This is a genomic window from Flavobacterium silvisoli (genome assembly GCF_004329815.1).
In the GTDB taxonomy this organism is placed as follows: domain Bacteria; phylum Bacteroidota; class Bacteroidia; order Flavobacteriales; family Flavobacteriaceae; genus Flavobacterium; species Flavobacterium silvisoli.
In genome coordinates this window covers 1-57,671 of sequence record NZ_SJPE01000015.1, presented here as the reverse complement: position 1 = coordinate 57,671, position 57,671 = coordinate 1, and the positions used below count along the sequence as shown (strand labels likewise).

Annotated in this window: 60 protein-coding genes (1 of these 60 running past the window's edge); 34 read left to right on the top strand and 26 right to left on the bottom strand. The window is 33.3% G+C overall.

The genetic code is table 11. The features are described from left to right. The 3 genes in view from EZL74_RS11300 to EZL74_RS11290 are tightly spaced (at most 3 nt apart) and all read left to right on the top strand, a layout consistent with a single transcriptional unit that may run on beyond the window. Window positions 1-542: the 3' end of a peptidase domain-containing ABC transporter gene (locus tag EZL74_RS11300; RefSeq protein WP_131476736.1), read on the top strand. Its footprint begins 1,126 nt before the window's first position; 542 of the gene's 1,668 nt are visible here — the last part of the coding sequence; the start codon falls outside the window, past its left edge; the stop codon is at window positions 540-542. Window positions 543-545: 3 nt separating this feature from the next. Next, the gene (locus EZL74_RS11295) at window positions 546-1,892 is read left to right on the top strand and encodes an HlyD family secretion protein (RefSeq protein ID WP_131476735.1); all 1,347 of its coding nucleotides are present in this window, start codon (window positions 546-548) and stop codon (window positions 1,890-1,892) included. After that, window positions 1,892-3,277, top strand: coding sequence for a TolC family protein (locus EZL74_RS11290; protein WP_131476738.1), 1,386 nt, complete (start codon window positions 1,892-1,894; stop codon window positions 3,275-3,277). The genes EZL74_RS11295 and EZL74_RS11290 overlap by 1 nt, the downstream gene beginning before the upstream one ends. A gap of 10 nt (window positions 3,278-3,287) precedes the next feature. Here EZL74_RS11290 and EZL74_RS11285 read toward each other — a convergent pair whose 3' ends face one another. After that, window positions 3,288-4,211 (bottom strand): LysR family transcriptional regulator, encoded by a 924-nt coding sequence (locus tag EZL74_RS11285; RefSeq protein WP_131476734.1) that lies wholly within the window; start codon window positions 4,209-4,211, stop codon window positions 3,288-3,290. A gap of 91 nt (window positions 4,212-4,302) precedes the next feature. Here EZL74_RS11285 and EZL74_RS11280 point away from each other — a divergent pair, with 91 nt between their 5' ends. The 7 genes from EZL74_RS11280 to EZL74_RS11250 are packed head-to-tail and all read left to right on the top strand — an operon-like array spanning window position 4,303 to window position 9,251. Then, window positions 4,303-5,739 (top strand): NADP-dependent isocitrate dehydrogenase, encoded by a 1,437-nt coding sequence (locus EZL74_RS11280; protein WP_131476733.1) that lies wholly within the window; start codon window positions 4,303-4,305, stop codon window positions 5,737-5,739. 10 nt (window positions 5,740-5,749) lie between these two features. Beyond that, window positions 5,750-5,992, top strand: a complete 243-nt coding sequence (locus EZL74_RS11275; protein WP_131476732.1) for a hypothetical protein — start codon at window positions 5,750-5,752, stop codon at window positions 5,990-5,992. Window positions 5,993-6,020: 28 nt separating this feature from the next. Continuing rightward, window positions 6,021-6,200, top strand: a complete 180-nt coding sequence (locus tag EZL74_RS11270) for a hypothetical protein (RefSeq protein WP_131476731.1) — start codon at window positions 6,021-6,023, stop codon at window positions 6,198-6,200. Next, window positions 6,197-6,487 (top strand): hypothetical protein, encoded by a 291-nt coding sequence (locus EZL74_RS11265; protein WP_131476730.1) that lies wholly within the window; start codon window positions 6,197-6,199, stop codon window positions 6,485-6,487. The genes EZL74_RS11270 and EZL74_RS11265 overlap by 4 nt, the downstream gene beginning before the upstream one ends. Beyond that, on the top strand, window positions 6,480-7,316 hold the full coding sequence (locus tag EZL74_RS11260) for a DUF6671 family protein (protein ID WP_131476729.1): 837 nt from the start codon (window positions 6,480-6,482) through the stop codon (window positions 7,314-7,316). The genes EZL74_RS11265 and EZL74_RS11260 overlap by 8 nt, the downstream gene beginning before the upstream one ends. A gap of 9 nt (window positions 7,317-7,325) precedes the next feature. Next, window positions 7,326-8,279, top strand: coding sequence for an L-threonylcarbamoyladenylate synthase (locus EZL74_RS11255; RefSeq protein ID WP_131476728.1), 954 nt, complete (start codon window positions 7,326-7,328; stop codon window positions 8,277-8,279). 18 nt (window positions 8,280-8,297) lie between these two features. Continuing rightward, window positions 8,298-9,251, top strand: coding sequence for a sodium-dependent bicarbonate transport family permease (locus tag EZL74_RS11250; RefSeq protein WP_131476727.1), 954 nt, complete (start codon window positions 8,298-8,300; stop codon window positions 9,249-9,251). A 343-nt stretch (window positions 9,252-9,594) separates the two neighbouring features. Here the strand turns inward: EZL74_RS11250 and EZL74_RS11245 are convergent, their stop codons facing one another. Then, window positions 9,595-9,795 carry a hypothetical protein gene (locus EZL74_RS11245; RefSeq protein WP_131476726.1) on the bottom strand — a complete coding sequence of 67 codons (201 nt, stop codon included), beginning with the start codon at window positions 9,793-9,795 and terminating at the stop codon, window positions 9,595-9,597. 264 nt (window positions 9,796-10,059) lie between these two features. On the opposite strand from EZL74_RS11245, the gene EZL74_RS11240 reads away from it, so the two are divergent. The 4 genes from EZL74_RS11240 to EZL74_RS13210 are packed head-to-tail and all read left to right on the top strand — an operon-like array spanning window position 10,060 to window position 11,667. Further along, window positions 10,060-10,821 carry a hypothetical protein gene (locus EZL74_RS11240; RefSeq protein WP_131476725.1) on the top strand — a complete coding sequence of 254 codons (762 nt, stop codon included), beginning with the start codon at window positions 10,060-10,062 and terminating at the stop codon, window positions 10,819-10,821. Between the two features lie 40 nt (window positions 10,822-10,861). After that, window positions 10,862-11,257, top strand: coding sequence for a DUF5675 family protein (locus EZL74_RS11235; RefSeq protein ID WP_131476724.1), 396 nt, complete (start codon window positions 10,862-10,864; stop codon window positions 11,255-11,257). Between the two features lie 10 nt (window positions 11,258-11,267). Continuing rightward, the gene (locus EZL74_RS11230; protein WP_131476723.1) at window positions 11,268-11,504 is read left to right on the top strand and encodes a hypothetical protein; all 237 of its coding nucleotides are present in this window, start codon (window positions 11,268-11,270) and stop codon (window positions 11,502-11,504) included. Beyond that, window positions 11,491-11,667: a hypothetical protein gene (locus EZL74_RS13210; protein ID WP_193553762.1), complete on the top strand. Its 177-nt coding sequence runs from the start codon at window positions 11,491-11,493 to the stop codon at window positions 11,665-11,667. Before EZL74_RS11230 ends, EZL74_RS13210 begins: the two co-directional genes overlap by 14 nt. Window positions 11,668-11,939: 272 nt before the next feature. Here the strand turns inward: EZL74_RS13210 and EZL74_RS11220 are convergent, their stop codons facing one another. From EZL74_RS11220 to EZL74_RS11195, 6 genes are all read right to left on the bottom strand, one after another. Continuing rightward, entirely contained in the window at window positions 11,940-12,359 is a 420-nt protein-coding gene (locus EZL74_RS11220; protein ID WP_131476721.1) for a DUF6943 family protein, read from the bottom strand. Window positions 12,360-12,982: 623 nt separating this feature from the next. After that, complete coding sequence (locus tag EZL74_RS11215) at window positions 12,983-13,522, bottom strand: hypothetical protein (RefSeq protein ID WP_131476720.1); 540 nt, start codon at window positions 13,520-13,522, stop codon at window positions 12,983-12,985. 3 nt (window positions 13,523-13,525) lie between these two features. Then, complete coding sequence (locus EZL74_RS11210; protein WP_131476719.1) at window positions 13,526-14,443, bottom strand: ADP-ribosylglycohydrolase family protein; 918 nt, start codon at window positions 14,441-14,443, stop codon at window positions 13,526-13,528. Window positions 14,444-14,451: 8 nt separating this feature from the next. Beyond that, window positions 14,452-15,273 carry a uracil-DNA glycosylase family protein gene (locus tag EZL74_RS11205; RefSeq protein WP_131476718.1) on the bottom strand — a complete coding sequence of 274 codons (822 nt, stop codon included), beginning with the start codon at window positions 15,271-15,273 and terminating at the stop codon, window positions 14,452-14,454. A gap of 45 nt (window positions 15,274-15,318) precedes the next feature. Then, on the bottom strand, window positions 15,319-15,750 hold the full coding sequence (locus EZL74_RS11200) for a hypothetical protein (protein WP_131476717.1): 432 nt from the start codon (window positions 15,748-15,750) through the stop codon (window positions 15,319-15,321). 5 nt (window positions 15,751-15,755) lie between these two features. After that, entirely contained in the window at window positions 15,756-16,559 is an 804-nt protein-coding gene (locus tag EZL74_RS11195; protein ID WP_131476716.1) for a hypothetical protein, read from the bottom strand. Window positions 16,560-17,767: 1,208 nt separating this feature from the next. Between EZL74_RS11195 and EZL74_RS11190 the strand changes: the two genes are divergently transcribed. Next, entirely contained in the window at window positions 17,768-18,379 is a 612-nt protein-coding gene (locus EZL74_RS11190; protein WP_131476715.1) for a hypothetical protein, read from the top strand. A 46-nt stretch (window positions 18,380-18,425) separates the two neighbouring features. Then, a protein-coding gene (locus tag EZL74_RS11185) for an IS3 family transposase (RefSeq protein ID WP_394345865.1) occupies window positions 18,426-19,810 on the top strand; the annotation gives its coding sequence in 2 pieces (ribosomal slippage) (window positions 18,426-18,741 and window positions 18,741-19,810; 1,386 coding nt in all). A gap of 12 nt (window positions 19,811-19,822) precedes the next feature. On the opposite strand, the gene EZL74_RS11180 is transcribed toward EZL74_RS11185, so the two are convergent. The 5 genes from EZL74_RS11180 to EZL74_RS11160 all read right to left on the bottom strand — a co-directional run bounded on the left by EZL74_RS11180 (window position 19,823) and on the right by EZL74_RS11160 (window position 23,290). Next, window positions 19,823-20,599: a PhzF family phenazine biosynthesis protein gene (locus EZL74_RS11180; protein ID WP_131476714.1), complete on the bottom strand. Its 777-nt coding sequence runs from the start codon at window positions 20,597-20,599 to the stop codon at window positions 19,823-19,825. Window positions 20,600-20,608: 9 nt separating this feature from the next. Beyond that, window positions 20,609-21,409 carry an MBL fold metallo-hydrolase gene (locus EZL74_RS11175; protein WP_131476713.1) on the bottom strand — a complete coding sequence of 267 codons (801 nt, stop codon included), beginning with the start codon at window positions 21,407-21,409 and terminating at the stop codon, window positions 20,609-20,611. Window positions 21,410-21,472: 63 nt separating this feature from the next. After that, the gene (locus EZL74_RS11170) at window positions 21,473-22,036 is read right to left on the bottom strand and encodes a Crp/Fnr family transcriptional regulator (RefSeq protein WP_131476712.1); all 564 of its coding nucleotides are present in this window, start codon (window positions 22,034-22,036) and stop codon (window positions 21,473-21,475) included. A gap of 369 nt (window positions 22,037-22,405) precedes the next feature. Then, window positions 22,406-22,672: a hypothetical protein gene (locus EZL74_RS11165; RefSeq protein ID WP_131476710.1), complete on the bottom strand. Its 267-nt coding sequence runs from the start codon at window positions 22,670-22,672 to the stop codon at window positions 22,406-22,408. A 12-nt stretch (window positions 22,673-22,684) separates the two neighbouring features. Next, window positions 22,685-23,290, bottom strand: coding sequence for a hypothetical protein (locus EZL74_RS11160; protein ID WP_131476709.1), 606 nt, complete (start codon window positions 23,288-23,290; stop codon window positions 22,685-22,687). A 429-nt stretch (window positions 23,291-23,719) separates the two neighbouring features. Between EZL74_RS11160 and EZL74_RS11155 the strand changes: the two genes are divergently transcribed. From EZL74_RS11155 to EZL74_RS11090, 15 genes are all read left to right on the top strand, one after another. Continuing rightward, entirely contained in the window at window positions 23,720-24,031 is a 312-nt protein-coding gene (locus EZL74_RS11155) for a hypothetical protein (RefSeq protein ID WP_131476707.1), read from the top strand. A gap of 58 nt (window positions 24,032-24,089) precedes the next feature. Further along, window positions 24,090-24,734, top strand: coding sequence for a hypothetical protein (locus EZL74_RS11150; protein ID WP_131476706.1), 645 nt, complete (start codon window positions 24,090-24,092; stop codon window positions 24,732-24,734). After that, a complete protein-coding gene (locus tag EZL74_RS11145) occupies window positions 24,731-25,489 on the top strand; it encodes a sensor histidine kinase (RefSeq protein WP_131476704.1) in 759 nt (252 codons plus the stop codon). The genes EZL74_RS11150 and EZL74_RS11145 overlap by 4 nt, the downstream gene beginning before the upstream one ends. Continuing rightward, entirely contained in the window at window positions 25,482-26,138 is a 657-nt protein-coding gene (locus EZL74_RS11140) for a response regulator transcription factor (protein WP_131476702.1), read from the top strand. The genes EZL74_RS11145 and EZL74_RS11140 overlap by 8 nt, the downstream gene beginning before the upstream one ends. A 118-nt stretch (window positions 26,139-26,256) precedes the next feature. Beyond that, window positions 26,257-27,594, top strand: a complete 1,338-nt coding sequence (locus EZL74_RS11135) for a hypothetical protein (protein WP_131476700.1) — start codon at window positions 26,257-26,259, stop codon at window positions 27,592-27,594. Between the two features lie 136 nt (window positions 27,595-27,730). After that, window positions 27,731-28,627, top strand: coding sequence for a hypothetical protein (locus EZL74_RS11130; RefSeq protein ID WP_131476699.1), 897 nt, complete (start codon window positions 27,731-27,733; stop codon window positions 28,625-28,627). Window positions 28,628-28,733: 106 nt separating this feature from the next. Beyond that, a complete protein-coding gene (locus tag EZL74_RS11125; RefSeq protein WP_131476697.1) occupies window positions 28,734-29,735 on the top strand; it encodes a pYEATS domain-containing protein in 1,002 nt (333 codons plus the stop codon). Window positions 29,736-30,146: 411 nt separating this feature from the next. Further along, a complete protein-coding gene (locus tag EZL74_RS13205; RefSeq protein WP_193553761.1) occupies window positions 30,147-34,004 on the top strand; it encodes a hypothetical protein in 3,858 nt (1,285 codons plus the stop codon). Window positions 34,005-34,064: 60 nt separating this feature from the next. Further along, a complete protein-coding gene (locus EZL74_RS11115) occupies window positions 34,065-35,807 on the top strand; it encodes a hypothetical protein (RefSeq protein WP_131476696.1) in 1,743 nt (580 codons plus the stop codon). 2 nt (window positions 35,808-35,809) lie between these two features. Then, a complete protein-coding gene (locus tag EZL74_RS11110; protein WP_131476694.1) occupies window positions 35,810-36,253 on the top strand; it encodes a hypothetical protein in 444 nt (147 codons plus the stop codon). A 13-nt stretch (window positions 36,254-36,266) separates the two neighbouring features. Beyond that, window positions 36,267-36,533, top strand: a complete 267-nt coding sequence (locus EZL74_RS11105) for a hypothetical protein (protein WP_131476692.1) — start codon at window positions 36,267-36,269, stop codon at window positions 36,531-36,533. A gap of 3 nt (window positions 36,534-36,536) precedes the next feature. Further along, window positions 36,537-37,016: a hypothetical protein gene (locus EZL74_RS11100; RefSeq protein WP_131476690.1), complete on the top strand. Its 480-nt coding sequence runs from the start codon at window positions 36,537-36,539 to the stop codon at window positions 37,014-37,016. Window positions 37,017-37,250: 234 nt separating this feature from the next. Beyond that, a complete protein-coding gene (locus tag EZL74_RS13110) occupies window positions 37,251-37,427 on the top strand; it encodes a hypothetical protein (RefSeq protein ID WP_154669984.1) in 177 nt (58 codons plus the stop codon). A 219-nt stretch (window positions 37,428-37,646) separates the two neighbouring features. Beyond that, the gene (locus EZL74_RS11095) at window positions 37,647-39,395 is read left to right on the top strand and encodes a hypothetical protein (RefSeq protein WP_131476689.1); all 1,749 of its coding nucleotides are present in this window, start codon (window positions 37,647-37,649) and stop codon (window positions 39,393-39,395) included. 3 nt (window positions 39,396-39,398) lie between these two features. Further along, window positions 39,399-39,983 carry a hypothetical protein gene (locus EZL74_RS11090; RefSeq protein ID WP_131476688.1) on the top strand — a complete coding sequence of 195 codons (585 nt, stop codon included), beginning with the start codon at window positions 39,399-39,401 and terminating at the stop codon, window positions 39,981-39,983. A gap of 918 nt (window positions 39,984-40,901) precedes the next feature. Here the strand turns inward: EZL74_RS11090 and EZL74_RS11085 are convergent. The 5 genes from EZL74_RS11085 to EZL74_RS11065 all read right to left on the bottom strand — a co-directional run bounded on the left by EZL74_RS11085 (window position 40,902) and on the right by EZL74_RS11065 (window position 44,965). After that, on the bottom strand, window positions 40,902-41,243 hold the full coding sequence (locus EZL74_RS11085) for a hypothetical protein (protein WP_131476687.1): 342 nt from the start codon (window positions 41,241-41,243) through the stop codon (window positions 40,902-40,904). Between the two features lie 6 nt (window positions 41,244-41,249). Beyond that, window positions 41,250-41,861 carry an ATP-binding protein gene (locus EZL74_RS11080; RefSeq protein ID WP_131476685.1) on the bottom strand — a complete coding sequence of 204 codons (612 nt, stop codon included), beginning with the start codon at window positions 41,859-41,861 and terminating at the stop codon, window positions 41,250-41,252. Between the two features lie 143 nt (window positions 41,862-42,004). Next, on the bottom strand, window positions 42,005-42,817 hold the full coding sequence (locus EZL74_RS11075; protein ID WP_131476684.1) for a transcriptional regulator: 813 nt from the start codon (window positions 42,815-42,817) through the stop codon (window positions 42,005-42,007). A gap of 154 nt (window positions 42,818-42,971) precedes the next feature. Then, the gene (locus EZL74_RS11070) at window positions 42,972-43,250 is read right to left on the bottom strand and encodes a helix-turn-helix domain-containing protein (protein ID WP_131476682.1); all 279 of its coding nucleotides are present in this window, start codon (window positions 43,248-43,250) and stop codon (window positions 42,972-42,974) included. 89 nt (window positions 43,251-43,339) lie between these two features. After that, a complete protein-coding gene (locus tag EZL74_RS11065) occupies window positions 43,340-44,965 on the bottom strand; it encodes an AraC family transcriptional regulator (RefSeq protein WP_161971731.1) in 1,626 nt (541 codons plus the stop codon). Window positions 44,966-45,128: 163 nt separating this feature from the next. On the opposite strand from EZL74_RS11065, the gene EZL74_RS13310 reads away from it, so the two are divergent. Further along, window positions 45,129-45,251: a hypothetical protein gene (locus tag EZL74_RS13310; protein WP_262708131.1), complete on the top strand. Its 123-nt coding sequence runs from the start codon at window positions 45,129-45,131 to the stop codon at window positions 45,249-45,251. Between the two features lie 139 nt (window positions 45,252-45,390). Continuing rightward, window positions 45,391-46,116, top strand: coding sequence for a hypothetical protein (locus EZL74_RS11060; RefSeq protein ID WP_131476680.1), 726 nt, complete (start codon window positions 45,391-45,393; stop codon window positions 46,114-46,116). A gap of 68 nt (window positions 46,117-46,184) precedes the next feature. Here EZL74_RS11060 and EZL74_RS11055 read toward each other — a convergent pair whose 3' ends face one another. The 8 genes from EZL74_RS11055 to EZL74_RS11020 form a co-directional block, all read right to left on the bottom strand. After that, complete coding sequence (locus tag EZL74_RS11055) at window positions 46,185-47,024, bottom strand: RteC domain-containing protein (RefSeq protein ID WP_131476678.1); 840 nt, start codon at window positions 47,022-47,024, stop codon at window positions 46,185-46,187. Window positions 47,025-47,802: 778 nt separating this feature from the next. Then, on the bottom strand, window positions 47,803-48,891 hold the full coding sequence (locus EZL74_RS11050; RefSeq protein WP_131476677.1) for a tetratricopeptide repeat protein: 1,089 nt from the start codon (window positions 48,889-48,891) through the stop codon (window positions 47,803-47,805). Window positions 48,892-48,994: 103 nt separating this feature from the next. Further along, a complete protein-coding gene (locus tag EZL74_RS11045; RefSeq protein ID WP_131476676.1) occupies window positions 48,995-49,873 on the bottom strand; it encodes a T9SS type A sorting domain-containing protein in 879 nt (292 codons plus the stop codon). 27 nt (window positions 49,874-49,900) lie between these two features. Then, on the bottom strand, window positions 49,901-50,539 hold the full coding sequence (locus tag EZL74_RS11040; RefSeq protein WP_131476675.1) for a hypothetical protein: 639 nt from the start codon (window positions 50,537-50,539) through the stop codon (window positions 49,901-49,903). A 126-nt stretch (window positions 50,540-50,665) separates the two neighbouring features. After that, a complete protein-coding gene (locus tag EZL74_RS11035; protein WP_131476674.1) occupies window positions 50,666-50,959 on the bottom strand; it encodes a hypothetical protein in 294 nt (97 codons plus the stop codon). Window positions 50,960-51,835: 876 nt separating this feature from the next. Beyond that, window positions 51,836-53,086, bottom strand: coding sequence for a type II toxin-antitoxin system HipA family toxin (locus EZL74_RS11030; protein ID WP_131476673.1), 1,251 nt, complete (start codon window positions 53,084-53,086; stop codon window positions 51,836-51,838). Window positions 53,087-53,199: 113 nt separating this feature from the next. Further along, window positions 53,200-53,490, bottom strand: coding sequence for a helix-turn-helix domain-containing protein (locus EZL74_RS11025; RefSeq protein ID WP_131476672.1), 291 nt, complete (start codon window positions 53,488-53,490; stop codon window positions 53,200-53,202). 350 nt (window positions 53,491-53,840) lie between these two features. Continuing rightward, entirely contained in the window at window positions 53,841-54,635 is a 795-nt protein-coding gene (locus EZL74_RS11020) for an SIR2 family protein (protein WP_131476671.1), read from the bottom strand. 156 nt (window positions 54,636-54,791) lie between these two features. Here EZL74_RS11020 and EZL74_RS11015 point away from each other — a divergent pair. After that, the coding region (locus EZL74_RS11015) for a DUF7149 domain-containing protein (RefSeq protein ID WP_131476670.1) at window positions 54,792-57,671 on the top strand (2,880 nt) is incomplete at its 3' end.

Here is a 57,671-nt window from a genome sequence, read left to right as displayed (position 1 = left end):
CTACCCTTATCAGAATTCTATCGGGTTTGCTTCAGCCTTCGTCAGGTTCGCTGTATATTAATGATGATACTTACCGAAAAATTGATTTAGAACAGTATCGCTCCCAAATTGGAACTATTATCACCGGTGAAACTCCGTTTGAAGGTACGATATTGGAGAATATTACATTTAATAATCCGTTGGTTTCACAAGAAGATTTGAAATGGGCTATTGACAGCGTGAAATTGGGTGATTTCATCAAATCGCTGCCTAAAGGATTGGATACCAAAATTTATCCGGAAGGCAGGCAGTTGTCTTCATCCAATGCTCAAAAAATTCTTTTGGCCCGTAGTATTATTAACCGTCCTAAAATTTTGTTCTATGAAGATCCTATAGACAAAATGGATGAAGATGCAGCGAGAGAAGTAATTGATTTCATCACTTCTGCAGACAATAAATGGACACTGATTGTATCTTCTAAAAATACCTATTGGAAACAAAAAAGTTCTCGAGTTATTACCATGAGCGATGGAAAAATTGTTAATGATACCAAACAAAACTAGACTATGTTGAACATTTCCAACCACAATCGAATTAGCGGAAACATAGAAAAATACAGTACGTTTAAAACACTGAGCAATCGTCCGCATTATAAGGTTTTGAACAAAATCATACTGGGTGTATCATTGCTGGCTGTGTTGATTCTGTTTCTGCCTTGGACTCAAAACAGTTCCGGATCAGGGGCTGTCACTACTTTAAAACCTGATCAACGACCTCAAACGATTCACTCGGCAATAGCGGGGAGAATCGAAAAATGGTATGTAAAAGAAGGAGATTACGTCAACAAAGGAGATACGATACTTTATATTTCGGAGACCAAAGAAGACTATCTTGACCCTAATCTGGTGAAAAATACCGAAAATCAACTTAAAGCCAAAGAATTAGCCGGTAAATCCTATGTGGGTAAAGTGAGTTCACTCGAAGCACAGATTGCCGCCATAGGCAGGGAACGTCAACTCAAATTGCTGCAGGCTCAAAATAAGATTAAGCAGTCAAGATTAAAAGTCAAAAGTGACAGCATGGATTTGGTAGCTGTGAGAACTCAGATTAAGATTGCTACTACTCAGTTTAACCGAGCCTTAGCCCTCAACAAAGAGGGTTTGAAACCTATGACCGAAGTAGAGGAGAAACGTTTGAAGTTGCAAGAAGTTGAAGCTAAAATCATTACTCAGGAAAACAAACTTCTGAGTAGTGAAAACGAGTTGATTAATGCCAAAGTTGAGATTAACCGCATTACGGCAGAATATAATGAGAAAGAACAAAAAGCCCGTAGCGATCAATTTACAGCACTGAGCAGCCAGTATGATACTCAGGCCCAGGTCAATAAATTAAAGAATCAATATACAAACTATCAAATTCGCAACGGCATGTATTATATCAAAGCTCCTCAAAGCGGATACGTCAATCGCGCCTTGCAATCGGGTATTGGTGAAACCATTAAAGAAGGAACTCCGGTAGTCAGTATAATGCCTGCTCACTATGATATTGCGGTAGAAACCTATGTTGCTGCGACTGATTTGCCCTTATTGCACAGGGGTGAAAAGGTTAGGGTTTGGTTTGATGGTTGGCCTACTATAGTTTTTTCCGGTTGGCCAAACATGTCTTATGGAACTTATGGTGGTACAATTGTAGCGGTGGAAAATTTTATCAGTGATAACGGCAAGTTCAGAGTTTTGATTGCACCTGACGAACATGAAGCACCTTGGCCCAAACAAATCCGAATCGGTTCGGGAGCTCAAACGTTGGCATTGTTGGATACCGTTCCTGTTTGGTATGAGATATGGAGAACATTAAATGGTTTTCCACCTAATTACTACCAGCCTAAAGGCAAAAATCAAAATGATAAAAAATGATGAAATCACTAGTTTTAGGTTTTATTTTTTTTACTCTTTCAACAGCCGGACAAGGTTTGGTTAGCAAAGAGTTGACCTATAATGAGTTTTTGGGATATGTCAAAAAATTCCATCCTCTGATAAAAAGTGCCAACCTTGAACTCAATCAGGCACAAGCCAATTTAATGATGGCCAGAGGTGCTTTTGACCCTAAAATTCAGGTAGATTTTGAACAGAAAAAGTTCAAAGATCAAGAGTATTATTCGTTATTGAACAGCAGTTTTAAAATCCCAACATGGTATGGTATTGAAGTTAAAGCAGGATTTGACAACACTGATGGTATTTATGTAAATCCTCAAAATAAGTTGCCCAATCAGGGATTAACTTCTTTGGGTGTTGCCATTCCGCTGGCACAAGGGTTGCTTATCAACCAGCGCATGGCCGATTTGCGTAAGGCAAAAATTCAGCTCAATCTGAGTAAAGCTGAACGCAGTCTGATGATGGTCTCGGTTTTGTATGATGCTTCTTTGGCTTATTTCAATTGGAAACGCAATTTCACTGAAGTAACTTTATATCAGGAATACCTCAATAACGCTCAAATCCGTTATGATGGAGTCGTTAAGCTAATAGCACAAGGTGATAAGCCGGCTATTGACAGCATTGAAGCAGGGATTACAGTCAGAAATCGGAAATTAAGTCTGGAAGAATCTCGATTGAAATTAGCCAAATCTCAATTGGAATTATCTAATTTTTTGTGGTTAGAAGATAATATTCCTCTAGAATTACAAGAAAATATTGTGCCCGAAGAGCAATTATTTACGTCTATAAAGGAGACTTTGCGGACCAATGATTTACTATTATCTGCACCCTCTTTAGCCAATCATCCCAAAATTAAAGCTCTGGAAAATAAGATTGAATTATTGGAAGTCGAACGAAAACTCAAAGCTAACATGCTGCTGCCCAAAATAGATTTGGGATATTCTTATCTGTCCGAAGCCAGTTCTTTTGACAATTACAGATTCCAGGATTATAAAGTGGGTCTTAACTTTTACCTGCCTTTATTTTTGAGGAAAGAACGAGGGAGTTTACAGTTGGCCAAATACAAATTGCAGGATGTTCGTTTTGATTTAGATTTGGAACGAGTGCAGTTAAAGAATAAAATTAAAGCACAGCAAACCGAAGTAGCATCGCTGCAAAAACAGCAGAAAATTTTGGAAAGTTTGGTGTCTGATTATCAAATATTGTTGCAGTCAGAAGAAAAATTGTTCTCATTTGGAGAGAGTTCCCTTTTTTTGATAACCAGCAGAGAAAATAATTTAGTAGCAGCTCAATTGTCAAAATTACAGTTAGAGAACCGTTTTTATGATGCTAATGCAACTCTTTTCAAAATTATGGGTATGCCTTAATGGATTCCTATTAATAGCTTTCAATCCAATTGAAATGCTCATTGCTGATTCGGTCCTTTTCCTCTTTGATAAACGCTAGGTACGCAGCAGCAGCCGGACTTAATTTTTTGTCTTTTAACCATATCAAGGTCCAATTGGTTACGATGGGAAGTTTTTTTACCGGTATGATTTGCATACTGCCGTTTTCCAATTCATTTTTCAATCCAATCAGCGGCATGATTGATAATCCCAATCCCGCAATGACTGCCTGTTTTACGGCCTCGTTTGATGTCAGCTGCAATTTCATTTTCCCCTTTATTCCTTGTTGTGCCAAAAAGTTTTCCATGGCGATGCGGGTCGCAGAACCCTCTTCTCTAAAAATCAAAGCGTTGTTTCCGAGGTAGTTCAGGATACTCTCATTTTTGTGGAAGGTTATATCTTTATTAGCTACGAGAAATAATTTATTGGGTAAAATCACTTCGGTATGTACGGCGATGCCATGGGGTAAGGTTGACACCAGAGCAAAATCGACTTGGTTGTTTTGAAGCGACTTGATTACTTTGGATTTGTTCGTTACATCCATTTCCAGCTCAATGCCGCTGTTTGCTTTGGTAAACGAAGACAAAAAATAAGGCATAACGTACTTTCCGGTCGAGACGACTGAAATTTTCAATTTGCCGGAGAGAATTCCTTTAAACGCTGCGGTTTTGTAATTGATGCTGTTTACTTCATTTAAAATGTTTTGTGCCGCCTGTGCAATTTCATTCCCAAACTCAGTGATGTACAATTGGCGTCCGATTACTTCGGTCAACGGAATTTCGAATTGATCCTGAAAATTTTTCAACTGAATGGAAACGGCAGGTTGCGTCAAATAAAGCTCTTCAGCCGCTTTGGTGATGCTTTTCGTTTGGGTAATCTTTAAAAAAACCTGAAGTTGGTGCAGGGTATAATTCATAAATAAATTTTATGTATATGATAACAAATATAAATAAAAATATATAAAAATGGCATTATAGCTTTGTCCTGTTAATTAAAAAATAAAAATTATGCAACGAATAACCATCGCTAAAGGAGACGGAATCGGTCCTGAAATCATGGACGCTACCTTAACCATATTGAAAGCAGCCGGCGCCCAATTGGAGTACGACGAAATTGAAGTAGGAGAGAAAGTATACCTTTCGGGCAACACTTCGGGCATCGCCAAAGAAAGTTGGGATACCATTATTAAAAACAAAGTTTTCCTCAAGGCTCCTATCACGACGCCACAAGGCGGCGGCTACAAAAGTTTGAACGTCACCACCCGAAAATTTTTAGGATTGTATTCTAACGTTAGACCTTGCATGAGTTTGCATCCTTTTGTTGAAACCAAGCATCCCGAAATGGATATCGTTATCATACGCGAAAACGAAGAAGATTTGTATGCCGGTATCGAACACCAACAAACCGATGAAGTCGTGCAATGTTTGAAACTGGTGAGTCGCCCCGGTTGTGAAAAAATCATCCGATATGCTTTTGAATTTGCCAAACAATACGGTCGAAAAAAAGTGACGTGTTTTACCAAGGACAACATTATGAAACAAACGGATGGATTGTTCCATAAAGTGTTTGATGAAATAGCCGCCGAATATCCTGAAATTGAGAATGAGCACTGGATTATTGACATAGGCGCTGCCAAAATGAGTGATACTCCGGAAGTTTTTGATGTTATAGTAACCTTGAACCTGTATGGCGATGTGCTTTCCGATATCGCTGCTCAGATAGCCGGTTCGGTAGGTTTAGCCGGTTCGGCCAATATTGGTGAAGAATGTTCGATGTTTGAAGCCATTCACGGTTCGGCTCCCAGACGAGCGGGGCAAAATATGGCCAATCCTTCGGGTTTATTGCAAGGAGCGGTGATGATGCTCAATCATTTGGGACAAAATGATGTAGCCACCAAAGTACAAAATGCTTGGTTGAAAACCTTAGAAGACGGTATTCATACCTATGACATCTATAAAGAAGGAATCAGTACACAAAAAGTGGGGACTCGCGAATTTGCACAAGCGGTGATTGCCAATTTGGGTCAAAAACCCCAAAAGCTTGCCGCAGTTAATTATGAAAACGGCCAAGCGCTGAATTTACCCAAATACGTGAGAAAACCACAAGCCAAGAAAGAACTCATCGGTCATGACATTTTTGTGCATTGGTCAGGAACGGATGCTAATGAATTGGCCCAAAAAATGAATACGATTGGAACATCCCACCTCAAACTGAGCATGATTACCAACCGCGGGATTAAAGTATGGCCGGAAGGCTTTTCTCAAACGTTCTGTACCGATCATTGGCGTTGTCGCTTTACATCGGCTGAGGAGAAAGCCATCAGTAAGGAGGAAATCATTATACTGTTACAACAGTGTATTCAAAATGGAATTGATACCATTAAAACCGAGAATTTGTATCAGTTCGACGGCAAGAAAGCATTTTCATTAGGACAAGGACAATAAAAAAAGCGATATGAATTTTAAATTAATTGACGGCGATTTTACGCCAACGGAAACCCTCGACTTATTGACACAATTGGTTCAGGTGAAGATAAAATTTCACGAAGATAAAATCAAAACGAGTCTTCATGAGGAAGATATCAAGATGCGGGAGCGAAAAATAAAATTGCTGCAAGACAAATTGGCCGAAGTGAAAAACCAAGTTAAGTTGGGCTCCAAGAATGTTCATTTGAACAGCGATATCTCTATTGATTGATGATTCGCTCTCGCAAACACACTATTTTATGAAAAATAAATTCGGCTCACTCACATCGTACATACTGTTACTGCTACCGCTACTGTTTTTAATTGTTAGTTTTTTATTGGCTTTTAATGACAAAAATCTTATTGCCGTCAATGGCTTCTTAGGATTGTCGGTATTGGCAGCGCTGTTTCAACTAAAAAAAATGAAAATCAAGTTATGAAAAATGAAAACCACCATGAGTTTAAATTAATCGATAGCACTTTTACTCCAGAGGAAGCCTCTTCGGTGCTGACGACTTTAATTAACAGTAAAATTAACTACCATCGCTTGGATGATTTTAGCAATCACATCCGATTTGAACGCGATTTGACACATTCCAAAAAACGGATCACAGAGTTGGAAGCCGCTTTGACTTCTTTAAAACAATTTACAGCCAAAGCCAAAGAAAGTGGTTCCAACATGGTGGTGAAAAGCGTAGTAACCATTGCCATAGACCCTAATGTTTGACCAAAGACGATTACTCATCGCCACCAAGCACGGCAAAGAACAAGTGATTGCCCCATTATTGGAAAAAGCTCTGGGCGTGTCTTGCTTTGTTTCCGCTGAATTCGATACGGATACGTTAGGTACGTTCAGTGGCGAAATTCCCCGAAAGGATGATGTGTTGACGACGCTTCGCAACAAGTGTTTGTTTGCGCTGGAGAAAACAGATGGTGACTTAGTCATTGCCAGTGAAGGTTCGTTTGGCCCTCATCCTTCGGTATTTTTTGCCCATGCTGATGACGAATGGTTGCTGTTGATGGATACCAAAAACAATTTGGAAATCAAAGTGAGAGAGATTAGCCTGGAAACCAATTTTAATGCGGCCACGCTCGCTTGCGAAACGGAATTGTTGGATTTTGCGGTCAAAGTAGGTTTTCCCAATCACGGCCTTATACTGCGACCATCAGAAAATAATTTTGCGAACCTTACCAAAGGCATCACCGATAAGGCAACATTGATTCACCATTTTCGGTTGCTGAAGCAGATGCACGACAGCGTGTATGTAGAGACCGATATGAGAGCTCAATACAATCCTACCCGAATGCGGGTAATTGCCAAGGCGGCTCAGAAGCTTTTAGAGGCTGTACAATCGTTATGTCCGCAGTGTAGTACACCGGGTTTTGTGGTTACTGATATAAAAACCGGTTTACCCTGTGAATGGTGTAAATCGCCCACAAATTCTACCCTGAGCCATCTGTATGTGTGTCAAAAGTGTGCGTTTAAAAATGAAGTTCATCACCCTCATCAGAAGCAATATGAGGATCCAATGTATTGCCATTGCTGCAACCCTTAAACAGATAAAATGATAACAACTGATGTAAACTTAGCCGCCCATTGGTTAAAACAAGAACAAGTAATTGGCCTGCCCACCGAAACCGTGTATGGCCTTGCCGGAAATATTTACAGCGAAAAAGCCATCAGAACCATTTTTGACTTAAAGAAGCGCCCGTTGACCAATCCATTGATTGTTCACGTGGGTTCGAAAGCGCAAGTCAGCGATTTGGCCGAATCTGTACCGGAGGCTGCCACTCGGTTGATGGATGCCTTTTGGCCGGGGCCGCTTACAGTGCTGTTGCCCAAGAAAGATTCAGTTCCCGATTTGGTGACTGCCGGTAACGATACCGTAGCACTGCGCATGCCAAACCATCCTAGTGCTCTTGAACTTTTGCGTGTGTTGCCTTTTCCTTTGGCGGCTCCCAGTGCCAATCCGTTTGGGTCGATTAGCCCTACAACGGCTCAGCATGTGGCCGATTATTTTTCAGAGGCACTTCCTGTGGTTTTGGAAGGAGGAAGTTGTCCTAACGGTATCGAATCTACTATTGTTGGTTTTGAAGACGGCAAGCCTACCGTGTACCGCTTGGGTTCGATAGCGTGGGAAGAGGTAGAGGCGGTTGCCGGGCCGTTGCAATTTAAATTCCATGATGACAATAAGCCGCAGGCTCCCGGCATGATGTCAAAGCATTATGCGCCCAAGACCAGATTATTGGTCGTTGATGCGATTGAAGCAGCTCTTGAAATCCATCGCGACAAGAAAGTAGGATTGCTTTTGTTCAATGCCCAAAAAACATCGGAAACGGTTGCACACCAGGAAATCCTTTCTGTGTCAAACAATTTGAAAGAGGCTGGAGCCAACTTGTACGCTGCCTTGCACCGATTGGACGCTTTGGGCTTGGATTTTATCATAGCCGAGAAGTTGCCATCGACCCACTTGGGCAATTCCATCAATGATCGGTTACAACGCGCTTCCTATGTTTAATGTTTAAGACTTATCTTTATGGATTTAAAGTTATTATTTGACAATTTGACCAATCCGGCATTGCTGTTTTTCCTACTCGGGATTTTGGCCACCCGGTTAAAGAGTGATTTGGCGATTCCGCAAAATTCTTCCAAGTTTATTTCGCTCTACCTACTTTTTTCAATTGGGTTTAAAGGCGGACAGGAATTGGCTCATAGTCATTTTACTATCGCTATTTTGTGGGCTGTGGTATTTGGTGTGGCAGTGGCACTTTTGATTCCGACCTATTGTTTTTTCATACTCAAACGAAAATTCAGCATTGAAAATTCGGGTGCGGTGGCGGCCGCTTACGGTTCGGTTAGTGCGGTTACTTTTGTAACTGCGGCTTCCTTTTTAGAAATCCAACAGCAAACTTTCGGTGGACACATGGTTGCGGTCATGGCTTTGATGGAGGCCCCTGCGATAATTGTCGGTGTTATTTTAATGCGTCTCTACGGGAAGCAAGAAACCACATCAAGCTTGCGAAGTGTCATACAACATTCTTTGACAAACGGTAGCGTTTTATTAATTCTCGGGAGTCTGCTCATCGGTTTTTTGGCAAGTGACCAACAGGCTATGGGCATCAAGCCTTTTACGACAGATATTTTTAAAGGATTTTTAGCTATTTTTTTACTTGATATGGGAATTGTAAGCGGCAAAAAATTAGGTGTTTTTTTCAAGAGCGGATGGTTTGCCGTATTGTTTGCCGTATTCATTCCGTTGCTGAATGGCTGTTTGGTGGCTTATGCCAGTCAATGGGTAACGCCCGAAGCGGGCAATCGGTTCATATTTGCCATTTTAGCGGCCAGCGCGTCTTATATTGCGGTTCCTGCGGCTATGAAAATTGTCGCCCCCAAGGCCAATCCGGGTCTGTTTCTGCCCATGGCATTGGCGATAACTTTCCCTTTTAATATTACGATTGGCTTTCCGATTTACTATGCTATTGTAAGTTAGTACGGTTTTGTGCTAAACATTTATTAGTAAACTCTGGTTTTAAATAGTATAAAAAAATCCCTGTAAAAAGTCATTTACAGGAATTTTTAGTGGAGTCGGGGAGAGTCGAACCCTCCTTTGAACTACTCTATTTTATTGACTTCATAGAGAGGTGTTATTGCGGGGTAACCGAATATATCACCAAACTCTGTTCATTCATTTTTATTGCAAATCGATGGTATGTAAATATACAAAAAAGAATACAAATTACCTAAGGTGTGCTTACTATTATTTGAACTGGTTATTGGACTAGTTAGCGAAGCTTTTAAGAGGGTTGTAAACAATTTGTTTACACTAATAGACCCTACAACAAACAACGCTGTACTTCATCTAATGGGAGACCGGTATATAGACAAAATTCTTCTACGGATAAATACTGGTGCTTCTCTTTGTTCAGATGCTTTTTAATCTTTTTTAAATATCTTCTGGCTTGGGTATATTCCGTACCCATGATGCGTTGAACGTCTTTGGGGTACATGCAGACTCTTGTGTTGCTTGCTCCCATATCTCATTTTAATACTTTAACCATGCCTTTGGTATGCTTAAACCATACTTGTGCCTGATATTACAAAACTATGCTTTTTTCTGAAAATTTGATAGATCATTTTTGGTACAAATAATACATTATTGGTACTTATTGACACTTACCCTTTGAAATGTCATTCCAGTGCACGAAACTTTGTTCAGATCATTCGAGATTTAGTTGCAACGATTATCGAAATGAGGAGTGAAAAATGAAAAGGAGTATTAATCGTAAAATGTAGAAATTATGGCTAGACAGACTGGCATAATTAAGTTAAAAGGTACTATCGGAGGTATGACCTTTTACAAGACTTCCGCAGATGGGCACCTGGTACGTGAGAAAGGCGGAATTGAGAAAAGCAGAATTCAAAGTGATCCTGCGTTTCAAAGAACCCGAGAGAATGGGTCGGAGTTTGGCAGAGCCGGGAAAGCCGGAAAGCTTTTGAGAACTGCACTTCGTCCTTTGCTTTTGAATTCTGCTGACGGCAGAATGGTAAGTAGATTGACCCGAGCTATGGTAAAAGTAATCCAAGCTGACACTGTTAGTGAAAGAGGATTGCGAAATGTAATTGATGGAGAGGCTGAATTGCTATTTGGTTTTGAATTCAATATCAGAGGTAAACTGGGCACGAGTTTGTATGCTCCTTATTTTGGTGCTATTGACCGCGCTTTAGGTGAAATCAAAGTTGATTTAGCATCATTTGTACCCTCAAATATGCTTTCAGCTCCAAGTGGAACCACTCACTTCAAAATCATTTCAGCCGGCGCTGAAGTGGATTTTGAAGCTGAAACGTATGTGGTTGCAACCTCTGAATCAGCAATTTTACCATGGGATGCTACTGCAACTGCTGCCATTAGTCAAACTAATGCTGTAACAGCTGCCAGTACAAAGCCATTGTTTTTGGCTTTGGGAGTTGAATTCTTTCAGGAAATCAATGGGCAAATGTATCCTTTGAAAAATGGTGCATTTAATCCGTTGGCTATTGTGAAAGTTGACAGCGGTGTGTAAGGGACTTCGGCAAGCTCAGTCTGACAAGAAAGGTTAAGAAGTGATTTTAGTATTGACCAGAACTTATTTCCCCGAGGGAACTAATGGAATACTCAAATGTGAGGGCAAAGTAGTTTGTAAAACCATTGAATTGCCTTGGAAGAACAATGTGAGGAGAGTTTCCAGTATTCCGGAGGGGAAATATTTTATTAAAAAGCGGTACAGCAGTAAATTTGGTTGGCATATGGAAATTATTGGAGTTGAAAACAGAACTTTGATTTTGCTTCACCCTGCCAATAATGCCTTAAAAGAATTGAATGGCTGTATTGCTCCTGTAACGAAACTTTCAGATCCAGGATTAGGTTTATTGTCACGTAAAGCATTTAATCGCTTAAAAGACATAATTTACAAGTCACTAGACCAAAATGAAAGTGTCGAATTGATTGTTAAATCTTAATTCCATTTATATGAATGTAATTAAAAGAGCAAAGTCGCCGACTCCGAATTTTTTTAAAGTGCTTCGAAATATTGGTTTAGTATTGGCAGCAGTTGGAGGAACCATTTTGACTGCTCCGATCACTTTACCTGCAGCAGTTATTACTGTTGGAGGTTATGTGGCGGTAGCCGGAGGAGTTCTCTCGGCAGTAAGTCAGCTCACAACAAAAGAGGAACATCCTCAAAATGCGGAGCATGACAACCAATAATTCTACTTTTATAGGTACGGCCGGAGGAACATTTTTAAGTATAGTGCCAAATATTCACTCTGCAGATGTTCTTAAAACGATTGTTTTAGCAGGTTTAGGCGCTGTTGTCAGTTTTACAGTGTCTTTAATCCTAAAGAGAATTTTAAAGAAGCACAAAGAATAGTTTAACCTTAGTTGTGGTGACCTTTGGGTTAAACAAGATGAAAGCCTAGTCATAAAAGACCAGGCTTTTTTTATTGGCATTCCTCACATAAGTTCAGAATTACTTCCTCGATAACGACTGCAGAAATATTGGTAACTAGTCCGTGATATTTTGCGCAGTCAGTTGCTTTTGTTCGACAGTCAAAAACGCCAAAGAAAACGCGAGAGGTTTTCGATTTCCAAATGTCCGTTTGGTATAAAATGAATAGTGTCATAGTGTGTGTTTTTAGTTGATTATTTACAGTAGCGGTAAAGAATTACTCTCCTCATTTCATTAATAAGGTTAATGTTTTCATGAAACTGCTTTTCTTTTTGTTCCAATAGTTTCAGAGCTGCAATGTGTTTTAGGTGCTGCTCGTGTTCCTCCATCATAGTTTTGGCTCTTTCATTAAATTCCTTTTTAAAATCCTGTAAGCGCAAAAAAGGAATGACAGAACCGATTAAAAATTGATGCCAAAATTTTGTTTGCCACAAACTAAAAGCAACAAAATAGTAGTTCTCGCAATCCTCTTCTTGTTGGAAGATGATAACGAAACTGTTCGCATATGGCTCTTTATTGGGCTTTCCGCTGTTCATCCCTTTGTTCAGGATAAAAATGTGAGGTCTTGCGTAGGAAGTACCTATTCTGTGTGATTTAATGATGTAATTCGTCATGGTTCCGGCTTTACGTGAAGTGCTCCGCTATGCTTCGCACACAAAATTTTTTCAAAAGAAAAAAGAGAAAAAAAGAAAGCCGGTCGTCCAAGTGGAGGGTTTCAAAAAAGCAAGTTTTTCGGGTAAAATACTACCCGAGTAATGAACGAATCAGTAATCGTCTAATTGAAAATTTAATGTGTTTGGAATTGCTTGGGTGGAGATTTTACCCGAAACCCGTAGGGCTTGAACTTGCTTTTTTGAATACCCGGAACTTACCTTTGCAGTCTTTTTTTATTTTTTTTTTTTTGATTCCGAATTCATTGTTGTTTTGAAAGATGGGTGGGAATCCATTGCAGGATTTGGGAAAGGGTATAAAATTCCGGAACGGATTTTATACTCTTTCTTTTGTTAGGATTTATGGGTGCCGAGAATAGGCTGCAGCAATCAGGTTGTTATATTCAGAAGTATTGTTGTAATGTACTCGGGAAGGCACTCATAAAAGCTATGCCAATACTTCCTTAATATTAAATGAAGATAAAGAGGTGCTTTATTTAGGTTTTGAGTAAAGACCTGAAACTTTTATGAGTAATATATTGGAGTTTAAAGGTATATGTAGATTTTCTATAATAGTAACATTATTACTAATTTATATTCTTAAAATAGATCAATTTGCCATTTATGGATATTTCTACAAATGAATATTCTGTGTGTTCTTCATCACACCAATAATTTTTGAACTCTCCATTTTTGTATTCATATACATAGTAGGCCTTTAAATAATAGAATTTTATTCTACTACCGTCTATTTTATGGATAATTTTTATTTTAGAATCATCAACACTTATGTCATTAAAATAGTGCTCGTTCTGATAAATGGTGGCTTTTTTTATATAGATATTAGTTAATGCATCTAATCCAATTTTTGAAATAATAGTTTTGTTTTTTGAACCCAAATAAATTGGCCTATTATAAAATTTTCGTACTTGATATTTGTAATTATCATTGCGAAGTTTTCCTTCGCTTTTATGTTTAAAATCAATATTACCCCGACCATAATCAAATACTACTATATGTTCATCTTCAAATAACTTAATCGTATCTGATAAACCTTTAGAAAATGCATTTTTTGATAGAAGAACAGAGCATAACAATGTAAGTAATTGAAAATATCTTTTATCCATATATTAGCTGTATAAAGTGGTGAAACCTTTATGTTTGATTATTTCATAAATCCAATCAACTGGAATATCATCGATACCATAAATTAACCCTGCCATTCCACCTGTTACAGCACCGGTTGTGTCGGTGTCATGACCTAAATTGACTGCTTTGAGTACTGCGTCTTTGTAGTTGTTCGTAGTTAGGATACACCAAATGGAAGCTTCTAATGTATCTACTACATAACCTGAACTCTTGATACTATCTTCTTCAAGTATTGAAATATCTTCCCATAGTAAGCGTTTGAACTTTTGAATTTCCAGCGGATTAATATTTCTTTTTTCAAAATAGTTAGTGATTTCTACTTGCAGCTCCTTATACGCTTGATATTTTTCTTTTCCTTCGATTATTTTTTTGGCAAATTCTAAATAATAGAAACAAGCCATAACCGAACGAATGTGTGCATGAGTTATTGATGATATTTTTTTTGTCCAATCATACCGTTGGTGTATTTCCATCTCTTTGATATGGGTAATTAATGGTAAGATGCGCATTAAAGAACCGTTGCCGTTGTCCATCTCTTCAAAGCCACCGGCAAGTTCCGGTTGCGCGCCCTGTTCTAATCTTTCAATAGCAATTCTTGTAGCTATACCAATATCAAAAACCCATCCATGAGCGGTCCATAGGTTGTCGTTTTTCCAGGCAATGAATTTTTGAGCAAGTTTTTTTAAATCTAGGCCCTCATTAATACTCTCAGCTAAGCATAGTGTCAGCGAGGTGTCGTCTGACCATGTGCCTTTGGGCTGGTTGTGTGTGCCAAACTCCTGCATATCGGTTACGGGATTTTGTTTTAAGAAAGTTCGTGGTTTGAATTCTACAGGTACACCGAGAGCATCACCAATGGCAGTGCCTATGAGGATTTTTTGGAAGAGGTTATTTGGCATTTTTTTTTTTAATTTTCAAAGAAGTCCAATAGAGTTTCATTGTTATTCACTAAATCCCAGATATTTTTAATTGACTTTATATTAGTTTCACCTAAGTGATATTTTCTTAAAAAATAACCCCATTGAAGTCTTCTAAATGAATTTATATCAATATTTTCAATATCAAAATTGTTATTTCTATTTAATATACCTTGAATTGATCTGCGTGTGCTGTTACTTGGGCTATATAAATAAATCAAATTGAATTTTATATTATCAATTAATATTTCTTTCACAAAGCCATCTTGATTAAAACCTTTCAAATTTCTATCTATAACTGAATTTTTTAACCAAGTTCCAACATTTTTATTATTATCATTTAAATTTCCTATTCTACTTTTTCCTCCTGATGTAATAAAAATGTTTTCAATTTTTGAAAATTGACATTTCAAATCAATTATATTGTTATAAGATAAAACTGTTAAATCTCTATCAAGGTTGCTATTTATAGGATTTCTATCAATTTGTTTTAAAATGTCAGTAATGCCAATATTATTTATTTCTAGAATATTTAATCTATTCTCTAAAGTATTTATTTCAAATTCTAAAATTTCACCTAAACAATTCCAAAATTCGTTTACGGAACTTCCGTAAAAAAATTCAAAATTTTCTTGATTTTTGTTCCCAGTTGATATTTGCCAAATTGGAAATGTACCAAGAAATATGCTCTTGGTTTCTTTATTTGGTATATAACCGAAGCTATCAATATTATTAATCCATTTTTCATGTAAACTAGGATTAATAAGATTTTCAAACCATCTATTGGTTGTGAAAGGGTGTTGTTCAGGCATATTTTAAAAAATTAGTTTATGTTTTATTTCTTTTTGTAGTTATTACTATCCAATTAACTTATTATTCTCCTCCCAAATTTTTAAAAGGTGTTTATCGTAAGGTAAAATCATAGTAGCTTTAAAATCTTCTTTGTATTTAAAATTATCATTAACATTATTCATATAACTGATGTTGCCTTCGAAAACCATGAATTTTTCATCCCAAAAAAGGATAAAATCACAAAAGTTTTGACCTTCTTTTAATTCGTAATAACCGTTTTCTTTGATGTATAGTTTTCCTGAAATCATTGAAAACATTATTTGAGTACCATCAAACATAGTGTGTTGTACAATTAAATCCTCACGCAGATTATATTCCCTTTCAATTATAACCATCTTTTCAAATCTTTTCTCTTGCAAATAATTATAGTTGGTACCGGTATATCTTAAAAGTGCTTTGGTAGTAAATACCATTGATGGTTTATTAATTTTTATCATATACTTTAATTTAAGAGTGCTAATCGATTTTTTTCTTCACTGGATAATTTGGCAAGCGCTATCTTATATCTTTCATCAAATTCCTCGTCAACAAATGTATCCTTTATGATATCAAATGAAAAAGTGAATGAGTTTGGTATTAAATTTTCAAATTCAAAATTCCAAAAAAAATGTTCCAGGATATTGTTGAGCATTTTAAAATTGTATCCAATAATATACTTATCAAGAATATATATAGTGGTTAGTTTGATATCTTGCTGATTCACATTAGCGATATCGAATTTCTTAAACTCATTAATTATAAGTTGCCATTTTGGATTAGAAGGGATAGATAACTCCTTTAAAGTAAATCCCAAATCCTCTACATCGATTGCTGTAACATTTACTATAACATTTAACTCTAAACAATCATTTGATTTGAGATTATATTTTCTTAAAGGGAACAAACCCAAAGCTGTCTTGGAATCAGAATGATTTGAGTTAAAAATCCAATCGATTAGTACAGACCTATATAATTCTATTTGTTCAATCTTTATTGGTTCACAATATTTCTTGATCTTGTTTTGTAAAGAAATATTAAAGGTGATTTCGGGAAATGTTTTCTGAAATACTTTACCAATTATTACGTTATTGACAATATAAAGTACTTGTATTTGATTGCTATCATTCTTTTCATTTCGTATGGAATTTCGAATATAATTTCTGGTATTGTCATCAGTTATATAATCTGTTGTTGACAACCAAAGCTCTAAGCGAGCTATCGATAAATTATTAAAATCTAAGCATATTATGTTGTTTAGCACACCCATGTATTGGAATTATTCTACAGAAAATATTAAATATACCAGCTTTAATTGGATGAAAAAAAACATTATTTAAAAATAAATCGATTTTGAAATTCCTAATAAAAATTGCTTTTTTTTTACAAGATGTATTCTGGCAAGTGTATCATTTTTTATTTGCTTAGTGTGGGGTTTCTGATTGATTTCATGGGCAGCCGATGCCTTGCAATAAGTGTACATTATGAAGTATTTAGTGAGTATTAAATATATTATGGAATTTTGTGGCATTGGTTGGCCGTGGAAGCAATTTATTTAGTTGTTGTGAGCAAATGAAAAATGATACTCTTGCTTGGTATTTGGTTTTATGGGTGCCGGGAGTAGTGTGGAGAAATCAGAAGTTGGTTTTCAGTTGTTTGGTTGTAAAATAATCGGGAAGGTACTCATAAAAGCAACGTCCTTCTACAAGCTCAGCATAGACCTCACTACCGATTTAAACGGTTAGCTGATAAAAACCGCTACTCTATTCGTGATTAGAATTATTGATAACTGTATTGTTTCAACTGAAATTGAAAAGGTTCTCTATGGTGGTGGTGAATGGTGGTTTTTTTGACAGCTACATTTCGACAACCTTACCATTTTAGGGTCAGTATAGCTGTTAAAAAAGTTGCCATAGAGCCACCACCTCTTGTTCTTGTTTTGCAGAGGGTGCGCGGCTTTTTTACATAATGTTATTATGGTCTCTTTAGAGCCATAATGCAACATTATGTAAAGAAGCTTGGGAGAAAAAATTACCGGCGCAAGTCACGGAGTGTACGTGTTTTTGTTTTGTGCGTTGGGCAAGCTCTTTGCCTGGCGGCTAACTGATTGGCATTGTTTATAGTGTGATTACAAAGCCGGCAGGCAATGTGCTTGAAGAGGGAGGGGACAAAAACTGTGACGGTAATTTTTTTAGGAGCGTGGGGAAGGGGTGGCAAATAAAACTTAAACGTCAATTCAGAATATGGAGCTAGTTAGATGTATTATTTTAAGCAACTGAAAAAATTTGGAATAGTAAAGAATAGTTTAAATGGAATTTTTTTATATTTGTCTCAGGTGTTTTTGGTGTGCCTGCTCGTTCGTGCAAAGATTTTATCAACCAATAACGAGATAATATAAACCTTCAGAGCTTATTATCCTACCAAAGTATACGAACGCAAAATCCCAGGATAATAATCTTTGAAATAAAGGATTATATTATGAACTCTATTGACTACTTCAAACTTCAAGCAAAAAATCTTTACAGAGATTTTAAGACCCAAACTCCTGTCGTTGGTAAACCGAAAGGCGGTTTTAAGTATGACTATTCCCGGACGTACTTTCAAATTTATGATATCATTTCGGACTTCGATATCGATGAAGACAATTTTACTCTTATGAATGCACAGCATGTTATTGCCAAAATAGCCGGCTTTGATAAATGGAATACCCTCATAAAAACTGAGGCATCAGAATTGGAGCTTACGAAATTATTATTTGAGCATCAAGATAAGATTGATTCGATTACTTGGGATTTATATATTGCCGACTGTCAAGCCATGAATGAAGAAGAACTCGACGCTGAGATGCAAGTAGAAATCTTCAAACAAGTCGTTATCGAAGACAATCTTTTTAACATGGTAATAGATTGTTATCTTATAACGGGCGATGTTAGGAAGATTATACGGAAAATTAAGCAAGAAGATAAGCATAAATCTCAAATTATGAAGAATGATAGTAAACACACCAGCATTTCTATCACGTGTGGTAAAACCACAGATAGTTTTGAGCAATTGCAGTGTAAATCGTCAGCAAAAAGTGGACTGATTTAGGTCAAAACTAAGAGAGTGTTTTCAAAATCTTTAAATTTGAATTATCATGAAAACACCAAAGAAAAAAACAGCAGAAAACTTCATTAAAGACATTCGCAGAAACACCCGAAGAATCTTTTCATCTGAACAGAAAATCCAAATCGTAATGGAAGCTTTAAGGGCAGAGATGTCTGTCGCTGAATTATGTAGAAAGTATTCCATCAATGAATCTCAGTTTTACAAATGGAACAAAGAGTTTTTAGAAGCTGGTAAAAAGCGTTTAGCAGGTGATACCACAAGAGAAGCTACCAGTGATGAAGTAGCAGAACTCCGAAAAGAAAATCAGCGTTTAAAAGAAATGGTTGCCGATTTGGTATTGCGTTACGATGTCGTAAAAAAAAGCTTGGACATGCTGGATTAACTGAAAAGTTCAAAAAATATATGCGACTTACAGTATCCGAAAAACAAGAGATTATTCACATGGTTACACGTTCTGAGATTGGCGTTAATCGAACACTTCGTGAGATTGGAATCAACAAAAGTACTTTTTACAATTGGTATCACGCTTACAGTGAAAATGGTGTTGAAGGATTAATTCCAACCAAAAGAGCGTCAAACAGGCAATGGAACAGCATTCCGCAAGAACAGAAGAATTTAGTTGTAAAATTAGCTTTAGATTATCCTGATTTATCATCCCGAGAATTAGCCTATAAAATGACTGATGAACAACAAATATTTCTATCCGAATCTAGTGTTTATCGTATCTTGAAGGCAAGAGGATTAATCACAGCTCCAGCTCATATTTTTCTGAGTGCAGCCGATGAATTTAAAGATAAAACAGGCTTTGTTCATCAAATGTGGCAAACCGATTTTACCTACTTTAAAATTTTGGGATGGGGTTGGTATTACCTAAGTACCGTTTTGGACGATTACAGCCGATATATTGTACATTGGGAGCTTTGCTCAAACATGAAAGCCGATGATGTAAAACAGACTGTTGATACGGCTATTAAAAAAGCAAAATTGATGACTAAACAAAAACCAAAACTCTTGTCAGACAATGGTTCGTGCTACATTGCTAGCGAATTAAAATCGTATTTAAAAGACAATTATCAAATGGAGCAAGTACATGGCAGACCCAATCATCCGCAAACACAAGGAAAAATTGAACGCTATCACAGAACCATGAAAAACGTCGTAAAACTTGATAATTACTTCGCGCCTGAAGAATTAGAAGCTGCTTTAGAAAAGTTTGTTTATCGATATAACAATGAACGTTATCATGAATCATTAAACAACTTAACCCCGGCAGATGTCTATTTTGGAAGAGGAGAATTAATTTTAAAAGAACGCGAACGATTAAAGAAAGTGGCAATTATCAATCGCAGAAATGAGTACCAAAAATTAAAATTAACAGCAACAAACAAAAATCATTTATCTTTGAATTATTAACTAAATACTCTCTTAGGAAAAGTCCAAATTAGTTTGAATACGTACAAACATTCTATTGTTTTTTAGATGTAGTTTGTCAAATAAATAGCAAGCGAGGGGGCCGGCAGCCATACCGGTTGCAGCTTCTTCGTCAATTCCGTATCGAGGTGCAAACATTCTTGTACTAGCGACCCTCTCGCGATGGCTTGTTTCTGTACAAAAAATATAGAAACCTACTAAGTCCAACTCTTCACTTATTTGATTGATTAGGTCATAATCTGGTTTTATATTTTTTAAAGTAGTCGCGTTTTTTACAGGGACAATTATGAAAGAGTTACCAGTATTAACTAGAGAAATAGGCGCTTCAGATAATATATCATTACCTGTTATTCCTAATGACTGTAGAATCTTTTGTTCTAAAGCAGGAACTTCTTGATAATAGGGTGTTTTTTGCTCCATAAAAGCAAGATTTTCAGTGATTAAAATATCTCTGGTCCCGTCAATGGTTTCTTTGGAAGAAATTGAGTTTTGAATTAAGTTTAATTGCGATAGGTATGAAAATACAGCAATCGTAGCATGGCCACAATGGGCAATTTGTCTTTTAGGAGTAAAAAAGTCAAGCTTGAAGTCGGCAAGTGTTGATTTTGATACAAAGGCTGTCTCTGACAATCCTATTTTTTGTGCTATACTTAACTTTTGTTTATTACTTAAGTGGTCAGCATTGAGCACTACACCAGCAGAATTTCCCCCTGCATTGTTGTCTACAAATGCATTGATGATTTGAACTTCTGTTTTTAAATTATTTTCCATATTTGATTATTAATTGTTTAGTATGTGTTTATATCCACTAGTAAGCCAAAGGAATTTATCTTTTTGATTTGACTTTTCAATTTCATTTTTTAATGATTTTACTGATTGTTTGAAATGCCACCATCCCTCATAATGAATTGGAATTATCTTATTTGGATTTAATATATTACCAGTTGCAATAGCTTCCTCGCCATTCATGGTAACTCTTAGATTTCTTTTCAAATAGGGAAAAGCACCTGCGCCTAAATGTAAAATGGCAACATCAACTTTTTTTCTCTTTTGAAGTTCATATATTCCTTCAAAAAGGACAGTGTCACCGGATATATATATACAACCATTTTGTTGTCCTTCCCATTCAATGGTAAAACCAATGACTTTTCCCATTACCTTATCCAGTCTTTTTATATTGGTATGTTGGGCTGGGATGGCAGTTATTTTCAATCCGTTTACTTTTTCGTTATTTACTATAAATTCATCCCAATTGTCAAGTCCTATTGTATTGGTGTTTTTTAGTCTCCTCTCAGCATCTTTAGTTGATAAGACTGTTTTGACCGTTTTGATGAAAGCTCTACCTTTTTTATCTAAATTATCGCTATGGTGGTCATGACTTAAGAGTACTAAATCGATTATCCCTATTTGTTCAGGAGTAAGAGCCGGATCTACATATTTTTTAGAAAATGCAAAAGGACTGCTCACATACTGGGGCAAGACTCCGTCTTTATTATTTAAGGTCGGGTCGGTTAAAATCTTAAATCCATTAATGTCTAATAGCACGCACGCCGTGTCTATATGGGTTATTGTTACTTTCATATGGTTTGTATTTAAATATGAAGCAAAATTCCATTTAAACAGTAAGTTGACAATTGACTTTGGTCAATTAATGCGTTTGCGTATTCGGCTTAACGTTTCCGGCACTACGCCGAGATAGGAGGCTATAAATTTTAAAGGGATTTGAAGAATGTATTTGGGCTGTTCCTTGAGCAGTTCTTCATATCTTTCCTGAGGTGATTTTGTTAACAGATTGATTTCTCGTTTTACTTTTTTGGACAGTAGATACTCGGTTGCCAGACGGCCTAGTTTTTTTGTCATTTCACAGCTTTGATATAGAGCCTGTAAATCCTGATGTGTTATGGAGTACAACTCACAATCGGTTAAAGTTTCTATGTAGATTTCCGTTTTTGTTCGATTGTAAAAGGAGTCGTAGGCACAATAGAAAGAATTTTTAAATGCAAAATCAATTGTAATTTCCTTGTCTTTTGCCACCACATAGTATCTGACAATACCGTCGGCTAAGAAAGACAAATAATTTTCAATTTGTCCATGGGCAATAATAATTTCATTTGCTTTAAACCGGCGGATTTTAAGTTTGCTTAAAAAGGGTTCTAATTCTTTTTCATGGAAACCTATTTTTTCGAAGTACGTAATTATTGATTCCACTTGGGTGTATTATTTTATTCGAATTCTGAAAAGTTAGAATGTTTAAGTAAAAGTACAAAAATGGATTTATTGTCTTACTGAACAAATTCTTTAATTGATTTTACAATTGGTAATATTATGGAAGAATAGCTGGAGCTATTTCAATAAATGTGAGGTTTTTTTAGGGCCGTTGACTTTGAGTTTTAATACTTATTTATACGGTTTGAGGTTGTTTGTAGCTTCTTTTTATTATAAAACACATTTTTATCCTATTTTTTTGTTAAAATAAAGGATTTGGAAACACTCTTTTAGTTTTGTCTAAACAGCACACTTTTTGCTTACCATTTACACTGTTGTAAAACTATTTTTTTGATGAGTTTTTAATTATTTTCAAATTAGTTTTGAAGCTATGGCCACTAGTGTTTGTATTCCTTTATCAATATTGTTAATGGCTCTAGCTTTAGCTTCGTTACTTTTTGTAGCATCTTGTACTTCTTTTAAAATTGTAACTAAATCCTGTTTACTGATTCCGGTATCAAATATTAATTTTTGGATTTCATTATCATTTAATCTTGTTAGACCGGATATTTGATTTGAAAAATGTTCATCTGTACTATTTGCTGCATTTTCTGCAATTTTGTCCCAATCTATTGGCATAATTTCTAAATTTTATTTGTTTATTAATTTGTTTACACTAGAATTCAAATTGTTAATATTCTCTCCCCAATCTCCTGTATCCTGTATGAATTTGTCAATAGTTATATCTAATTGATCAAAATCAATTTTATTTTGTGTCAGTTGTGATACTTGTGAATGAAGTTTTTTCCTTTCTTCATCGACTTTAACTGCTGACTCCAGTAATTTTTTTAACTCATCGCAAGCTGTTTTGTATTGTTGGAAATCGGTATTTAATTTATCAATAATTTTAATTCTGTTGGATTCAAGAGTATTTTGCATTGCATCTCTTCTTTCATTTAGCTTTGGAATTACACTTGTCATAATGTTGGTTAGCTCGATTTTAAAATCTGTATTTTGTGGAATTTTTTTTATGAATTCTTCAATATACTTGGGAGTATAATCCAATTTCATGAATTCATCAATTTTTTTTCTTTTCTCTTTAAAGATTTTATTTGTGAGCATTACGTTTAATGTATGCATTCTTTGACCTTCTATTTGAATATTATTCATGAGATCTATTGATTGTGTAGGTATTTTTGAACATGATGCCAGAATAATACTGATGATTACTATAATTACTTTTATTTTAATTTTCATTTTAGTTTTGAGTTTAATTAATTTATAATTAACATTTTTTTTTGTAATCGAAATAAAATCTCCGAAATAAGTAAATAAATTTAATTTCCAAACTCAAATTAATCAATACGTATTAATACTCAATTTTTGTGCCTGATTAATCATAGTTGCGCTTTGTAACCGCAACTATGATTAAAGATGGTAATTGACTAATTTGATTCTTTTAATGATTCATTTGGTTTTAAACTGCGATATCAATAGGTGATAATACGTATTTATTGACTGTAAGAATTGATTTTTATGCTCAATTTTGATGTTGTGAGTCTTTATAATTATTTAAGACAATCAAAAAGTAAGTATAAATACTTATTAAAATAAGTAAAAACATATATTTTTAAATTTTAGAGTGGCTACTACTTTCGCTTTTTATTAACGTAAAATATTTAGTTTATGAAATTAGATGAAAATTCAGGAGAGCCAATCAGCCTGGAAGAAGCGAGAATTTATGTAAAAGACTTTAAGGAGAAATTTCCAGAGGAAGTTAAGGCTTCATATATGGGAAGAGTAAATTTTATGAAGTTATTAGAACAAAAGGATTGTATTGGAATACGTATCTATAATGGTTACGATGTTAAAGAGGAGAGATTAAATGTTGTTCTTGTTGGGGTTGATTTTGAAGGTAACGATATGACTAACGGGTTAATTATGGATAGAACAGTTCCATGTCCCAGTTATTGTGATAATAAAAGTGCTTTAATATAGTTAATTCTCTATATTTGAAAATTGAACTAATCTTTAGTATTAAAGATTAGTTTTTTTTATGCAAGAATTTTTATATATTATATCAAACTTTGTAGGTGTTTTGCCTTTAATCTTTTATCTCTACCGGAAAGAGAAAATCATCAATGAATTTAAGACTCTTGTTCCTATTTTAATTTTAAATTTTTTTTCATCTGTTTATGAAGTTGTATTCACCTATAAATTACAAATAGATTCTGAATATTGGTTTAGGCTCTATCTGTTTTTAGAATATTTCTCTATTGCTTATTTGTTTTGGAAGTTGTTTGAAGGGACGTTTTATAAACGACTGATTTTGATTTTTTCTATTGTCTATGTTGTTTTTTACATTTTGTTGTTGAAAAGTTGGGAGCTTCATAATAATTTACAAACTGATTCCTATCTAACCGTTTACACTACTTTTTTTGTTTATGTCTTAAGTATACTTTGGTTTAGAAAAATATTTATCAAATTTGAATATGATAGTTTGATTCACTCACCAGTATTCATAGTTATTTCTGGTTTGTTATTGTATATGTCTTCTACGCTATTTTTGTTTTTGATGAGTGATTTTTTATTAAAGGATATACGGTATGATTTTTTAGATTTTTGGAGATTAAATATTGCTATGTGCATTTTTTTTAGATTATTATTACTAACTGCTGTTTTTAAAGGATATAGAAGATGATTCCCGTATTTTGGATAGGCACTTTTATAATGCTGTTTTTGGCGGTAAGCTTGATTTTGCTGGTAATGTTTTACCAACGGAATTTGCATAGATATAAATTACATGAGTCAGAGTTGCTACTAAAAGCTTCATTGGAAAGTGAGCGACTTGAACGTGTCAGAATTGCCAATGAGTTGCATGATGGCTTGCAAGGAGACTTAAATGCGATAAAAAATTTTGTTTATATATTAACCAAGAGCCATGATCAAAACGATATGGTTTTTGTATTGAAAGAGACAAAAACAGCTGTTGAAGCTGCTATTGAAACAACAAGATTATTATCTCAGAAATTAATGCCTCCTTTACTGGAGCAAGAGGGGTGTGGTGTTGCTATAGAGAAATACTTTTTGAATCTTGAAAAAGCTACGGGAGTGAAGTTTATTTTTAAATCTTTAGATAATGATATTAAGATTCCAATATCAAAGGGCTATGAGTTGTATAGAATAATACAAGAATTTACAACCAATGCTATAAAACATGGTTTGATAAATGAGTTTATGGTTGTAATTTATGGGGATACTACACAAATTATAGTTGAGTTAATAGATGATGGAATAAAATTTGATTTTTTTGAATGTTATAAGTTGTCTCAAGGCAGCGGATTACGGAATATACAATCTCGTTTAAAATTTATTAAGGGAGGATTGATTCAACGCTCTGTGTTAAATGGCAACCATTTTGAAATTAGAATCTTAAACCCTTTAAAGAATGATTAAAATTGCCATAGTTGATGACCATCAACTTTTTAGAAAAAGTTTAGCTTTAACTTTGATTAGTTTTGGTGAAATTCAAGTAGTTTTTGATACAGATGATGGTGCTAAAATGTTAGATTTTTTGAGAGAACATACCGTAGATATAGTTCTTATAGATTTGCAGATGCCTAGAATGGATGGTTTTGAATTGTGTAGTGAGATTAGAAAAAACTTTACAAAAATTAAGGTATTAATAGTTTCTCAATTAACAACTAAGGAAGCTATTCATAAGGTAATGGAATTAGGTGTCAATGGTTTTTTTACTAAAAATTCACCTCCCGAACAGTTGGAACAAGCAATTAAAAGTTTAGTAGAAAAAGAGTATTACTTTGATATTGAACTGTCTTCCGTTTTGCGGGAAGCTTATTTATGGGAAAAAAAGTTTAGAGATGAAAATAAGTTTCAAGGACAGATTAATTTAACAAGACGTGAGATAGAAATCTTAGAGCTTTCAAGTTTGGAAATGAGTAGTAAAGAAATTGCAGAAAAACTATTTATAAGTGTCAGGACAGTTGAAACGCATCGTGTTCATATCATGGAAAAAACGAAATCAAAGAACTTTATTGGATGTATAGTTTTTGCCATAAAAAATCATTTCATATCTATAAACTAAAAACTTGCTACAAATATATTCGGGAATTATTTAAATAAGCAAGAAACTTTTTAGCTTTAATTACGTGTTTATACTGATTGATTTCTTTTTAATTTCCATATTATTTTGGGAATAAAAAATGAAAATAAAGAGAAAACAAAGGCAAGCCGTTGTCATAATACATGGTATTGGCAACCAAATGCCAATGGAAACTACTAGAGAGTTTGTAGAAAACATCAAAGATAATAGTGATATTTTGTACAGTAGCCCTGATCGTGAAGCAAATTTTTTTGAAACTCGCAGGCTTAGTTTGAGCAGGAAAAAGACGGATTTTTATGAATTTTATTGGGCAAATTTAGTGAATGAGCCAAGTAGCTCTGATTTGAGAGAGTGGATAAGTGTTATTTTATTCAAAAAAGAACCATCGGTCAGGGCTAAGAAATTAGTTGTAAAGATTAGAATTGCTATCGTTGCATTGGTATTACTGTTTAGTTTTTTTCTTGTTACAGATATTTTGAAAAGTTGTAAGAATGGAGGGTTTTCTGCATGGAATACCGGAACATTTACAATCGGTACTTTTTTAGTCATACGTTTTCTATTACCAAGAATTAATATTAAAGCTGCACAAACTGTGGGTGATGCAGTTAAATATTTAACGCCATCTCCTCAAAATATTGATTCAAGATTTAAAATTAGGCAAAAAGGCGTTAGTTTATTAAAAAAATTACATGAAAAAAGAGATAGAAGCGGAAATTTAATTTATTCTCGAATTATAATTGTTGGTCATAGTTTAGGAAGTGTTGTGGGCTATGATATTATTACTAATTTATGGCATGATTATATTTACAGTTACGTTCCCGGAAAAGCACCAGTTCTTCAGCCTATATTAGATGAAATGAGTACACTAATAGTAGATCATCATAAAAATAAAAATGAGTTTCCGTTGGAAGCATATAATCAATTACAGCAAAAGCTATATGATGAAATCAAATCACTTGGAAATCCATGGTTGATAAGTGATTTTATAACAGTGGGGAGTCCATTGTGCCACGGCGCTTACATCATGGCTAAGGATAAAGGCGATTTTGAACGTAGAACAAACTACAGGGAATTACCTTTAAATCCCCCGAAAATTGAGGTTAAATTAAAAGATGGCAACATAGTAAAAGATTATAAGAATGCCATTTCTTATGAGGATAAAGTAAATAATAAAAAAGGAGATGATGTTGTTGTAAAAATTATAAATCATTCCTCTCAGTTTTCGTTTATAAGATGGAGAAATATTTTTTTTAATAATGATTATGTGGGAGGTGATTTGAAAGAGTATTTTGGTGAAGGTATCAAAAACGACATGATTATACCTAAGGGCTCATTCATGAAAAGAAATTTACCTTGTTATTCGCATACGTATTATTGGGATAAAGATCAGGTTGAGACAATAGCATTATTCAGAGAATTACTTTTTGGAAATGAATAACAGAATCATTTCATTAATTGATGTTACCATTTTTCAGGAGATACTAGATATTAGAGATTGCGTATTAATACGGATTGTTTGCTGTTTTTTTAAACACTAGTTTTATTTAAAATTCACACTTTAAATACAGCATACTATGGCCTACGATTTTTCTATCTCGAGTTCTGTTCTTTCAAACGGGAGGACTTCTTATAATGCTCAATTACTCAATAGTACTGAGCCTAAATTCACTTTTGCTTATAGAACTGCCTATTTAGATAATTTCGGATTATTTAATACAGGAGTTAATAATGGTTTAGTTTATAAGCCTGAGGATTATGAAAAGGATTATGGTTTTTGGGCTTATTTTATTTATCCGACAGCAATGGCAGAGAGTCGAGGGTCTTTTGTTTGTTTGAATACTTATGACAGAGCAAAATTTACATTCACTTTTATGCAATATGCTGCTCATGTCCCTAATGGGGATTTTGTTAATTTTTTTAAGTCATTATTGGGTTTGCCTAACGCTAAAGAATATTTTCCTAAACTCATACTTCAAAATAATCAGATTTTTTATCGTAACTCTTCCGGTGTCTTAAATTTACTAGAGACTAATAGTAGCAGTCAGGCGTTGATGGATTATCTAAACCCAACGTTAACAGAGATTGATCAACAAGAATTGATTTGTGCTGCCCGTTTTGTTCATTGGGCTACTAATGACATTGAACATCGTAAAGTTCAGGTGGAGACAGCTGTTAATATGTATAAAGAAAATATGTTGGAATATCACAAGCGTTTCGGTTTGGATGGGGTTCCTGCCAGTGTTTGTCAGATGATTTGTGACATTCGTCATCAAGGTAGAGGAATGAATGATAGAATTGCACTGGCTCTAAATACTAAAGGTAATTACGAAAAGGCTTTTTCTAATTTATGTACTATTGGAAATACTAATTATCAATCAAGGATTACAACTGTTAGAAATACCATATCAAAATTGAAAGCTATTGGTAAATTTAATAAAATATATGACGCCAGAAGAGCAGAATTTGTTTAGCAAAAGTCAACTGAACAAATTTTTATGATAGTTGTTCAATTAAGGTTTAACTACTTTGTATAGGTGAATGAAATATTATTAAGATAAGGAATAAAATATTTTGGTTATGATAATTAAGAGAGAAATTAACGGCACTCAAAAGATAAGATTTTCAGAAAAAGAGGATACTGCTTTGAAATTTATTTTATCACTTTCTGTAATGGGAATTGTTTCAATTATGATTTTTGCATTACAAGAATTGTGTTATAATACTGTAGCAGTTAAAGATAGTTATTTGCCTTATTATATTGCTATATCATTGTTAATGGCGGGAGCTTCATTTTGCAGTGGAAGTTTAATGGGTTTTTTGTTTGGGATACCTCGAATGGCTATTGAAAATAATTCAACAAGATCAGATCATTCCAATGGAGGGTATATAGGTAATGATAATTTATTACAAGTTAGTGATTGGTTAACTAAAATAATTGTTGGAGTAGGATTAACCCAAATGTACGCTATACCTAGAAGTATGTATTATTATGCGAGTATTTTGTCAAGCAATTCAGGAATAAATAACGTTTCGTTCGTTTTATTTGTTTTGATTTATTTTGGGGTTTTAGGTTTTTTATTTGGCTATTTATGGACTAGATTGTATTTTATTAAATCTTTAATTAATTCAGATAACGGTATAAAAGAAGGCCTTACACAAGCTGTTCAGAAAATTAATTTACTGCAAGACTACATTAGTACAGGTGTACAACAAGCTGGTCAGAGCCGTTCTAATGATGATCCGGAAAAGGGCAAATGGGGAGGTCTTTCTACTTCTAATGAAAGAACGATAACAGCCAGTGTTACAAATTCAGAAACCAGTACAGATTATTTTAATATTAATTTAGAGGTAAAGAGTACTGATTTAGCTAATCCATTGAATGGAGATGTAAAGTTTTATTTACCCCCTTCTTTTCAAAATCCAAATCCTGTTGTGACTACAAAGGACGGAATAGCTACGTTAAATTTGTTGGCTTGGGGAGCATTTACTTTAGGAGTAGAATGCGATAACGGTAAAACAAAATTAGAGCTTGACCTTTCAGAGCTTAGTGGGGTTCCAGAATTATTTAAATCAAGATAAAATTGTAAACAAAAAGGAATCTAACAGAAAATTGTTTTGGATAAGATTTAGTGATTTGAACAGTATTCTTAAATCAATTTGTCTTATGTAGAGTGTCAAAATTAAATACTCGTAGATCAACATCAGCTTATTAAATCAGAATGGCTTTTCATTAAGAAAAGTCATTTTTATTTTTAAGTATTTCTGTGCCAGATTTGAGTAATTTTTTATTTGATGAGTTCTTATAGATTACCTTTTTTAAAAAAAATTACGTGTTTATACGCATTGTTTAACGTTTGGTTTACTTCTAGTTTTAACCCAAGATTAAAGTTGAATTATTGTTTTTTATTTCGATAAAATAGAGTAGTGAATTCAGCAAATAATTAATCTGTTAAATTAAAAAAAATAATCAGAAAATTAATTATTATTTATATGAGTACAGAAATTAAAAACACGCTCTTTAGTTTTGTAACTATGAGAGCACCAGGATTAGTAGATGATAAATCCAAACAAAATAGGTTTGTTTTTAGACAAAAAGAATTATCAGGTCCTTTTGATGAAGCTGTTGCTAACAGAGGAAGCAGCACAAAAATGGAAGTGATGAAATCTGTAGTTCCTAACCCATTATTTACGAGTGAGAAAGCTCTTTATGAATTAAGTAGCGGTTTATATGATTTTTCTATTTGGATTGCCAGAAATCGTTCTGATTTTAATAAAGAAGAGTTTTTCAGAATGAAAGAAAATGCAAGCCCATTGAATAACGAAAATCTAACGGCATTGTGGAATAACTTATTCTATCAAGTAATTAATCAAAAAGATTTTTACGTAAAAGATGCTATTATGCATATGCTCGTTGGAAATAATCTTTTATTAAATTACAATGATGATAGTTCCATTTTATCGGATTTAATGCACTCAACTGTTGTATTGCCAAAGTCATTATTTATTGAGGATATTCCTGCAGCAACTTCAGCACGATTAGCAAAAAGTGGAGAAGTAGTGCCTAGTTATCCTGATATAGACATGTTGAAAACTCAAACTATTGCTGCTGCTAATTTGATGATTGAGGGATGTACGAAATTATTGAAAGAGTTGGTGAGAGTTGAGAAGAAATACTTAAAGGAATATGCTTCCGAATACAAGAAACAGAAGGATGCTTATGATTTGAAATATAAATCCCAATGGGATTCTTATTATAGGGAATTAGAAGAAGCTAAAAAAAGTTTTTGTGCTGTAAGGGATCCCAAAAACCCTTATGATCCGACTAATCCTTGTGATCAACCTCCTTATGTAGCGATGCCTTCGATTCCGGGATTTGAGTTTGATTTTAGAGATGCACTAGATATTTCTTTTTTACGCTCTAATTTGAGTGAGGCCAGTTTTGCTATTTTGATGGATTTAGTAGGAATGGGTGAAAATTATGCCAGCGCTAAATCTTCTAATATTACTATGACAGGTACCATTGAAGATTTTGAAACTTTTGAAGATATTAGCAGATTAGCTAGGAATGCAATTACAACGGCCACAAACAATGCTTACGATTCTACGCCTGTAAATGCCCCAGAATACATTAGTTATGGAGGAGTAGTGGTTCCTTTGTCAAAAAGAACAGTTTCACCATTTGTTTATAGTTTATGTTACAAAAAGGTACCAGCCAGCAATCTAAGTTCAATTAATTTTGATTTAACTTTTGATGTTCCCGATTCTTCATGGCGTGTTACAAATTTTTATTGTATAGCCAGTTTTACGGAAGGAGAAGATCAAAATGGCGGTTCATCCAGTCCTTACCCATTTATTCCTGTAGATCAAAAAATTAGTATTACTAACATTTTTTCAAATACAGGCATTGAATCCAATCAATTTAGGATGCTAACAAAATTACATGGAGTAATTACTTTTGCTAATGGGTGTACAAAAACATTTACTTATGAAGGGAACTTCACAACATTGTGTGTAACCGGTACGTTAGAAGGTGATTGTATTAAAAAAGAAAGTCCTACCGCTCCTTCTGATGACGCTAATTTGTTTGTTCCTAGCGGACATGGATTTAAACAATTAGGGATTGCTGATTATAAAGTAGTTGAGCAAACAATTCACTGTTATGTTGAGGGTGAGGTTGCACATATTGAAAATGTAATGGCAAGAGAACGAAGAGAGAAATCAACAAGACGATTATTAAAAACAGAAACAACCACTAGTGAAAAATCTGAATCTGAGAGAGAAAGTACAACAGATACTGCAACGACAGAACGTTATGAAATGCAAAATGAAGTTTCTCAGGTTATTCAACAGTCTAAAGATTTAAGTGCTTCAACTGATTTTCATGTAAATGGAGAACGTTGGAGTTTAAATGCAGGAATGGGTATGGCTTCTCATTCTTCAAAAGAGCAAAATACTCGTCAGGCCATTACCAATGCTAAAGAAATTGTTCAAAAAGCAACTGAACGTATCACTACTAAAGTACAAACAGAACGTATTCAAAAGATAACTGAAGAGTTTGAAGAAAATAATATTCATGAGTTTGATAATCGTAAAGGAGACAAACATGTAGTAGGTGTTTATCGTTGGGTAGATAGAATTTACAAAAATCAAATTATCAATTACGGTAAACGTTTAATGTTTGAATTTATGGTTCCTGAACCTGCCAGATTGCACAAATTAGGTATGGTAGAGGATGTTCAAGTTCTAAATTCAATTCCTAAGTTAACAGAACCAATAGATCCGAGGGTTTTTGATTTAGCTAATGGTTTGTCAACTAACCAAAGTATTTCGAACCTATCATTGAACTTAAATAATTTTACACGAGTAAATGAAACACGACTTAAGTATTGGGCAGCCATGTATAATGTGGAATTTAAGCCAAAACCTGTAGATGTACTATGGGCCGGAAAGACAATACATAAAGGAAGTGAAGGTTCCGATGATTATGTAGAAATTCCTAAAGGATATCGTTTCACAAGATATAGAGTAAAAACATTACACAGAGGTGGCGGTAGTCAAGGAAATGCAGGTTTTGGAATTAATGGGGTAGGAGCATATACTAGTCAGATTGAAGGAGATTGGCCAGGTATACCAAGTCCTATAACTGGCATTATACCGTACACATCTGTTGGAAGTAAGTTGTATCAAGGGAAAGTTCCGGTTTCCGGTTTTTTCAGAAATGCAGATGCAGGTTATGTTCATTTTGATTTGGAGTTTGTTTTAGATGATTCTGCACTCAAAGAATGGCAACAAGAGTGTTTTAAAGCCATCATTGATAAGTATGAGGAGGCTAAAGCAGATTTTGATGAAATAATAGGCAGAGAAAAGGAAACAGCTATTGAAAATAAAGAAACTAACCCTGCGTTTTTCAGACAAATGATGAATTTGGTTTTACGCAAAAATTGTATCTCATATTTAATAGATCAAACACCGAATGCAAAGAGAACCTATGGTAAGGACATGTCTAATAAAAAAGGATTCTTTACTGATTATGAGGTGAATGTTGATGCCAATTTAGATGATTATGGTGCTTTCGTTAAGTTTATAGAACAGGCTTTTGAATGGAATATTATGTCCTATTCTTTCTATCCTTATTATTGGGCAAATCGTGATAATTGGAAGTCTATGTATCAATTTAATGAGAGTGACGATCCGTTGTTCCGTAGTTTTATGCAAAGCGGAATGGCCCGCGTTATAGTAACGGTTCGTCCGGGCTTTGAAGAAGCTGTACGTTTTTATATGCAAACCGGTAAGATATGGAATGGAGGAGAAGTACCTGTAATTGAAGATAAATTATTTATTTCTATTGTTGAAGAATTGCGTGAGACTGCCGGTAAAAAAGAAGGTAAAGCATGGGCAACCCGAGTACCCACTTCATTGACTATATTACAAGCCAACAGTATTGGGCTTGTTGTAGAGAAGGCTCTGCCTTGTAATTGTGAAGATCTTAATGATTTTGAAGATCCGAAAGCAGTACCTTGTGGCGATAGTTTTACTTTAACTAATGCACAAATAAATGGTGCTACCAATACATCCAAACTGTTTGGTAAAATTACTGGAAATGAAGGTTTAATTTCTAGAATAATGCTTAAAACTTCTGATAATTTGCTTCAAGACATGACTAATACCGATGCAAACGGCGAGTGGGAATTGAAAAATATCCCAGCAGGAACTTTTACTTTATTCTTGGATGCTTTGAATGTTTTTCCCGATACAGATTTTGTGATAGAATCGGGTGAAAAAGAACAAGACATTAGCCTAGAGGTTAATGAAATTCTTGAGGTAAATTTAAAAGTTAAAAAACGTTAATGCTAATTATTCTTTTGCCAACTTTAACAGGTTGGCAAAAGATTTTTAAATTTATGCTTAATGATAAAGAATATCAAATTATACAAACAATTGTTGCGCGGTAATGAGTACATGGTAATAGCTACGCCCGAAAGTTATGACTCCAAAACACAACGCATACTGGTATCGGTAAACAACAAAGTGGTTGAAGCCATCTATAGCCCACAAACCAAAAATGCAACTGCCAAACTAGATGTGCCATCAACCAATGCTAATCATCTGTTAGCTTCACAATTGTCTCAAAACCCCGATATGCGAGTAAAAGTTTTTGTCTATGATTTTATAAAAGACAGAATATTAGAAGCAAAACTACAAGAGTTTGGATTAAATGTGCAAACCTTTGATTATCAAGCTACGGATGAAATGGTTGGTACTGCTCCTGTGATATTGGGAGCTTTTGATTTAAAGGTATTGGCGGAGAAAGCGAAGAAGGAGGAAGGAATAGTTGAAGATTATTTTGTAAAGGCATGGTGGACAGATGAAAATGATTTACCAATAAATGAGGCTTTGCTTAATGATACTGTGAAGTTTCATATAGAAACAAAAGGAATTCCCAATAATGAGATTGTTTTTGTGACACTTTATGATGACGATAGAAGAGTAAACTTAAAAGAGGATGGAAAGAATGATAAAATGAAACTAGTGTACTCTAGTAATGGCAAAGAGGTAATCTTTGCAAAAGTTAAAAACAATAAAGTAACTTTGAAACTAACATTAGAAAATTTTGACTCGTTTCTTAAAAAAGAATCCGATGGGACTTTAGAGTTTTTCTTTGCTTGTAGTTATGTAAATCCAAAAACTAAAATTAGTTATAATAAAGATTTACCAATAAACCCTAAAGATTACTTGAAAGTAAAAGGAATGCCTAAAATTATTTTTGTGAATGGGCAGTGGAATATAGCTTATCAATTACCTTTTGATTGGGGAGAATATGTTGGGCCTACCAAGCCTAAAAAGCCTTATTGGAATAGTGGATTTGACAACTATACAATTGAATATTTAATAAATCAATTTTCTATAGATAAAAAACAAATTCTAAATAATAAAGTTTTAAGCTCGGAAGAACTTGAAAAAAAGAATTATATCCTATATTATGATGGTTCTAGTAAATTAGCTGTTGACCAAAGTGGCGCTGATAGGTTCAAAAGTGGGTATGATTTTGCTAGTGCAAATTATACTGATATTATAAAAGGATTGGGCAACGATGCTATTTATTTTGTCTCCCACAGTGAAGGTGGGGCTTATGCAGCAGGTATGGCTGATTTTCTTTTTCAAAAAGGACATACAATAGGAGAACATATATTACTATCACCAGACGAAGCAGACGAATTCGAGATTAATCCTGCAATACCAAGTTATCAATTGTTGTATATGTTTTTCAGCTCTGTATGGAACCCAACTGCAACCATAGCAAATATTGAAAAATCTAAACTATTTAATAAAATATTTAGACTTTGGGGTACTTATTATGCCATAGTTGATTGGGTGGTTAATGAATATAAAATTAAAGGTATAACAAAAATGGGGATTGCTCATATTCAAGATTCTGGATGGACTGGAGTGCATGGGTGGACTAATGGGACTGATGTTTTTCAAAAGGTAGTAGATTTGAAAGAAGTAACAACTTTTGAGGCTATTGGCGAATATGATGATAAAGTATATTCAGGTAAACAACAGAGTGAAACCACCAATAAAACAAAGTTTTATAGAATAAATGATGAATATATCGTGTTTAATTGTCCTCCCATTTTAAAAATAAAATAATTATGAAGTTAAAAAGAATATTACTCTTAAGTATCATATCATGCATCTCCTTATACATATTATATGTATTTATACTTTTCATTTTTGCTTTCGGACATGGCTCAAGAAAATATGTTGAAGTACCAAAAGAATTAAAAGAAATAGAGAAAAAAATTCAATTAGAAACTTATGGGGGTAATTCTTTTTTTGGTTCTATCCTAAAAGAAGATATTGAAAAATGTCATTATAATTTGGATTTATATATATATATATATAATGATTCTATCTCAAAATCAAAAGAACTACTTGATAATTATGTTAATACAGTTAATAAAAGAGTTAATGAAAAACTGAAAGATAAAAAATGTATTGATAGTTTAATAATAATGGTAACTTCAGATTATAGCAAAGCGAAAATAGATTCTCTAAAATCAAAGAGGTATAGATATTCGTTTCCAATAAATTAATGGCATAACAAAAATGGGGATACTACACGAACAATTTACAGGTTGGGATGGAGTTCATGGGTCAACCATTAATAGTACTACCTTTAAACTAATTGAAGTACTAAAATCTATTCAAGTTCAAAAGGCATTGAATAGCAAGGGAAATACCGTTTATGTAACTAATCCTGTTGATGAAAGTTGGTATAGAATCGATGATTATATACTATACAATAAGAGAATAGACTTATATCCTAAATGGAATACGAGTTTAATTGAATATTTTGAAGAAAGACAAGATTGAAGTATGAAAAAAAAAATAATTATTATAGCTTCCTTTTTACTTATTTGTGTGTGTGTGTTTATCCTAAATCCCTTCTTTTGGGGAATGCAATCAAATAAAGTAAAACAACCTGAGCTTTCTAAAGATGAAAAATTACTATTTAGTGGTTTAAAAAAGCTAAATGGTTGTGAAATTAATAGATTTTATCATAATTATTTTGCAGAAGGTGATACCTTAAATTTTAAGTATAAAAAAAATGATTTTGAATATTGTGTAGAAATTACTAGTTCAAAAAAAAAAGATTTAATTCTAAATAATGATTCTACATATAACTTAGCCTTATTACTTAAAAATACTATTTTGAAAAGAAATTGTAATTTAAAAAAAATTAAAATTTATAAAGTACTCATTATGCTGAAAACAAAAGAAACTGAAGAAAACAGAATTTTTGATTATAGTTATGATTATGATTGCAATAAAGACAAGTTAACAGAATCAAAATAAAATTATGAGAATTATTCAAAGTTAATGATATTACTTTTAAGAAAGTGAACCCGATAGCAAGGATTTAAAAGAAGTAAAAACTTTTGAGGCTATTGGCGAATATGATGATAAAGTAGATTCAGGAAAGCAACAAAGTGAAACTACTAATAAAGCAAAGTTTTGTAGGCTTCAGGTGGAAAAGTTTTGACGTGCAACTGCGATGATGTGAATGAATATAGGTTTGAAAACCAGGAAATGATACCTTGCAATGATAGTTTTTATATAAGCAATGTGCAGATAGGCGGCACAATCGGAAGGGCCAAATTGTTTGGGCGGATTAGCGGGTATGATGATTTTACCGCCAAAGTGATGCTTAAAACCACTGACAGTTTAGTTCAAAATGCCACGAATACCGATGCAAATAGCGAGTGAGAATTGAATAATATCCCAGCAAGAACTTTTACTTTATTCTTAGATGCTTTGAATGTTTTTTCCCGATACAGATTTTGTGATAGAATCGGGTGAAAGAACAAGACATTAGCCTAGAGGTTAATGAAATTCTTGAAGTAAATTTAAAAGTTAAAAACGTTAATGCTAATTATTCTTTTACCAACTGCAACGGGTTGACAAAAGATTTTTAATTTATACTTAATGATAAAGACTATCAAATTATACAAACAATTGTTGCGCGGTAATGAGCACATGGTAATAGCTACGCCCGAAAGTTATGACTCCAAAACACAACGCATACTGGTATCGGTAAACAATAAAGTGGCGGAAGCCATCTATAGCCCACAAACCAAAAATGCTACTGCCAAACTAGATGTGCCATCAACCAATGCTAATCATCCGTTAGCTTCACAATTGTCTCAAAACCCCGATATGCGGGTAAAAGTTTTTGTATATGATTTTATAAAAGACAGAATACTAGAAGCCAAACTGCAAGAGTTTGGATTAAACGCGCAAACCTTTGATTATCATGCCACGGATGAAATAGTTGGCACCGCTCCAGTAATACTTGGTGCTTTTGATTTGAAAGCTTTGGCGAAATATGCTAGAATAGCCAACGGAAAAGATGTGGTTATTAATGGATATTGGTCTTCGGACAAGGAAGGAAAAAAGAAGATTACAAAAGCCAACTTAGGCAATCAAGTTTTTTTTCATATTCAAACAAAAAATATTGCTGATAACACAAAACTTATTTTTCGTTTATCTGAAAACGATGGTCTATTAAAACCCACCACTAAATTTCCTAAAGTAGTAAAAGATGAGGATTCGCAAAAAAATAAAACAGTAAAAGCAGAAATAGATAAAGCGATTATTATAAAAAACAACAAAGCTATAATTACACTTGCTTTAGATGAAAATTGGGCAAATATGATAGAAAGTGATTGGGGAACAGAAATTGAATTGCAATGGAAAGTGTATTCTAATTTCTTCGAAAAAACGATTCCTGCTATTCTAAATGTTAGCCACTCAAATAAACATTTATTTTTAAAACCCGCTTATGAAAACTACAGCCTACCCGAACTTTTAACAAAAGAAGGAGACGCAATAATTTTTTCTATTAGCGATTTTGCTAAACAGGAAGTGATAGATCAATTAATGGAATCAGCTGGTGAATTGGCAAAAAAACATAGATACAATTTGGCAACGAGGGTGTTAAAAAGCGGAAAAATTGCTAGCAATATTGGAGAGGTTTATGAACGAAAAAAAGCCATTTATACCTATAATGTTTTTACTAATGAAGGTAAAGAAGTAAAACTGGTTAAGGCTTCCAACTTTGGTTTTAAAAATAAATATGTAAACAATGGCAAGCTCGTTACTACAAAAGGAATAAGCCAGATAGATTATTTTGCCAACATTGGTTTAAAAAACAATGTTTTAAAAGCCGCCACAGAAATTACCCAAATTTGGGATATTTTTGATTTGGCCAGAGTATTCTTCCAAGATGATTTTAGTGAACTTCCTCTGGGTTATTTAGGCAATCCTATTAGTTTTGCTTATGCACTATTGAACGAAGCCGTTATAAAACCAACCATACAAGGCATAAAAGACGATTGGAATAAAGGACTTGAAGAAGATTTTGAAACTATTTATAAACCAAAAGGTTTAGAGGCTTGTAAAGCTTTTTCAAAAAACAGAAATATCAACTCACCAATTAAATTTATAGATATTTTTACACCTACTTTGCAAAAACTATTAAAAAATGAGTTTTTAAGTATAGATGAGTTATTAAACTACAATAGTAAAATTGAAGAAAGTGAATATAACAAATCAAATAATAAAAATCCTTTAACTCATACGATTTTTTACAAATATGAAGAAAACAAGTATGGTTTAAATAAGGATGCATTCATAAACTGTATCTTTATAAACGACAAATTTTTAAATGAATAAGCAATGAAAACTATTATAGCTGTTAATATTATTTTTTTTCTTTTAAGCTGTAGTCCAAATTTCCAAAAAGACTTTACAGTTTACAGAAAAGATAAAACGTACAAAATGTTAATTAATTATACTAATGATAGTAAGGATTCGATATCAATTCATTGGTTACAGTCATATCAAATTGAAAATAATACAAATAGAGATGTAAAATTTGATTGGATTAGAAAAAGACCTGAATATATCAGACAGATGGAAGAAGAAAACATTAATGATTCTTTGGTATTGTTTAATCGAAAAATTTTAAAAAAAACAAAAAGAGAGTTATTGGTTAATTGTTCAAAAATTGTTTCTGTTAAAAATATTCCAAATAACATAACTGACAATAATCAAATTATGTTTTCATTTAGAGATTTTAAAAGCAATATAACTCATATTCCTCAAGCACAACTAGAATTCCAAAAAAGCATTTATTTTCAAAACATCTTAAAAGAAATTGAAAACGACTCAATTGCCATTGTTTTTCGTGATACAGTGACAGATGATTATTTTCAATTTAAAGGTATTGTGAAAGACAAAATGCTGAAGTTTTCAAGGTAATTGTATTTTGTTTTTATAAAAAACCGATATGTGGGTAAAAGTATTTGTGTATGATTTTATAAAAGACAGAATACTAGAAGCAAAACTACAAGAGTTTCGATTAAACAAACAAACCTTTGATTATTACCCAAAGGATAAAATGGTTATACAGTTCCGATAATTCTTGGTGTTTGGGATAAGAAAGGTTGTTGAGAGAGCGTGTAAAATAATATTAGATAACTTTGAGGTTAAAGGAGGCGATTTGATTGATAGTAAAACACTTTATCAGATTGCTATAGAGGCGACAAAAAATTAATTGTTAATAAAGCAATAGCCAAAGAATCTATTGATTATCTAGATAAACAACTTGAAAAGGGGTAACCTATTATAGTTGGAGTTGATCATACTTATAAATTTAAAGTAGGCTTTAATAATGATGCAACTACAGGTCATTTTGTTGTTATAGTAGGAAGAGATTATAATGAGTGAAAACTTTTTTATCGTTTTTACGAAGTAGGAACCTCATATGATTAAGCATAGACCAAAAAAATAATTATTGATAGTATTGAATATGGATACAGTTTATATCAATAAATTTATCAAAGGCAAAAATAATTTGATGTTGAAACTATCACTCATTAAGAAAAATAGATTTTAATTTATTAATGTTATTAATATGTAATTGTAAATCAAAGAGATAAATAATTTTGTTGTCTTCTTTTCTGAACATTTGTGTCAATTCGACAAAATCCATGTTTTCACACATTAATTTTTCGTTTAACAAATCCTTTAGCATTTTATTGAGTCAGTTGTGATAAATTATCATTGCATGAATATGTGATGAAGTTTGACGGGTAAATAGCGATATCAATTTTTTTCCGACTTTCATGATTCTAATATATTTAAAGCCTCTTTTTTACGAGTTATATCCTGTAAAATCTATGGTTTTTCTACAGCTATTTTTATATCATCAATATACTGTTGAGGTTTTATTACTGCTGTGAATTTCCAATCTCTTAATTTTGGGGCAGTCTTTTCGAGGTCAATTGCTTTTTGTAAGAGTTCCTTATTGCCACTGGCCGTAATGATTAACTGGACTTTTTGGTTTTTGAATTTTGGGAATATCAAGGTATACTCCATTCCACGGAAGTAAAACTGTAAGTGCCAATCTAACCAAAACAGATAGTATGTTTGTTCTTTTGGGTTTAAATCTTTTAGATTTTTAAATTTATTTTTATGGTTAATGAACCAATCCCAGAAATGATTTGCATTATTTTTCATTTTTATTTAGCGTTTGTCTTTAGTGTTGCAATCGTAGGCAATCAAATTGAATAGTTCCCGCATTCGGCTTCTTACTCGATTTCCATAGAGTGCTTCAATTTCCGAAGCTGATAGGTTGGTGGTAATATGTGTTTGGATGCGTTTGCTGATGTAGAGGTCGTAGCGGCTTAAGAGGATTTCAGCCATAACGTTACACTCGTTCCCATAGTATTTGATATTACTTTCTAATCCTAAATCATCAAAACAATAGATTTTGGGATCAAGTTGTTGCTGTTTACCTTTTGAGTAACGATGTATTACTTCATAGCCGTCTTGAATAAATTCAAAACTAATATCTCTGCAGGGTTTAATTATGAATTTATATCCCGTAGGTGTGAGGTGTTTCATCAATGTCATTAGTGAGGTTTTACCACAACCAACAGGTCCGGTAATCAAGATTCCCTTGTTTAGGTTGATGTTGAATTGAAAGCAAGCTTGTTCATCTTTTAAGAAATAGGCGATGAGTTTATAAAGTATCGGGTAATCTTCATTGATGATTTTGAAATGGTTTCCGAAGAGTTCACTTCCTTTAGCTTCAAGCCAGGTGATTATTTCGGGATATGTTAAGTTAGTCTTCATTTTTAATTGTTTGAAGTTTATAAGTTGCTAAGTGAGGCACTTCGACAAGCTCAGTGTGACAGTTCCATAAGATATTCTGATTCGGTCACTTAGACACCCGCTCTGTCCTCAGTTTAAGCTTAGCTCAGTCTGATAATTTTGTGCTATAGAGGTTCTGCATAATTTTTTTCTATTGATGTACTCAAATGATTTGTTTTGGATAGCTGGATGGCATTTGGTTTTTGATTGAAAATAAACGTTTTATTTATCCAGTTTTGTGCTGCTGCCTGCCAATCGACCATTGGTGCTTTTCCGCCAATGAGCCAGCCGTTACTCGCATAGTAGTTGTAGAATTTTTGAGCTTCAGTTGCTTCAAACTTTTGCTGCTTGAAATAGTCTACCACTTTTTCCAATGCCGGACTCTCGACTTCACTCAAAGTCATGTTTTCTTTTTCTTTTTTGGCGGAACTTTTTTCTTTTTTAAAAACTTCCTCAGTACTTTCATTTTCGTTCAAATTTGAGTGGGCGGGTTTACTCTCGTTTTTATTATTTGAACTGTTTCTACTGTTTATAAAAGGTACTATTGCTTGTTCTGTACTTGTTTCCTGCCTGTTCTGTACTTGTTTTGATATCGGTTCAAAAGAAGGTTCATTTTTTGAACTTGTTTTTGATTGTGGTTTTAGGTCTTCGGCGAAGTTGTACATTATTACATGACTGCCTCGGAACGGGTTGTATGAAGGCTCATATTTAATATACCCTAGGGCATGCAGGTTCTTCAGACATTTGTGGTAGGTTGCTTTTGAACTTATTTTACTGATGCGCATGACCTCATCGCGGGAAATGCTGATTGGATTTTTGAAACGGTTGCAATTCCAGAATTGGAATAATGAGATATATAGACTTACATGAGTTGGGTTGAGTGTTTTGTCCTGGATTACTCTTTCGAAGAAGCCGGTGAGGTGTTTAATGTAGTTCATTGTGGTGAAGTATTAAGATAGGAGTATTAAGTATTAAGACATGTTCTCGATATGATTTTAGTAAAGCTAAAATCACTCGAATTTAAGGATGAGGTGGGTTCCGGCTTTGGGACTGGCGGAGAAGGTTGGTTCCCGCTTTCGCGGGAATGACAGTTTATTTGAAGTTTGAAGGTACCTTATTCGTTGACAGGAGTTTTTCTATATCGGTGTTGTCGTAATAAAGGATGCCTCCGATTTTTGTATAGGTTAGTGTTTTATTGATGCGGAGGGTTTGTAGAGTGCCGGGTGAGATGTTTAAAAGTTTACGAACCTCTTTGGATTTAAGCCACTGCTTTGCTGGTTGAGCATTGGTTTTTAGAAACTCTTTTAGGTCGTTGAGTAGTAAAATGCGGAATTGGTTTAAATCTTCCTTTGTAATAATTTCGATAGCCATAACTTATGTTTTAGATTGTTATGATGCAAAATTGTAGGAGTTGATTTGAATTATATCACAAGTTAATCACAAGTTGTGATGTAAATATTTTAAAGGGGGAATTTTCTTTTTAGTTCCCTAATAAAAAAAGTAGGGGGCATGCCTATCTTGGTATTAAACGCTTTGGTGAAATTTTGAGTTGAACCAAAACCAGCTTCTTCGGCAAGAGCCTTGTTGGTATAATTTCGGTATTTATTTTCGGACTGAAGCAGTTTAATGATGTGATCTATTTTTAAGTCGTTTATGTATTCAATAGTTTTTTTTTGGCGGTATTTCAAAATAATTTTGGATGCATATTTAGTATTTGTTTTTAAATGAGTTGCTAATTTGGTTTGACTCATATCTTTCTCTAAATATTTTTTATTTCGCTCAAATTTTTCAAGATTTTGAAGTATAACTGTTATTAGTTCCGGGTTTATGTCCAGTTCATTTGTTTTAGTTATATTGTTTTTCGATTGTAATTCTTTTTTTATGTGATTTTCTGTTTTTGGCAAATTTCTTTCATGCATAAGCTCTTCAAACTTCAGTTTGTATCGCTTCTTATTTTTGTAATGACGATAGCTTAATAGAACAACCGACATTGAAAGAAGTGCTGTTGTCCAAAAAAGTATGCGATTATTTGACTCAAGTGATTTTTCCAGATCTTTCTTTTTAGAAAGTAATTTTTTTGTGTCGTATTCTTTAAATATTTTTAGAGAAAGATATTTGTAGTTGTGGTTTAATATACTATCTACCTTCAGTAGTCTGTTTATGTAGAGCAGTTGTGATTTATCATCTTTTTTCTTTTTGTAGTAATTGATTAACCATTCGTAGTTTTGTCTTATATCAGGTCTGATGTAGTTATATTTTACAAAAATACTGTCGACTTTATTGAACATGATAACTGCTTTGTCGTTGAGACCTAACTTTGAATAGCTTTTTCCTAAATAGTACCATGCTACCGTTTGGTTAGCAAAGTCATCTTTGTTTTTTAATAAAGGAATAACTTGAATTAGTTCTTTTATAGCTCGTTGGTACTTTTTTTTGAAGACCATGTTAACTCCTTCGGAGTGTTTGAAATAGGGAACTAATTCATTATTGCCTAGTTCCTTACTTTTTTGAAGCCCCAATTGATTGTATTGAGAACAGAGTTCGTATTTGTCAATTTTGTTATAGCATAATCCAATAGAATGTAATGAATTAAGATAGGCTACGTCATTTTCTTGTTCAAAATAAATAATGCACTCTTTGAACAGAGCAATTGCTTCATGGTAAAAACCGAGATAATATTTTGTATGTGCAATGGAAAATTTCACTTTGTAGATTCCGTACTGATTTTTGGTTTGTGAGAGATATGAGTCTGCCAGGATATAGTTGTCCAGTGCCATTTTGTGCTCTTTTTGATCATAATACAATATTCCTCTAGTAAGATAGGCCTGCCCAATCAAATCGAAGTTTGCTGAAAGTTTTGCAGCATTAAGCAAGCTGTCAGCGTAATTCATTCTCCATTTTTTATCAGATAAATACATAATGATTCGATATGCTTTTGCTAATTCCTCCCAATTTGCTTCCAGTTTTGAATTATTAATTAATACCTGAAGCTGTTGCTTAGATTTAATGGAATCTTTACTGTCTGCATAAATTATTGACTTAATATCATTGTTCTTAAATGAGCCTAATGATATTCCTTTATTCAAACTTTGAGCGACCAATATTTGACCTGCTATCACGAAAAAGATGACGTACTTATTCTGAAACAAAAGGTTATTATTAAAACACATTTTTTAGTTGGTTAAGGAGAATTAAATGTAGCTAAAATATTAAATATTTTTCAGATGCATGATTTCAAAAACAAAGAGTATGACGTTAGTATTGTTTGAATATCTGTTTTTGAACGATTGTATTTTGGGCATTATTGATGATGTATTGAATTCCAGAATTACACACTTTAAATTCTGGAATCAAGTATTTGATGGTTTGTAGGGCTTGAAGCATAAGGATAGTTTTGTCATGAATTCAAAGGGATTTGATTATTTCAAATCTGACCTAATTGTTCAAATTATCCCGGGAGAAATGAACTGATGTAACAACAATCAGTACCATTTTTAAAACATTAACCATTATGAATTTTTTTAGATTATGTTTAATTCTGTTTCCGTTTTTTTTATCATGTAATGAAAACCATTTTGATTTAGCAAAAGAGAGTAGTTTTCACCGATATGATTTTCAAAGTTCTGATTCAATTCCGGCCAATAAAAATAATCCGTTTGACCGTGTAGGGAAGATTCACAATGAAATCTTATTTTCGTATTACTATAATGATAATTATCCGTCAACCATTCCGGAAATTATAACTACTGTTACCAATATTGCGAATATGACACAATCTTTTAGGGTGTTAATAAAAGAAATTCCTTATAATTTTTGTTCTACTGAAAGAGTTGTTTATATTGCATCTAGGTTGGAGAGTTGTCAAAATGAAATTATTGATGCTTCACTTGAGAGTATTGAAGCTAAAGAAAGTTTAGATAATTTTATTTCTTCTTTTTTGTTTCTTTGTAATAGCCAGGAAGATTACAGTTCGATTCATGATTATGTTGTCTCATATGAGAATGAAGTTTTAGAAAACGCAAAGTATTCGGAAAAGGAAAAGAAAGTGCTATTGATTACAACCTCTATAGCCAGATATTCAGCTTATGCAAAAAAGAAAAAGCCTAAAAAAAATAAAGATCCTGAATGGGCTCTGATGGTGGGGAATATTCTTGCCTCTGTAGACGGTGCAGATGAAAGTGAAGAAGAAGCTATAATGCGTGCTGTTGTAACCGGGATAGTTGAGAACAAACTATAAAAGTTAATTTAAAAATACGTTTCAAATACCACTTTTGAGAACCTCTCTTCGGAGAGGTTTTCTTTTTATTATTTCTCACTGTTTTCAATGCGAACCAACAGTTTTTCTTTGAGTGTATTGAGAAAAACAGTTTTATCAATTGTTTTGCGATTACATATTTCAAGGAATGTGCGATTGAACTGGCCTAATTTGATATTAAATATTGTTTCAAAAGCCAGTGCAATTTCTTTTAAACGAATGTCACCATTATTAATTACAGAATCTGCATGTAGTGCGTATATTAGTTCCACTAAGGCTACTTTTGACCCTGTCCATTTTAAAGAATTACCATTTTTATTTGTTATTTGAGGTTTAGTGAACCTGAGAATTTTTATATTATTTTCGAGATGATTTATTAATTTTTCATTTGCCATAATCTGGGCCACTTTGTAGTCATGAGAAGTAGAGAAGTTATAATCTGATTGAAAATAGAAGCTATCTAAAGTTAATCGGATATCGTGTTTTTTCCTCAAAAAATATTTTTTATCAAGATAATTGTTTTGTGATTTGCTATATTTTATGAATTCGGCATTTTCTTTGAAAAAATTGTTTAATCTTTTGATATGGCAGCTGTAGTGCCTTTTTAGTGCTTTCTTGTGTCCTATAGGCTTGTTTAGTTCAATATTGTAAATTTCATTATAATATATAAGTATTGAAACAAATTTTGGTTTTAGTGTTTTGAAAAATTCTATTTCTTCGTGTCTGCTTTCGAATTTGTATTTAATGAAAAATGTTTTTAATTCTTCCAGTTTTTTTATTGATATCAAGACTGCCTGTTCAGCATACAATATGGGTTCTGGGTATGATGAATGGACTACTTCTAATTGATTATTGAGTTCTGAAAGCAGGCTTGAAGTAAAAAATTTCATAAGATATGCCAATTGTATTATTTTGCAAATCTATTTTTTATGCATTGCATTATACAAATCAGAATATGCCTTATTCCTGAATTGAATAGTATAAATTCCAGAATTGCATACTGTTTATTCAGCAAAGAAATATTTGTTTTAGTAATTATATTTTTTGGCAGTTGTTTCTTGAGTTTTACTTAACAAAAATATTTTCTAAAATTTAATAGGATAACAGAATAATATATATTGACAGATAAGTTCAGGTTTCTGAAGGAATGGTGAGTTTTTGTGATGTTGTTTTTATTATAAACTATCAATCATTGCATGACTGTATCTTGTTTTGAATGTTTATGCCGGACTACTTTTTATATTTCTTGATAGAAGAATCCGTATTAAAAATATTATTCATTTTCAGAAAATGAAACTGTGCTTTTAAAGCTTATTACAAGATCCTTTTTATAATTTTAAAACAAACAAACGACACAATTTAAATAGAGAGAAGACTTATTTACATTTTCTAATCCTTAAGTTCTTTGATTTATCTGATATAATCATTAATTAACCAGACTAAGTGTGAAGAGACAATTATTTTAAAGAAAATAGATTTTATAAAAAAAGCCGGAAAATAGTTTCCGGCTGTTGTTTATCTTTAATAAATACTGCTTATTAAATGGTAGTTAAATCTTGAACTCTCATAGCTTACGTATTTAATTGATTTTTTTAATAAGTTCTCGCAATACTGGTGTAAATTTAGGTATAAATATTGTAACAGCAATATTTTTTTTAAAAAATAGATTCATTCTTTTTCTTCTTTTTTTGATTCTTTGAAGATTTCATTTATTTCCAGTCCTGCTAAAGCTGAATCTTTGAGTGCTTCACTATATAATCCTTTATCTAATTCGAAAGCTTTTTTCAATTTCTCTTTTGCCTTATCTTTTAATTTCAGTACGTATTCATTATCATCAGTATCACAAAATTCCAAATATTCCCTGTAGTAGTTACAAGCTAAATTATAATGTGCCGGTGCAAAATCAGGATTTTCATTAATGAACTCTTTTAAAATTCTATTTGAGTTGTCAAAATCTTTTAGATACTTGCTTTTGATAAAACAAGAATTAAGTAAACTATATTTATCTTGTTTATTTCTGTAATAAGCACTTTCATAAGCTTTAGCTGCACTATCGTATTCTTTGAGTGCTAGCAAAAATTTACCCAATCTTTTTGTTAATAGTGGTTCTAATTTATTTAGGCCGTATTTAGATACATATCGTAAAACTCTTTCTTTTGAGGCATTATCAATTTGTGAAAAATCAGACTTTAATACATTGTCAATATTATCAATGTTTAGTGGGTTTGGATTCATTGATTGTTCGCTTAACAAGAAATCAATGTTTTTATCATTGATTACTAATTCTTCAAATATAGTTGTTACAGACAGAATGTATAGGACAATAAATCCCAGAACAAAATAAATTCCCAAGATACTACTTATAATTACAACATGGCTGTCGTCATGTTGTATGAAGTATGAAATTTTACGTACTATAATTTGTAAGTAAATGAAAATATCTTTTAGCTCTATTAAAGTTACCCCAACAATTATTTTTGTCAACCAACTGGTAATTTCTTTTAGCGAAGAGTTTCTTTGATATTTTTCGTTAAACTGGATATTGTTGTGAGCAGGAAAACCGAAGAGAAAACCAAGGAAGCTACCTATTAAGAAACTAAAAAGTTGTAGTAATAATAGAGTGCTTGCAATTTTAATAAACTCTGCAAAAGTATTTGAATTCAGAGAATATGATACTACAAAAATTGAGGTCACTCCCAAAAGTATGCAAGTATAGTTTAGATACTTATTGTGACATATATTGATTATTTTTTTCACAAACAATTACTTATTTATTAATAGTATTTAAAGATGGGTATTGAATAAACAGAAACGACTTTTAGATAGTTTCCAAAAGTCGCTTCTGCTAGTAATAATTTATTTATTCTTTAACAAACTTCGCTGATAAGTTTTCAATTTTGAATATGTATAAACCGTTTGATAAACTTTCTACATTGATACGGTTTGTATCATTGTTGAGATTATCTTCTAATATAATCCTACCGTTTAAATCTAAAATTTGATATTTGCTATTTGTTAGATTTTTATTGATTAAATCAACATTTAAAGTATTTTTTGTCGGATTTGGATAGATACTTATTAGCTTCTGGTTTTCGAATTCGTTGACAGATAGGTTATCTGTACCTAAATATCGGGCAATTGCAAAATCGTTTCCGGTATATCCAACAGCAATGATTTTATTGTCGGGTTGAATAACCATGTCAAAAGCCTCATTCAAAGCGTTGGCACCAAATGTTGTTGTAACTTTACCATCGGTGTCAAAACTAGTATCGATAGTATAATTTGCATTTACCCTTGCTAAAGAAAAAGTTCTATTTGTGGTGGAGCCCGTTGATCCAACCAATACATATTTACCGTTTATGTCTTCAGCTAATCCATAAGGATATGATTTATCTAATGCGTTAAACGGAATTGAAATTTGATTTGATGTACTTCCTAAAACACCAGATGGAGCAATTTCGAACATGGCATAGGCATAACTTTGGGCTGAAACATCACTACTTCCTCCAACTACAATAGTGTTATCGGATTTTAAGATCATTGAGAAAGCTCTGTCATTACCGTTAAATGATCCATTAAATTTATTTACGCCATCAGTCGAAAATGTTGTATCCATTGTTCCGTTAGAGTTAATTCTGCAAGCCCAATTATCGTTACTGTACGACATAGTTGGAAAATCACTCCATCCGACAGCAGAAATTTTCCCATTTGATTGGACAACCAAATCCTCAACAGTCATTAGATATTGATTATCAAGGCTGTCAATCTATAATAATTTAATCCCTGTAGTATTAAAAGTTGTATCCAATATGCCTGAACTAGTATACCTTGCTATAACTGGTTTTGCTTTATTTGTTGTTACCTGTGTATTTCCGCCAACAATTATGTTTCCTGTCAAAGCATGTATTTTTATTACTTTGATTTCACTTGCTTGAGTTAGTTCAAATGGGGTTAATGTTTTTCCTGCTGTTCCAAATGATGTATCTATGGAACCGGTTGTATTGTATCTAATGAGAGCCGCTTTTTTTTGACTACCATCGTCACTATACCCAGCAACAATTATTTTTCCGTCACTTTGAATTGCAATACTGTAAGCAACATCATCACTTCCTAACTGAATATCAGTTGTTACTATACCTCCGGTTCCGAATGAAGTGTCTAAGGTTCCATTAGGATTGTATCTGACACAAACAAAATCTTTGCCAGTTGCTGTATTGGTTGTTACACCTACAACAACAATTTTACCATCTGATTGTAATGCAACACCATAGGCTTTATCAGCCCCTGAGTTTATAGATGTGATTACTTTTCCAGCATTACCAAAGCTAGTATCTAAACTTCCAGCAGATTGAGAATGTGTATTTAGGGCTGCAAGTATTAATCCGAATTGTAATATTCTTTTCATTATTGTCTTTTTATTTTTGTCTATTCATTTTTTAATTTTATAACTTATTTATTCACTTTTCTGTAATTATCATCATATTAATATTCAAGTTTTTACTTAAAGTGAATGTACGTATAATCTATTATTTTAAACTAATCCAGCATTCCAATTTTTTGCCACAAAATCATTAAGTTCATCTCTCATGACCACGCCGCTTATTTGAGGGAGCCTAAGTAATTTTTCAACTTTTTGAAAACTCTCCTTTGTTTTAGGCACATTATAGTCTTTAACAAAGGCATCACAAAACCAAACAACTTCGTAGAGCTCTTTCTTGTTTACTCTTTCGCGATCACGAATTGCTGTGTAATTTGGATTGTCTCCTTGAGTAGTAGTATTAACATAATCATCATTGACCAAGTCATTTTCATCGTAGTTTACCATAATTTATTCTCGTTTTTTATTATTCTTTTTGAGTATTAATCTTTATGGGTTATTCAAATTTCTATTGTGATTTTTTTGCTCGATAATGATTTTTCAACTTGAAATCAAGTGATATGAAACTTTGTTTACCCTAAATATTTTTATTTTCTTTAATTATTTTATCGTTCTATTTTAATAAGAATAAAATAACACTCTGATTAAATCAGAGTGAGACAAATTGACAATAATATAAATGAAATTTCAATACGTATAAACACGTAATTTTATTATTGTATTGAGGTATAATTGACTTTGTTATTCTTTTATAATTGTTTACGGAATTGTCATTGTACATTTAGGGTAGCTCATGCAATCTTAAAAAAAAAGCCAAATTTTCAGTTCTTTTTGTCATAAAACTGCTTTTGCAACTTTTGTAAACTATAGAGCACTCTAAAATTTCAATATTGTTAAATGTTTGATTGCAGATTGGATAATTTGTATAGTCCAAAAAATATTTTTTTTTAACATGATTATCTCTAATTATGAAATGTCCTATCTTACAATACGGGACATTACATTATTGGCCTCTAAACCTTTTGATTTGTGTCAGTGTAGATTTTGTAATACTGTGTAATCAAAAAATACAATGCGTCTTCCTTTTGTTATAAGTTTATACATATTTTTTGTGTTCGCACCTACCGGTTGACACAAAAAAAATATTGTCCAGTTAAAGTCAGAATTCCTCCAAATAAGAAGTAGCAATCAATTTATATTGTGTAGGTATTACAGTTCTAAATCTTTAATTTACAAAGTTTGGTTAGCACACAACGTACCACAACTTCATATAGTAGTGATGACCGCTAATAGATTAATCTCTATTAAGGATATATTTCTATTTTATTTTTTGAAAAAAGCTTTTTCCATCAATTCCTGCTCTGCTCTTGAAATACCTATGTCTTTTGCTATTGATTTCCAGTTGCTTACTGCTGTTGTAGTTTGATTAATTATTTCCTCCATCTGGGAAGCGTTTAGGCGGAAATATTGACCTACACTTTTAGCCAAGTCAAAATCTAGATTATTATCATCGGTATCAATATTTAGCGACAAACCATCCTTATCTATAGAAGGATTAAGATCATAGGCCGGTGATAAAATCCAGCCTTCCTTGGTTAATATAAAACCATGGTTACGTAAATGATCATCCGTATTTGAAATAGCAATATTAAAGATGATTCTCCGCCACAGTTGGTGTAAATTTGTTTCTACGTTAGCTCCATTATTACTTATAAATTCGGCAATATCCAGATAACTTGCCGGAGTATTACGAATTGTATCTTCGTTGTTTCCGGTCATAGTCATAGCCGATGCGAAGTGAATTCTTTCTCCATTTTCTCTGTCGAAACGTTTCGTGAAAAATGTATGGTGTTTGCCCAATATTCTTTCAATGCGACACGGTGCCATTTCTATACCGGAATTTGAAGCCAGTATATATGATAGATATTCCCAAGCCGCTTTGTTTATAGAGTCTGTTTTAGAAGGGAATTTTGCAATCCAAAGACTTTTATCATTATTTAAAATATTGGCTTTTGGTCTTGCACCACCCAGCGATGAACCCGGCGCCATAAGTACCGATAACCACCTGTTTACATCTTCATTTTCGGTGTCATTTTCAAAGATATGTGCTGCGTTTTGCAATTCTCTAATTGATGACCAAGGTGGAGTAGAAGTAGATTTGTTATTGTCTAAAAAATCACCATTTGGGTTAGTTTTGAATCGCAATGCTCCCATCCGGCTTTCGTCATATACTCCTAGCAGAAAATCGATGTCATAGAGTGTTTTTGGTTTTTCATTGTTCTCTTTTGCTGATTGTGCTTCTCTGCGCTTCATTAAGGTACGTCCCCATGTATCGGGCATACTATCTAAAAATATCCCGAAGTTTTCTTTTTGTTTTGGATATTGTGGTCCTCCGTATAATTGTATGTCCGGATCAAGCAAGAACATTTGCCCAGTCTTGAGCCAGTCATTATCATACTCAAAGCTGAATGCTTTTTTTCCTTTCGCCTGTTGTGCTACTAGTATTCCAATGAGTTTTGGTTCGGGCATTCCCTTCCAGTGGGCGTAGACGTATATCTCTGTTTTTTTAGACATCTTAGATTTTTAGATGGTTAGATTTTTAGAATGTTCTCGATTAGCTTTGCTCTATTCGGCTACGCCTCGGGTCACCCCGATTGTATCGGGTCACTCGAACTGACGTTTTGTCGCTATTTAAGGAGTTCAAGGTCTTGGAGTTTTCTTCCTAATTCATCATCGGCAGCGAGTTTAAGAAAATCATCCTGTAGTCCTAATACTCTCAGTACATTAAAATAAGCCCCAATAGCCACACTAGGATTACCTTTTTCTATTTGATATAAAGTAGTCCTCACAATATCTGCCCGTTCTGCTACCTGAACAGCCGTAAGCTTTCTTCTTTTCCTAGCTAACTTTATGTTTTCACCCATCTGTTCTAAGGTCATTAGATGCTTAGGAAAAACGATTTGTTTTTTTCTGTTCATTTTACTAAATGTTCATTATTATAGACAAAATTAGTATTTATGTTCATAATAACAAACATTGTGTTGTTTTTTTATTTGCATTATTTCCTAGATGAGTATCATATTCAGGTTGAAAAAGTAGTTTCATTAGTGCTATTTTATTATTTTTATTTTAAATAAGAACATTAAAATTATGTATTGCGGGAAAACTACTAACATGACCTTATCGAAAAGACTAATTTCACGAAACTTTGGTTAGTTTATTAAATTCTTTGTACCCGAACACTTTTGTTTGTTGTGCTTTTATAGATTTTAAAAATCAAGTTTAAGCACTTAACTCTTTTTTTTTGTAAAGTTTAATTTTACACTTCCTATAACTCTATGTCTAAATTTTCAGGATGAAAGCATCGGATGGTGATATGGTTCTTTCGGAACAGTAATATGTTGACTCTTTTTCGGATTTTTTGATACTCAGGATTTATAATTATTATCTCCCTGATTGATGTTTCAGGTGAAAAAACTCCGTTAAGCAACAAGGTTAATTCTGCATCCAAAGGGTCTAGTGAGATACCATAAAGAATTAGGCTATTTGCCTCCTTTAGGAAATTATAAGTTGTATAGTGTGCATATCCTATTTTATCATTTTCTTCATCACTCCTGTAGTTTTCCATAGAGGTTTCGGAGGGTAGGTAGAGGTGTTCGTGCGACTTAATGCTGCCGTGAATATGAAATACTTTAATACTTTGAATATCATAATACCTATCTTTAACCCAGCGGTCAACTTCCTTATCTATAACGGTGTCCCAATTTGTAGTTACAATTCCAAATAAATTGCTTGGATTGGATAAAACGAACCTATCCAAAATAGTACTAAATTCTTTTCTCGGTTTTAGTATTCCTGTTTTCTCGCCGAGTTTCAATGCATCACAAATAACTTCTTTAAGTAAATTAATTGATTCCAGTTCTTCTTTTAACTGAACGATACCCTTGGGCGATTTAGAATACAGACGCAAAGCACAGATGGATTTAGCCAATAAGATGTTGATACTATCTGCATCTGTTTCATGACCATTAATTGGTCTGAAACAATTTAGGATGGGCTCCCATGCGTTCTCTACTGCGCCGGCACCAACCAGAATGGCTATTTTGTTATTATCTGCTGACATTGAATTGATGTTACGTTTTTTGATTTCAAATATGGCACATTTTTAAAAAGGATTTGGAGATTGTGTTTTCCTGATGTCCTAATTTATATATCAAAGATATATCTTATATTTTTGTAAGTTTGATGAACCATATAGCAAAGGACATCAACCAACATTATGAATACTACACTTCTTGAACCGAGAAAAGCCATTAATAAGGCATTTTTAAAAATAAAACCGAGCAGAAACTTTATTGAACTATTCAAAAATAATCTTATTGATCTCCTTGATACTATTAATGAAAAGGAGTCAGAGGAGTTTCATAAAAATCTTGTCATTTCATTTTTGAAAAAAACATATTATGAACCCAATTATTTTGTTAATACCAAAGGGAAAAATGATTTGGTTATTCATAACGGTAAAGAACCTTCTAGTTTTGTTGGCGTAATCATTGAGGCAAAAAAGCCAACTAATAAAACAGAAATGATCACTGTCTCAAATTTAAATAAAAAGGCGCTTCATGAATTGGTTTATTACTATATGCGTGAACGTATTGTGCATAAAAATACTGAGCTCAAGCAACTAGTTGTTACCAATATTTATGAATGGTTTATTTTTGATGCACAATTATTTAATAAGCAATTTGCTGAGAATAAAACTTTTGCAAAACAGTTTCTTGATTTTGAAAATAAGAGAGCTTCCGGTAGCAGTACCGATTATTTTTATAATGAGATTGCAGAACCTTTTATAGCTACATTACCGGCAACCATTGAATTTACTCATTTTGATATTCGTAGTTATGATAAACCTTTGCGAAATGCTAACAAAGAAGATGATAAGCAATTAATTGCTCTTTATAAATTGTTGTCACCGGAGCATTTATTAAAACTTTCCTTTTCAAATGACAGCAATAGTTTAGATAAAAATTTTTATACTGAATTATTGCACATTATCGGTTTGACGGAAACAAAGGAAGGTGGCAAAAAACTAATTCAACGTAATAAAGAAGGTCAACGATTTTCGGGCTCCTTATTAGAGAACGCCATAATGCAATTGGATAGTATGGACAAATTGTCAAGACTTGACAATCCGAAGCATTATGGCGAGAATGACGAGCAACGCCTTTTTTCTATAGCTTTAGAGTTAACGATTACGTGGGTTAACAGGATATTGTTTCTGAAACTATTGGAAGCACAATTAATATCGTATCAAAAGGGTAACCGAGACTATTCTTTTTTAAATGCAGAAAAAATCAAGGATTATGATAATTTGAATACCTTATTTTTTCAAGTTTTGGCTAAAAAGAATGATGAAAGAAATACAGATGTAAAGCATTTATTTAACAAAATCCCTTATTTGAATAGTTCCTTGTTTGAAATGACTGATATGGAGCATCAAATGTTCCCAATATCTCAGTTGGAAGATAATAAGATGTTGCCATTACTTTCTTCAACAGTAATTAAAGACTCGCTTGGTAAGAAGAAGACTGGGGAACTGAATGCGCTGCATTATTTTTTCTCATTTCTTGATGCTTATGATTTTGCCAGTGAAGGCTCAGAAGATATACAGGAGGATAATAAAACACTGATTAATGCGTCAGTACTTGGTTTGATTTTTGAAAAAATAAACGGGTACAAAGATGGCTCTTTTTTTACTCCCGGGTTTATAACCATGTATATGTGTCGAGAAGCCATAAGAAAAGTGGTAGTACAAAAGTTTAATGAAGTTAAGGGATGGGATTGTAAAACCTTTATTGATTTACAAAATAAGAAGTATGATATTGAAGAAGCCAACTATATTATAAACAGTTTAAAAATATGTGACCCCGCTGTCGGCTCCGGACATTTTTTGGTTTCTGCTTTGAATGAAATCATATCGATTAAGAGTAAGTTAGAAATACTATGTGACAAGAAAGGTAGGCTTTTAAAGAATTATAAAATCATTATAGAGAATGACGAACTCATGGTGTTTGATGACAGGGATGGTAGTTTTTTTCAGTATAACCCAATAAGTGAAGAAAGCAGAAGAGTTCAAGAGACTCTCTTTACCGAAAAACAAACCATTATTGAGAACTGCTTATATGGTGTCGATATTAACCCCAATTCTGTTAAGATTTGTCGATTACGCCTTTGGATTGAATTATTGAAGAATGCTTATTACAAAGGTCCTGATTATAAAGAATTAGAAACCTTACCTAATATTGACATCAATATTAAGGCCGGGAACTCATTAATATCACGATTTCCATTAGAATCGGATTTGCAACACGCACTTAAACAAAGTAAGTGGACTATTGAAGGCTATAAGGAAGCCGTTACTACTTATCAGAATGCAGAGAGTAAAGAGGAGAAGCGAGAAATGATGGATTTGATTAAGGCCATTAAAAACAATTTTGAAACCAATATAGATGATCCCTTTAAAAAGAAAATAGCTAAAGCCAGGGGAGAAGTTGATGTGCTGAAAACTAAAATAAACACCGCTTTGCAATGGGGCGAACCAATTTCTAAAGATTTAAAAGCCAACTTAAAAAGTGCCGAAAGCAAGTTGGTTAAACTTGAGAATGAAAAACAGAACATTCTTAACAATGTTATTTATGAGGATTCGTTTGAATGGCGGTTTGAGTTTCCGCAAGTATTAGATAATGATGGTAAGTTTATAGGTTTTGATTGTATTATAGGTAACCCTCCTTATATTCAGTTACAAAAGTTAGGACAAATAAGTACGGACTTAGAAAAGATGAGTTACGAAACTTATATCAAGACAGGTGATATTTATAGTTTGTTTTACGAATTAGGAATCAAGCTTTTAAAACCTAAGGGGTATTTGGCATTTATAACCTCGAATAAATGGATGCGGGCTGCCTATGGTGAAAGTCTTCGAAAATACTTTGTTGAGAAGAGTAATCCAGTCATATTGATTGACTTTGGTGGTGTCCAAGTTTTTGATACGGCTACTGTTGATACCAATATATTGATATCTGAAAAGGCAAAATATGAAGGAGAAACAAAAGCTTGTATTTTAGATAAAAATTTTAGTATAAATAATACCAGCGATTAT

What these genes read in the sequence shown, in the direction of transcription:
- EZL74_RS11135 (WP_131476700.1), top strand. Translation starts at nt 26,257, where the DNA reads ATGAAAATAAAGAGAAAACAAAGGCAAGCCGTTGTCATAATACATGGT.
- EZL74_RS13310 (WP_262708131.1), top strand. Translation starts at nt 45,129, where the DNA reads ATGACGTTAGTATTGTTTGAATATCTGTTTTTGAACGATTGTATTTTG.
- EZL74_RS11160 (WP_131476709.1), bottom strand. Translation starts at nt 23,290, where the DNA reads ATGAAAATTAAAATAAAAGTAATTATAGTAATCATCAGTATTATTCTG.
- EZL74_RS11100 (WP_131476690.1), top strand. Translation starts at nt 36,537, where the DNA reads ATGAAAAAAAAAATAATTATTATAGCTTCCTTTTTACTTATTTGTGTG.
- EZL74_RS11240 (WP_131476725.1), top strand. Translation starts at nt 10,060, where the DNA reads ATGGCTAGACAGACTGGCATAATTAAGTTAAAAGGTACTATCGGAGGT.
- EZL74_RS13210 (WP_193553762.1), top strand. Translation starts at nt 11,491, where the DNA reads ATGACAACCAATAATTCTACTTTTATAGGTACGGCCGGAGGAACATTT.
- EZL74_RS11030 (WP_131476673.1), bottom strand. Translation starts at nt 53,086, where the DNA reads ATGTCTAAAAAAACAGAGATATACGTCTACGCCCACTGGAAGGGAATG.
- EZL74_RS11205 (WP_131476718.1), bottom strand. Translation starts at nt 15,273, where the DNA reads ATGCCTGAACAACACCCTTTCACAACCAATAGATGGTTTGAAAATCTT.
- EZL74_RS11125 (WP_131476697.1), top strand. Translation starts at nt 28,734, where the DNA reads ATGATAATTAAGAGAGAAATTAACGGCACTCAAAAGATAAGATTTTCA.
- EZL74_RS11285 (WP_131476734.1), bottom strand. Translation starts at nt 4,211, where the DNA reads ATGAATTATACCCTGCACCAACTTCAGGTTTTTTTAAAGATTACCCAA.
- EZL74_RS11175 (WP_131476713.1), bottom strand. Translation starts at nt 21,409, where the DNA reads ATGAAAGTAACAATAACCCATATAGACACGGCGTGCGTGCTATTAGAC.
- EZL74_RS11140 (WP_131476702.1), top strand. Translation starts at nt 25,482, where the DNA reads ATGATTAAAATTGCCATAGTTGATGACCATCAACTTTTTAGAAAAAGT.
- EZL74_RS11210 (WP_131476719.1), bottom strand. Translation starts at nt 14,443, where the DNA reads ATGCCAAATAACCTCTTCCAAAAAATCCTCATAGGCACTGCCATTGGT.
- EZL74_RS11290 (WP_131476738.1), top strand. Translation starts at nt 1,892, where the DNA reads ATGAAATCACTAGTTTTAGGTTTTATTTTTTTTACTCTTTCAACAGCC.
- EZL74_RS11165 (WP_131476710.1), bottom strand. Translation starts at nt 22,672, where the DNA reads ATGCCAATAGATTGGGACAAAATTGCAGAAAATGCAGCAAATAGTACA.
- EZL74_RS11195 (WP_131476716.1), bottom strand. Translation starts at nt 16,559, where the DNA reads ATGGGTGTGCTAAACAACATAATATGCTTAGATTTTAATAATTTATCG.
- EZL74_RS11220 (WP_131476721.1), bottom strand. Translation starts at nt 12,359, where the DNA reads ATGACGAATTACATCATTAAATCACACAGAATAGGTACTTCCTACGCA.
- EZL74_RS11090 (WP_131476688.1), top strand. Translation starts at nt 39,399, where the DNA reads ATGAAAACTATTATAGCTGTTAATATTATTTTTTTTCTTTTAAGCTGT.
- EZL74_RS11110 (WP_131476694.1), top strand. Translation starts at nt 35,810, where the DNA reads ATGAAGTTAAAAAGAATATTACTCTTAAGTATCATATCATGCATCTCC.
- EZL74_RS11095 (WP_131476689.1), top strand. Translation starts at nt 37,647, where the DNA reads ATGATAAAGACTATCAAATTATACAAACAATTGTTGCGCGGTAATGAG.
- EZL74_RS11070 (WP_131476682.1), bottom strand. Translation starts at nt 43,250, where the DNA reads ATGGCTATCGAAATTATTACAAAGGAAGATTTAAACCAATTCCGCATT.
- EZL74_RS11265 (WP_131476730.1), top strand. Translation starts at nt 6,197, where the DNA reads ATGAAAAATGAAAACCACCATGAGTTTAAATTAATCGATAGCACTTTT.
- EZL74_RS11295 (WP_131476735.1), top strand. Translation starts at nt 546, where the DNA reads ATGTTGAACATTTCCAACCACAATCGAATTAGCGGAAACATAGAAAAA.
- EZL74_RS11045 (WP_131476676.1), bottom strand. Translation starts at nt 49,873, where the DNA reads ATGACTGTTGAGGATTTGGTTGTCCAATCAAATGGGAAAATTTCTGCT.
- EZL74_RS13110 (WP_154669984.1), top strand. Translation starts at nt 37,251, where the DNA reads ATGATACCTTGCAATGATAGTTTTTATATAAGCAATGTGCAGATAGGC.
- EZL74_RS11060 (WP_131476680.1), top strand. Translation starts at nt 45,391, where the DNA reads ATGAATTTTTTTAGATTATGTTTAATTCTGTTTCCGTTTTTTTTATCA.
- EZL74_RS11230 (WP_131476723.1), top strand. Translation starts at nt 11,268, where the DNA reads ATGAATGTAATTAAAAGAGCAAAGTCGCCGACTCCGAATTTTTTTAAA.
- EZL74_RS11105 (WP_131476692.1), top strand. Translation starts at nt 36,267, where the DNA reads ATGGGGATACTACACGAACAATTTACAGGTTGGGATGGAGTTCATGGG.
- EZL74_RS11245 (WP_131476726.1), bottom strand. Translation starts at nt 9,795, where the DNA reads ATGGGAGCAAGCAACACAAGAGTCTGCATGTACCCCAAAGACGTTCAA.
- EZL74_RS13205 (WP_193553761.1), top strand. Translation starts at nt 30,147, where the DNA reads ATGAGTACAGAAATTAAAAACACGCTCTTTAGTTTTGTAACTATGAGA.
- EZL74_RS11280 (WP_131476733.1), top strand. Translation starts at nt 4,303, where the DNA reads ATGCAACGAATAACCATCGCTAAAGGAGACGGAATCGGTCCTGAAATC.
- EZL74_RS11075 (WP_131476684.1), bottom strand. Translation starts at nt 42,817, where the DNA reads ATGAACTACATTAAACACCTCACCGGCTTCTTCGAAAGAGTAATCCAG.
- EZL74_RS11130 (WP_131476699.1), top strand. Translation starts at nt 27,731, where the DNA reads ATGGCCTACGATTTTTCTATCTCGAGTTCTGTTCTTTCAAACGGGAGG.
- EZL74_RS11025 (WP_131476672.1), bottom strand. Translation starts at nt 53,490, where the DNA reads ATGAACAGAAAAAAACAAATCGTTTTTCCTAAGCATCTAATGACCTTA.
- EZL74_RS11270 (WP_131476731.1), top strand. Translation starts at nt 6,021, where the DNA reads ATGAAAAATAAATTCGGCTCACTCACATCGTACATACTGTTACTGCTA.
- EZL74_RS11155 (WP_131476707.1), top strand. Translation starts at nt 23,720, where the DNA reads ATGAAATTAGATGAAAATTCAGGAGAGCCAATCAGCCTGGAAGAAGCG.
- EZL74_RS11080 (WP_131476685.1), bottom strand. Translation starts at nt 41,861, where the DNA reads ATGAAGACTAACTTAACATATCCCGAAATAATCACCTGGCTTGAAGCT.
- EZL74_RS11035 (WP_131476674.1), bottom strand. Translation starts at nt 50,959, where the DNA reads ATGGTAAACTACGATGAAAATGACTTGGTCAATGATGATTATGTTAAT.
- EZL74_RS11200 (WP_131476717.1), bottom strand. Translation starts at nt 15,750, where the DNA reads ATGATAAAAATTAATAAACCATCAATGGTATTTACTACCAAAGCACTT.
- EZL74_RS11250 (WP_131476727.1), top strand. Translation starts at nt 8,298, where the DNA reads ATGGATTTAAAGTTATTATTTGACAATTTGACCAATCCGGCATTGCTG.
- EZL74_RS11180 (WP_131476714.1), bottom strand. Translation starts at nt 20,599, where the DNA reads ATGGAAAATAATTTAAAAACAGAAGTTCAAATCATCAATGCATTTGTA.
- EZL74_RS11055 (WP_131476678.1), bottom strand. Translation starts at nt 47,024, where the DNA reads ATGAAATTTTTTACTTCAAGCCTGCTTTCAGAACTCAATAATCAATTA.
- EZL74_RS11150 (WP_131476706.1), top strand. Translation starts at nt 24,090, where the DNA reads ATGCAAGAATTTTTATATATTATATCAAACTTTGTAGGTGTTTTGCCT.
- EZL74_RS11255 (WP_131476728.1), top strand. Translation starts at nt 7,326, where the DNA reads ATGATAACAACTGATGTAAACTTAGCCGCCCATTGGTTAAAACAAGAA.
- EZL74_RS11215 (WP_131476720.1), bottom strand. Translation starts at nt 13,522, where the DNA reads ATGGATAAAAGATATTTTCAATTACTTACATTGTTATGCTCTGTTCTT.
- EZL74_RS11145 (WP_131476704.1), top strand. Translation starts at nt 24,731, where the DNA reads ATGATTCCCGTATTTTGGATAGGCACTTTTATAATGCTGTTTTTGGCG.
- EZL74_RS11040 (WP_131476675.1), bottom strand. Translation starts at nt 50,539, where the DNA reads ATGAAAAGAATATTACAATTCGGATTAATACTTGCAGCCCTAAATACA.
- EZL74_RS11020 (WP_131476671.1), bottom strand. Translation starts at nt 54,635, where the DNA reads ATGTCAGCAGATAATAACAAAATAGCCATTCTGGTTGGTGCCGGCGCA.
- EZL74_RS11260 (WP_131476729.1), top strand. Translation starts at nt 6,480, where the DNA reads ATGTTTGACCAAAGACGATTACTCATCGCCACCAAGCACGGCAAAGAA.
- EZL74_RS11085 (WP_131476687.1), bottom strand. Translation starts at nt 41,243, where the DNA reads ATGAAAAATAATGCAAATCATTTCTGGGATTGGTTCATTAACCATAAA.
- EZL74_RS11115 (WP_131476696.1), top strand. Translation starts at nt 34,065, where the DNA reads ATGATAAAGAATATCAAATTATACAAACAATTGTTGCGCGGTAATGAG.
- EZL74_RS11275 (WP_131476732.1), top strand. Translation starts at nt 5,750, where the DNA reads ATGAATTTTAAATTAATTGACGGCGATTTTACGCCAACGGAAACCCTC.
- EZL74_RS11190 (WP_131476715.1), top strand. Translation starts at nt 17,768, where the DNA reads ATGAACTCTATTGACTACTTCAAACTTCAAGCAAAAAATCTTTACAGA.